General features: G+C 69.8%; 49 protein-coding genes, 2 tRNA genes, 1 pseudogene and 1 riboswitch (1 of these 53 running past the window's edge). Of the genes and pseudogenes, 32 read left to right on the top strand and 20 right to left on the bottom strand.

Annotated features, from left to right (window positions below; all coding sequences use genetic code 11):
- The 4 genes from iolB to ON27_RS19070 form a co-directional block, all read left to right on the top strand.
- Positions 1-427: the 3' portion of a 5-deoxy-glucuronate isomerase gene (gene iolB, locus ON27_RS19085; RefSeq protein WP_043729100.1), read on the top strand. It extends 470 nt beyond the left edge of the window; the window shows 427 of its 897 coding nt (coding positions 471-897); its start codon lies off the left edge, out of view; the stop codon is at positions 425-427.
- Positions 418-2259 (top strand): 3D-(3,5/4)-trihydroxycyclohexane-1,2-dione acylhydrolase (decyclizing), encoded by a 1842-nt coding sequence (gene iolD, locus ON27_RS19080; RefSeq protein WP_043729096.1) that lies wholly within the window; start codon positions 418-420, stop codon positions 2257-2259. Before iolB ends, iolD begins: the two co-directional genes overlap by 10 nt.
- Before the next feature lie 491 nt (positions 2260-2750).
- Entirely contained in the window at positions 2751-2954 is a 204-nt protein-coding gene (locus ON27_RS19075; protein WP_014987157.1) for a cold-shock protein, read from the top strand.
- A gap of 249 nt (positions 2955-3203) precedes the next feature.
- Positions 3204-3740: a winged helix-turn-helix transcriptional regulator gene (locus ON27_RS19070; RefSeq protein ID WP_051046760.1), complete on the top strand. Its 537-nt coding sequence runs from the start codon at positions 3204-3206 to the stop codon at positions 3738-3740.
- Between the two features lie 3 nt (positions 3741-3743).
- Here the strand turns inward: ON27_RS19070 and ON27_RS19065 are convergent, their stop codons facing one another.
- On the bottom strand, positions 3744-4550 hold the full coding sequence (locus ON27_RS19065; protein ID WP_051046759.1) for a nucleotidyltransferase domain-containing protein: 807 nt from the start codon (positions 4548-4550) through the stop codon (positions 3744-3746).
- A 68-nt stretch (positions 4551-4618) separates the two neighbouring features.
- On the bottom strand, positions 4619-5824 hold the full coding sequence (locus ON27_RS19060; protein WP_051046758.1) for an MFS transporter: 1206 nt from the start codon (positions 5822-5824) through the stop codon (positions 4619-4621).
- A 91-nt stretch (positions 5825-5915) separates the two neighbouring features.
- Here ON27_RS19060 and ON27_RS19055 point away from each other — a divergent pair, with 91 nt between their 5' ends.
- Entirely contained in the window at positions 5916-6842 is a 927-nt protein-coding gene (locus tag ON27_RS19055; RefSeq protein WP_043729092.1) for a LysR family transcriptional regulator, read from the top strand.
- A 322-nt stretch (positions 6843-7164) separates the two neighbouring features.
- On the opposite strand, the gene ON27_RS19050 is transcribed toward ON27_RS19055, so the two are convergent.
- Complete coding sequence (locus ON27_RS19050) at positions 7165-8874, bottom strand: alpha/beta fold hydrolase (RefSeq protein WP_043729090.1); 1710 nt, start codon at positions 8872-8874, stop codon at positions 7165-7167.
- A 75-nt stretch (positions 8875-8949) separates the two neighbouring features.
- Positions 8950-9504 carry a TetR/AcrR family transcriptional regulator gene (locus ON27_RS19045; RefSeq protein WP_043729088.1) on the bottom strand — a complete coding sequence of 185 codons (555 nt, stop codon included), beginning with the start codon at positions 9502-9504 and terminating at the stop codon, positions 8950-8952.
- Between the two features lie 141 nt (positions 9505-9645).
- Here ON27_RS19045 and serA point away from each other — a divergent pair, with 141 nt between their 5' ends.
- Entirely contained in the window at positions 9646-11244 is a 1599-nt protein-coding gene (gene serA, locus ON27_RS19040) for a phosphoglycerate dehydrogenase (RefSeq protein ID WP_043729085.1), read from the top strand.
- A 264-nt stretch (positions 11245-11508) separates the two neighbouring features.
- A complete protein-coding gene (locus ON27_RS19035; protein WP_043729149.1) occupies positions 11509-12516 on the top strand; it encodes a 3-isopropylmalate dehydrogenase in 1008 nt (335 codons plus the stop codon).
- Positions 12517-12705: 189 nt separating this feature from the next.
- Here the strand turns inward: ON27_RS19035 and ON27_RS19030 are convergent, their stop codons facing one another.
- Positions 12706-13923, bottom strand: coding sequence for an MFS transporter (locus ON27_RS19030; RefSeq protein ID WP_043729083.1), 1218 nt, complete (start codon positions 13921-13923; stop codon positions 12706-12708).
- 211 nt (positions 13924-14134) lie between these two features.
- Between ON27_RS19030 and ON27_RS19025 the strand changes: the two genes are divergently transcribed.
- The 4 genes from ON27_RS19025 (at position 14135) to ON27_RS19010 (ending at position 16814) form a co-directional block, all read left to right on the top strand.
- Complete coding sequence (locus ON27_RS19025) at positions 14135-14908, top strand: fumarylacetoacetate hydrolase family protein (RefSeq protein WP_043729079.1); 774 nt, start codon at positions 14135-14137, stop codon at positions 14906-14908.
- Between the two features lie 9 nt (positions 14909-14917).
- Positions 14918-16408, top strand: coding sequence for a glutamate--tRNA ligase (gltX, locus tag ON27_RS19020; protein ID WP_043729075.1), 1491 nt, complete (start codon positions 14918-14920; stop codon positions 16406-16408).
- A gap of 115 nt (positions 16409-16523) precedes the next feature.
- Positions 16524-16595, top strand: a tRNA-Gln gene (locus ON27_RS19015).
- A gap of 146 nt (positions 16596-16741) precedes the next feature.
- A tRNA-Glu gene (locus ON27_RS19010) sits at positions 16742-16814 on the top strand.
- Positions 16815-17420: 606 nt separating this feature from the next.
- Here ON27_RS19010 and ON27_RS19005 read toward each other — a convergent pair.
- From ON27_RS19005 to ON27_RS18995, 3 genes are all read right to left on the bottom strand, one after another.
- On the bottom strand, positions 17421-17600 hold the full coding sequence (locus ON27_RS19005) for a DUF5302 domain-containing protein (RefSeq protein WP_043695533.1): 180 nt from the start codon (positions 17598-17600) through the stop codon (positions 17421-17423).
- Positions 17601-17747: 147 nt separating this feature from the next.
- Positions 17748-18248, bottom strand: coding sequence for a PPOX class F420-dependent oxidoreductase (locus tag ON27_RS19000; protein WP_043729072.1), 501 nt, complete (start codon positions 18246-18248; stop codon positions 17748-17750).
- 33 nt (positions 18249-18281) lie between these two features.
- Positions 18282-18983 (bottom strand): IclR family transcriptional regulator, encoded by a 702-nt coding sequence (locus ON27_RS18995; protein ID WP_043729068.1) that lies wholly within the window; start codon positions 18981-18983, stop codon positions 18282-18284.
- A 155-nt stretch (positions 18984-19138) separates the two neighbouring features.
- Between ON27_RS18995 and leuC the strand changes: the two genes are divergently transcribed.
- The 3 genes from leuC to ON27_RS18980 all read left to right on the top strand — a co-directional run bounded on the left by leuC (position 19139) and on the right by ON27_RS18980 (position 22025).
- Positions 19139-20560, top strand: coding sequence for a 3-isopropylmalate dehydratase large subunit (gene leuC, locus ON27_RS18990; protein ID WP_043729065.1), 1422 nt, complete (start codon positions 19139-19141; stop codon positions 20558-20560).
- Positions 20561-20600: 40 nt separating this feature from the next.
- Entirely contained in the window at positions 20601-21209 is a 609-nt protein-coding gene (gene leuD / locus ON27_RS18985; RefSeq protein WP_043729061.1) for a 3-isopropylmalate dehydratase small subunit, read from the top strand.
- A gap of 156 nt (positions 21210-21365) precedes the next feature.
- A complete protein-coding gene (locus tag ON27_RS18980) occupies positions 21366-22025 on the top strand; it encodes an HU family DNA-binding protein (protein ID WP_043729056.1) in 660 nt (219 codons plus the stop codon).
- 203 nt (positions 22026-22228) lie between these two features.
- Here ON27_RS18980 and ON27_RS18975 read toward each other — a convergent pair whose 3' ends face one another.
- The 3 genes from ON27_RS18975 to cofC form a co-directional block, all read right to left on the bottom strand.
- A complete protein-coding gene (locus tag ON27_RS18975; protein WP_051046757.1) occupies positions 22229-23194 on the bottom strand; it encodes an NUDIX hydrolase in 966 nt (321 codons plus the stop codon).
- A complete protein-coding gene (locus ON27_RS18970; protein ID WP_043729053.1) occupies positions 23191-25362 on the bottom strand; it encodes an RNA degradosome polyphosphate kinase in 2172 nt (723 codons plus the stop codon). The genes ON27_RS18975 and ON27_RS18970 overlap by 4 nt, the downstream gene beginning before the upstream one ends.
- Positions 25363-25433: 71 nt before the next feature.
- Positions 25434-26117 (bottom strand): 2-phospho-L-lactate guanylyltransferase, encoded by a 684-nt coding sequence (gene cofC, locus ON27_RS18965; RefSeq protein ID WP_043729048.1) that lies wholly within the window; start codon positions 26115-26117, stop codon positions 25434-25436.
- Positions 26118-26148: 31 nt separating this feature from the next.
- On the opposite strand from cofC, the gene ON27_RS18960 reads away from it, so the two are divergent.
- The gene (locus ON27_RS18960) at positions 26149-27144 is read left to right on the top strand and encodes an NAD(P)H-dependent glycerol-3-phosphate dehydrogenase (protein ID WP_043729045.1); all 996 of its coding nucleotides are present in this window, start codon (positions 26149-26151) and stop codon (positions 27142-27144) included.
- 87 nt (positions 27145-27231) lie between these two features.
- Positions 27232-28335, top strand: coding sequence for a D-alanine--D-alanine ligase family protein (locus ON27_RS18955; RefSeq protein ID WP_043729042.1), 1104 nt, complete (start codon positions 27232-27234; stop codon positions 28333-28335).
- A gap of 100 nt (positions 28336-28435) precedes the next feature.
- Here ON27_RS18955 and ON27_RS44815 read toward each other — a convergent pair whose 3' ends face one another.
- Positions 28436-28978, bottom strand: a complete 543-nt coding sequence (locus tag ON27_RS44815) for a DUF3515 domain-containing protein (RefSeq protein WP_043729142.1) — start codon at positions 28976-28978, stop codon at positions 28436-28438.
- Positions 28979-29567: 589 nt separating this feature from the next.
- Here ON27_RS44815 and ON27_RS18945 point away from each other — a divergent pair.
- Genes ON27_RS18945 through ON27_RS18930 form a run of 4 tightly spaced genes read left to right on the top strand, consistent with a single transcriptional unit; the run spans position 29568 to position 32469 of the window.
- The gene (locus tag ON27_RS18945) at positions 29568-30572 is read left to right on the top strand and encodes a thiamine-phosphate kinase (protein ID WP_086007511.1); all 1005 of its coding nucleotides are present in this window, start codon (positions 29568-29570) and stop codon (positions 30570-30572) included.
- Between the two features lie 11 nt (positions 30573-30583).
- A complete protein-coding gene (locus ON27_RS18940; RefSeq protein WP_043729038.1) occupies positions 30584-31267 on the top strand; it encodes a uracil-DNA glycosylase in 684 nt (227 codons plus the stop codon).
- A gap of 52 nt (positions 31268-31319) precedes the next feature.
- On the top strand, positions 31320-31547 hold the full coding sequence (locus tag ON27_RS18935) for a hypothetical protein (RefSeq protein WP_043729035.1): 228 nt from the start codon (positions 31320-31322) through the stop codon (positions 31545-31547).
- A 58-nt stretch (positions 31548-31605) separates the two neighbouring features.
- Positions 31606-32469, top strand: a complete 864-nt coding sequence (locus ON27_RS18930) for an alpha/beta fold hydrolase (RefSeq protein WP_043729029.1) — start codon at positions 31606-31608, stop codon at positions 32467-32469.
- 7 nt (positions 32470-32476) lie between these two features.
- Here the strand turns inward: ON27_RS18930 and ON27_RS18925 are convergent, their stop codons facing one another.
- The 3 genes from ON27_RS18925 to rpmB form a co-directional block, all read right to left on the bottom strand.
- On the bottom strand, positions 32477-33265 hold the full coding sequence (locus ON27_RS18925) for an enoyl-CoA hydratase/isomerase family protein (protein WP_043729135.1): 789 nt from the start codon (positions 33263-33265) through the stop codon (positions 32477-32479).
- 182 nt (positions 33266-33447) lie between these two features.
- Positions 33448-33984 carry a GNAT family N-acetyltransferase gene (locus ON27_RS18920; RefSeq protein WP_051046756.1) on the bottom strand — a complete coding sequence of 179 codons (537 nt, stop codon included), beginning with the start codon at positions 33982-33984 and terminating at the stop codon, positions 33448-33450.
- Between the two features lie 91 nt (positions 33985-34075).
- Entirely contained in the window at positions 34076-34267 is a 192-nt protein-coding gene (rpmB, locus tag ON27_RS18915) for a 50S ribosomal protein L28 (RefSeq protein ID WP_011210730.1), read from the bottom strand.
- 304 nt (positions 34268-34571) lie between these two features.
- On the opposite strand from rpmB, the gene fakA reads away from it, so the two are divergent.
- Together fakA and recG are read left to right on the top strand one after the other, a co-directional pair.
- Positions 34572-36359, top strand: coding sequence for a DAK2 domain-containing protein (fakA, locus tag ON27_RS18910; protein WP_043729128.1), 1788 nt, complete (start codon positions 34572-34574; stop codon positions 36357-36359).
- A gap of 3 nt (positions 36360-36362) precedes the next feature.
- Positions 36363-38645, top strand: coding sequence for an ATP-dependent DNA helicase RecG (gene recG, locus ON27_RS18905; protein WP_043729026.1), 2283 nt, complete (start codon positions 36363-36365; stop codon positions 38643-38645).
- A gap of 107 nt (positions 38646-38752) precedes the next feature.
- On the opposite strand, the gene ON27_RS18900 is transcribed toward recG, so the two are convergent.
- The gene (locus tag ON27_RS18900) at positions 38753-40216 is read right to left on the bottom strand and encodes a DHA2 family efflux MFS transporter permease subunit (protein WP_043729023.1); all 1464 of its coding nucleotides are present in this window, start codon (positions 40214-40216) and stop codon (positions 38753-38755) included.
- A gap of 161 nt (positions 40217-40377) precedes the next feature.
- Here ON27_RS18900 and sigJ point away from each other — a divergent pair, with 161 nt between their 5' ends.
- Complete coding sequence (gene sigJ / locus ON27_RS18895; protein WP_043729019.1) at positions 40378-41313, top strand: RNA polymerase sigma factor SigJ; 936 nt, start codon at positions 40378-40380, stop codon at positions 41311-41313.
- Here the strand turns inward: sigJ and ON27_RS18890 are convergent.
- On the bottom strand, positions 41292-42713 hold the full coding sequence (locus ON27_RS18890) for a short-chain fatty acyl-CoA regulator family protein (protein WP_043729016.1): 1422 nt from the start codon (positions 42711-42713) through the stop codon (positions 41292-41294). The genes sigJ and ON27_RS18890 overlap by 22 nt on opposite strands.
- 146 nt (positions 42714-42859) lie before the next feature.
- Here ON27_RS18890 and ON27_RS18885 point away from each other — a divergent pair, with 146 nt between their 5' ends.
- Positions 42860-44383, top strand: a complete 1524-nt coding sequence (locus ON27_RS18885; RefSeq protein WP_043729012.1) for an MmgE/PrpD family protein — start codon at positions 42860-42862, stop codon at positions 44381-44383.
- Between the two features lie 62 nt (positions 44384-44445).
- Here ON27_RS18885 and ON27_RS46155 read toward each other — a convergent pair.
- A pseudogene (locus ON27_RS46155) lies at positions 44446-44490 on the bottom strand (hypothetical protein); the annotation flags it as partial.
- Between the two features lie 95 nt (positions 44491-44585).
- Between ON27_RS46155 and prpB the strand changes: the two are divergent.
- From prpB to ON27_RS18865, 3 genes are all read left to right on the top strand, one after another.
- The gene (gene prpB / locus ON27_RS18875; RefSeq protein WP_043729125.1) at positions 44586-45494 is read left to right on the top strand and encodes a methylisocitrate lyase; all 909 of its coding nucleotides are present in this window, start codon (positions 44586-44588) and stop codon (positions 45492-45494) included.
- A gap of 5 nt (positions 45495-45499) precedes the next feature.
- Entirely contained in the window at positions 45500-46624 is a 1125-nt protein-coding gene (locus ON27_RS18870) for a bifunctional 2-methylcitrate synthase/citrate synthase (RefSeq protein WP_043729122.1), read from the top strand.
- Positions 46625-46742: 118 nt separating this feature from the next.
- The gene (locus ON27_RS18865; protein ID WP_043729007.1) at positions 46743-47114 is read left to right on the top strand and encodes a nuclear transport factor 2 family protein; all 372 of its coding nucleotides are present in this window, start codon (positions 46743-46745) and stop codon (positions 47112-47114) included.
- A gap of 419 nt (positions 47115-47533) precedes the next feature.
- Here ON27_RS18865 and metE read toward each other — a convergent pair whose 3' ends face one another.
- A complete protein-coding gene (gene metE, locus ON27_RS18860; RefSeq protein ID WP_043729119.1) occupies positions 47534-49801 on the bottom strand; it encodes a 5-methyltetrahydropteroyltriglutamate--homocysteine S-methyltransferase in 2268 nt (755 codons plus the stop codon).
- 146 nt (positions 49802-49947) lie between these two features.
- Positions 49948-50175: riboswitch (cobalamin riboswitch) on the bottom strand.
- Between the two features lie 262 nt (positions 50176-50437).
- Between metE and ON27_RS18855 the strand changes: the two genes are divergently transcribed.
- The 3 genes from ON27_RS18855 to coaD are packed head-to-tail and all read left to right on the top strand — an operon-like array spanning position 50438 to position 54940.
- The gene (locus ON27_RS18855; RefSeq protein ID WP_043729005.1) at positions 50438-53842 is read left to right on the top strand and encodes a pyruvate carboxylase; all 3405 of its coding nucleotides are present in this window, start codon (positions 50438-50440) and stop codon (positions 53840-53842) included.
- Positions 53839-54402 (top strand): 16S rRNA (guanine(966)-N(2))-methyltransferase RsmD, encoded by a 564-nt coding sequence (rsmD, locus tag ON27_RS18850; protein ID WP_043729002.1) that lies wholly within the window; start codon positions 53839-53841, stop codon positions 54400-54402. Before ON27_RS18855 ends, rsmD begins: the two co-directional genes overlap by 4 nt.
- A 52-nt stretch (positions 54403-54454) precedes the next feature.
- Complete coding sequence (gene coaD / locus ON27_RS18845; protein WP_043728998.1) at positions 54455-54940, top strand: pantetheine-phosphate adenylyltransferase; 486 nt, start codon at positions 54455-54457, stop codon at positions 54938-54940.
- Here the strand turns inward: coaD and ON27_RS18840 are convergent.
- On the bottom strand, positions 54937-55455 hold the full coding sequence (locus tag ON27_RS18840; RefSeq protein WP_043728997.1) for a GtrA family protein: 519 nt from the start codon (positions 55453-55455) through the stop codon (positions 54937-54939). The genes coaD and ON27_RS18840 overlap by 4 nt on opposite strands.
- 201 nt (positions 55456-55656) lie before the next feature.
- Between ON27_RS18840 and ON27_RS18835 the strand changes: the two genes are divergently transcribed.
- Both ON27_RS18835 and ON27_RS18830 read left to right on the top strand, forming a co-directional pair.
- On the top strand, positions 55657-56403 hold the full coding sequence (locus ON27_RS18835; protein WP_043728994.1) for a DivIVA domain-containing protein: 747 nt from the start codon (positions 55657-55659) through the stop codon (positions 56401-56403).
- Positions 56404-56500: 97 nt separating this feature from the next.
- The coding region (locus ON27_RS18830) for a YceD family protein (RefSeq protein ID WP_043729115.1) at positions 56501-57026 on the top strand (526 nt) is incomplete at its 3' end.

Below are 57026 nucleotides of genomic sequence, written 5' to 3'. Positions count from 1 at the left end.
CGAGCTGATCACCCCGGACGGCAACTGGTCGTCCTACCCGCCGCACAAGCACGACGAGGCGAGCGACTGCGAAGTCGTCAACGAGGAGATCTACTACTTCCGCATCGCCGGACGCGACGGGATCACGCCGTCCCGCGAAGGATTCGGCATGCACCGCACCTACACGGCCGACGGCGCAGTCGAGGAGAACGTCGCCGTCCGCGACGGTGACGTCTTCTTGATTCCGCGCGGCTACCACGGGCCGTGTATCGCGGCGCCCGGCTACCCGATGTACTACCTCAACGTGCTGTCCGGTCCGGCCGCCGAGCGATCGATGGCCTTCTGCGACGACCCCGCCCACAGCTGGGTGCGGGCGCGCTGGGACGCCGAGCCGCTCGATCCCCGCTGCCCGGTCACCTCGCACGAAGGGCGGATCGGATGCGACTGACCACTGCGCAGGCGCTGGTGGCGTGGCTGATCGCCCAGCGCTGCGAGATGCTCGACGGCCGCGAGGCCCCGTTGTTCCCCGCCGTTTTCGCGATCTTCGGCCACGGCAACGTGCTCGGCCTCGGCACCGCGCTGCACGAGCGGCGCGACGAACTGCCGGTTTGGCGCGGGCACACCGAAGAGGGGATGGCGCTCGCCGCAGTCGGCTATGCCAAGGCTGCCCACCGGCGTCAGGTCGGTGTCGCGACGTCGTCCATCGGGCCCGGCGCGCTGAACATGGTGACGGCGGCAGGGGTGGCGCACGCCAACCGGCTTCCGCTGCTTCTGCTGCCCGGCGACACCTTCACCGGACGCGCGCCGGACCCGGTTCTGCAACAGGTCGAGCACTTCGGCGACCCGACCGGCACGGTGAACGACGCGTTCCGCGCGGTGAGTCGGTACTTCGACCGCGTCACCCGTCCGGAACAGCTGATCGCGACCCTGCCGCAGGCGGTCGGGGTGCTCACCGATCCGGCCGAAGCCGGTCCGGTCGTCTTGGCGCTGCCGCAGGACGTGCAGGCCGAGACATACGACTTTCCCGACGCGCTTTTCCACCCCGTAGTGCACCGGCCCGCGCGGCCGCGCCCGGACCTACGGGCGCTCGCCGACGCCGTGGCCGCGTTGCGCGGCGCACAGCGGCCGTTGCTGATCCTCGGCGGCGGTGTTCGCTATTCGGGCGCGGGGCCCACGGCGCTGGGGTTCGCCGAGTCGCACGGCCTTCCGGTGGTGGAGACCACCGCGGGCCGCACCCTCGTACCGCACGACCATCCCCTGTACGCGGGGCCGCTCGGCATCACCGGCTCGGCGTCGGCGAACGCGATGGCGGCCGAGGCCGATCTCGTCCTCGCGATCGGGACCCGATTGCAGGACTTCACCACGGCGTCCTGGACGGTCTTCGCGCCGGACGTCCGGTTGGTCACGATCAACGTGGCCCGGTTCGACGCCGTCAAACACGGCGCCCTGGCGGTGGTCGGCGACGCCGAGGCCACCGTGCGGGAGCTGGACGGGCAGGTGGGGCAGTGGCGCGTAGATCCCGAATGGACAGCGCGAGCCGCCGCGCTGCGCGACACGTGGGACGCGCACGTCGACGCACTGCGCGCACCGACTCCGGGGTTACCGAGCTACGCCCAGGTGGTGGGCGTGGTGAACGACCTCAGCGGACCGGACGACTACGTGATGACGGCTTCCGGCGGCCTGCCCGGGGAACTCGTGGGCGGTTGGCGGGCGATCGGCGGCGCACCGACCATGGACGTGGAGTACGGCTTCTCCTGCATGGGCTACGAACTCGCGGGCGCGTGGGGGGCGGCCATGGCGCACCCCGACGGTGTGGTGACCACCCTGCTCGGGGACGGCTCGTATCTGATGCTGAACTCGGAATTGTTCTCGGCGGCGTTCGCCGGGCATCCGTTCGTCGCGGTGGTCTGCGACAACGACGGCTACGCCGTGATCGCCCGGCTACAGGAGGGACAAGGCGGCGAGCCGTTCAACAATTTCTATGCCGATTGCCGGAGCCGTCACGAGCATCCCCCTCGGGTCGATTTCGCCGCCCATGCCGCCGCCCTGGGATGTTCGGTCTTCACGGCTACCGACCTGGACGGTTTCCGGGACGCGTACGCGAAGGCGCGCGCGGCCGCGCAGGCCGGATGCCGCCCGGCCGTGCTGGTCGTGCGGACGCAGCCGGCGGTGTGGACCGAGGCGGGCGCCTGGTGGGAGATCGGCGTGCCGGAGCATCTGGCGGGTCGCGCCGCCTACGACGAGAAGAAACGGCGTCAGGTGCGCTACCTGCGCCCGTGAACAGAACTTAACGAACGGTGCGCACCGGGGGCGCCGGACGTAGGCTGAACTATCGGAGTCTGCGTGCGGTACACTGAAACCAGTTGGGGCACAAGGAAATTGGTAGCGGCTGTGCATCGCTGCCGAACCGCGTCGAAGAAGGAGTCCATGATGCCGGGCGCGGTGGCCCCTGCGAGAAAAATTCGCTCGTCCGGGGTAGGCGGCGGACGTTATCCGACGCGACTTGCGGGTACCCGCCCGATGGGCCCGGCGACTGTCGCTGGATCGGGGCCCGGCCGAGCGTGGGAGGTGACAGAAACGACCCGCCACTGAGCGAGCGTCGCGAGTGAACCCCGTGTGCACTCGCGCACGACGGAGCCGAGCGTCGTCGTGAGCGTTAGCTCACAGTTGGTGGTACGGAACGTGAGTAATTCGTCGGATCATGGCATCGTTGATCTACGAGACCAGGGCATCTCATAACACCTACCTGGCTCGTCTACAGAAAGTATGAAATGGCTCAAGGCATTGTGAAGTGGTTCAACAGCGAGAAGGGCTTCGGCTTCATCGCACAGGACGGCGGGGGGCCCGACGTCTTCGTGCATTACTCGGCTGTGAGCGGCTCGGGTTTCCGGTCCCTCGATGAGGGGCAGCGCGTGGAGTTCGAGATCGGCCAGGGACAGAAGGGTCCGCAGGCCCAGGACGTCCGCGTTCTCTGATCGCGACTTAGCTTCCGAAAGGCTCCGCACCAGGATGGTGTGGGGCCTTTCCCCTGTTCGGGGTCGGGTGCGGAACGGGCGGATCGCCCGGAGGGTGCCGTGGAAGCGAGCTGGCCGGCGCGCACCGATTTTCGTTCGGAGATGCGCGCTCGCCGTGGGCGGATGGGGACGGAGGACGAGCGGCTCGGCGACTGACGAGTATCTGATTGTATATTGCAATCAGTAGGTGTCGAGCGACGGGAGTGCCGGATGCGCGAGGACGGACGTTCGGGGTGCCCGATCAACGCGACGATCGAGGTGATCGGTGACCGGTGGACGCTGCTCGTGTTGCGCGACGTGATGTTCGGCGACCGACGCCACTTCCGCGAGCTGCTGGCAGGCTCGGAGGAAGGCATCGCCTCGAACATCCTCTCCGATCGGCTCAAGCGCCTGGTGGCGGCGGGTCTGCTCAGCCGGGAGGACGCCAGGCCAGGGCAGAAGGCGGAATACCGGCTCACCGAACCCGCGATCGAGTTGGTGCCGGTCATGGCGCAACTCGGCGCGTGGGGCCTACGGCACCGTCCGACCACCAAGAGTCTTCGGGTGCGGGCCGAATTGCTCGAGGCGGGCGGTCCGGCATTGTGGGCGGAGTTCATGGACGAATTGCGCGAGAGCCATCTCGGCGTCCCCCGCCCGAATTCGGACCGCCCGTCCGCCACGCAACAGCTCGCGCGGGCCTACGCCGACGCGGTCGCCGAGTCTGCCGACGCGGACGAGCGGGCGACCGGAGCGATCCTGGGGTCCTAGGGGTCAGCCCGCCGATGCCTCGGAGCGGAAGAACTCCGCGGTGATCGCACGGGCCCGCGTGAGATCGCGGTGGCCGGACTTGGCGAACGCCTCGGCCGCGCAGGCGAATTCGGCGGTGATGAACGCGGTGATCGGCGCGGGCACCGCACCGCTGCCCATCTCCCGGGTCCGTGATTTCAGGTCGGTCAGTTCGGTGACCGCCGACGGCAGTTCGGCGGGCAGATCGCATTCCCGCAGCAGCGTCGGCAGATGCATCGGCGCCACGGCCGCCGCGGGATGCTCGCGCAGCCATCGCAGCGCCATCGCCGGACGCAACGCGTAGAACACCTTCTTCAGCGACCCGGTGCGCTCGAACAAGGCCCACTGCTTGCTGCCCAGGTGCAGATAGTGCCGAGCCACCTTGTCGCGGTCGGCGACTTCGCCGGCCACCGTGCGCAGCCGGTCCCGGAATGCCGGGTCGCCGCGGTAGACGATCGGCGACATCAGCCATTCGATGAGCACCGCGTTGCCCTGCACCAGCAGCCGCAGCGCTTTGGCCAGATCCCAGCCGCTCACGTCGAGCAAGTCGGTGAGCGGCGTCTCCACCACGTCCCGGGTGCGCCACGGCGACAGATAGGTCTCCAGCGGCGCGACGTACACGAACCGGCAGTCGTAGTCCGAGTCGGGAGACGGGAAACCCCAAGCGCGGCTTCCACTTTCGATCGCCAGCCGGATCGACACCCGGTGCTCCCGCTCGATCCGATCCAGCTCGTCATCGATCGCCCCGACCACCGCCGGGTCCATCGAAGCCGGAATCGCGCGCAAGGACATGACCGTGATCGTAGGTATCGGAAAACGTTGCCGCAGCTGCTTTTCCCTGACGCTGCCAATAAGCGCCGCTACTGCCCGCCGCCCGTCCGCCGATCGATGCCCGTTCCGAACGCGGCGACGAGCACGGCCACGAGCGCCAGCGCGCCACCGAGCCACAGCGCGGCGGCGAGGCCCATCCCGTCCGCGGCCAGCCCGCCGATCAGCGACCCGAGTGCGATCGCGGCATTGAAGACCCCGGCGAACAGCGCCGACGCACCCTCCTTCGCGCGGGGCGACGCGGCGAAGACCCAGACCTGCGTGCTCACCGATACACCGCCGTAGGACAGCCCCCACACGATCATCAGTACCAACGCCGGTGCGGGCGAAGCGCCGAGCACCGGCAAGGCGATCGCCGCGACGGCCAGGATCGAGCCGATCACGATCAGCGTCCTCCGTGGCGTCCGTGCCGCCGCCGCGCCCGCACCGAAATTGCCCGCCACGCCCGCGATCCCGTAGACCAGCAGCAGCGCGCCGATCGTCTCCGCGCCGACGCCGGTCACCTCCTCGAGCACCGGCCGCACGTAGGTGTAAGCCGCGAAGTGGCCGGTGACCAGGAACGCGACCACGAGCAGGGCGACCCGCAGGCCCGGCTGCCCCGCCAGCCGCAATACCCCGCCCGCCGCGGCGGTCTCCGTCGCGGGCAGGCGCGGAAGCGCGGCGGCCATCGCCGTGAGCACCAGCACCGCCAGCCCAGCTGCGGCGACGAAAACGATCCGCCACCCGGCGAGCGCGCCCAGCATGGTTCCCGCGGGGATGCCGAGCACCGAGGCGACCGCGACGCCGGAGAAGACCAGCGAGGTCGCCGCGGTGGCCGACCGCGCGGGCACGAGCCGTGCCGCCAGGCTCGCCGCGATAGCCCACACACCGCCCATGCCGACGCCGACCAGCACCCGTGCCCCCATCAACACCCCGAAGGTCGGCGCCCAGGCCGCGCCGAGATTGCCCAGCGCGAGCACCGCCATCAATCCGCACAGCGCCGTCTTGCGTTCGATCCGGCCCAGCGCCGCGGTGACCAAGGGCGCCGACACCGCGGCGACCAGGCCGGTCACCGTCAACGTGAGGCCGGCGCTGCCTTCGCTCACCCGCAGCGCCGAGCCGATCGGGGTGAGCAGCCCGACCGGCAGCATCTCGGAGGTGACCACCGTGAACGTGCCCGCCGTGACGGCCCCGACGCCGAGCCAGCCCCGCTGCGCCGAAATCGGCGGCGGGGCAACGTCTTCCTGAACCTGTGTCATGTCCTCCAGCCAAAGGCTCGCGACCGGGGGAAACAACGGCGAAGCTCTCATAGTTCTATGAGCTGGACTCATTGATCGTGAAAGGAGCCTGATGGGCGGGCTGGAGGTCCGTGAACTGGAGGCGTTTCTCGCGCTGGCCGAGGAACTGCATTTCGGGCGGGCGGGCGCGCGGCTGTATGTGTCGCAGAGCCGGGTGAGCCAGTTGCTGCGCTCGCTGGAGCGGCGCATCGGCGGGCGGCTGGTGGAACGCACCAGCCGCACCGTCCGGTTGACCCCGCTCGGCACGGACTTCCTCGCTGAACTGCGGCCCGCCTATGCCGCGCTGCGCGCGACGGTCGACGGCGCCCGCGCCGCCGCCAGGGGTATGGACGGCACCGTGCGCATCGGATTCCAGGGTGCGGGCAACGATCACCTGATGGCCGCGCTCGAACTGTTCGGGCGGTCGCACCCGGATTGCTCGGCCGAGCTGGTGGAGATCCCGCTCGCCGATCCGTTCGGCGCGCTGCGGCGGGCCGAGGTCGACGCCGCGGTCGTGCTGCTGCCGATGGGCGAGCGCGACCTCGTGCTCGGATCGGTGTTCGCGGGCCAGCCACAGACCCTCGCGGTGGCCCGCTCGCACCCCCTCGCGGGACGTGCTTCGGTGTCGGCGGAGGAAATCGCAGACTTCCCGCTGATCGGAGTGCGACCGCCGGCCCCGGAGTACTGGCGCAGAGCCCAAGCGCTGGACGTGACGCCGGGCGGACGACCGGTGCGCACCGGACCGGAGGTCGGCACGCTGGAGGAGGGGCTCGCGGCGGTGGCGGCCGGTCGCGGGGCGATGCTGCTGTGCCATCCGACCGCGGAATCACACCGCAGGCGGCCGGTGGCCTTCGTGCCGGTGACCGGGCTCGCCGAGTCGCGGCTCGGGCTGGTGTGGCACCGCTACCGCGAAACGCCGAGCGTACGCGCGTTCTCTCGTGCCGTGGCCGCGACGAAGGAACCGGCCGATGTGCGGTCGGTCCCCGTCGAGGCGTCCTGACCGCCCCTCACCGGTGCCGCTCCGGTCGCCGGATATCGGCGCCCATGTGGCGTCACTGCCGATATGCGATCTGAGAATTCACGCCGACGAAGGTGTGACCGAGCGGCCCCGCACCATCCGGTGCGGGGCCGCTCGTTGTGTCGGGCCGCTCGTTGTTCGAGGCCGGTCGTTGTTCGGAGTCTGCCGTTGGGCGGGGCCGGTCGTTGGGCGAAGTCTGCCGTTGTGCGAAGTCTGCCGTTGGGCGACGTGTGCGATTGCCGATCCTGCGCTGACGTGGCTAGCGATGCGTGGTCCGGCGTGGCGTCGAAAGGGCGGGGCCCGGTCAGCCGCGCGCAGCGAGGGCCGAGACGCGGGTGAGTTCGGCTGCGAGCAGTGCGGGATGGGTCAATTGCGGGTAGTGGCCCGCGCCTTCGATCGAACTCGAGTCCCGGGAGGTCGCGACTGTGAGCGGGTCGGCCGAACCGGCGACGATCCGCACCGGCACCGGAATTCGCTCGAGCAGTCCGCGCAGCTCCGCACGCCGCGTGGCGGCGCTCGCCCGGCGCAGGGCGGCGACGGTGCGAGCGGCGACGCCGCGCCTGCGCAGATTCGCGGCGGCGCTCGCGATCGCGGCGCTCTCCGGCACACCGAGCCGACCGGCCAGCCCAGCGGCCGACATTCGGCGCATCGCCACCGTCGTCAGCGGCGAGCGCAGCAGCGCGCTGGAAGGCGGCTGCAGGAACGCGGGCGCCACCAGCACCACGCCCGAGACGCGCTCGGGATGCTCCGCCGCGTACCGCAACACCGGACCGCAGCCCAGCGAGTGGCCGACCAGGACGGGACGGGTGTGCACCCGGGAGAGCAGCTTCGGCAGCATCGCGTCGTGATCGCCGGGCGCCGAGCGTCCGAGACCGGGCAGGTCGGCGGCCAGGCTCAGCCCGTCCAGCTCAGCGCGCACCGCGTTCCACGACTCGCCGTCGAGCGGAAGGCCGTGCACCAGAACATAATCCGGGCGTTCCCGTTCGCCGCTCACCCAGACGCCGTCGGCGAAACCGGCGGTCGGATCGTCGGTCACCGCGCCGAACCGGCTGGCCACGAGATGATCGGCCCACGCGAGCACGGTCGCCTCGGTCGGCGGCATGGTGAGCCCGGCGCGGCGGGCCACGTCCTGCGCCGCCGACGTGTCGTAGCGGTCGTCGGCGATGAAGGGAAGCGACTCCGGATCGGCGCCGGTCAGCGCGCGCGGAAGTCGCGAGATGACGCCGACCGGGATCGAGAACCGCGGCGCGCGGACCCCCAGGTGGCGAGCCAGCAGTCGAATCAGCTCGGGCAGCACCGGAGTCCGGTCGTCGAGAACCGTGTAGGACCGGCCCCCGGTATCGGGCAGGGCGGGCAGGCTGATCAGGAAATCGGTGAAGTAGTCCAGGTCGACGATCGGCACGAACGTCCGCGCGCCACCGGGAGTCGCGGCGAGTCGTCCATCCCAGAGTTGCTCGACCACGGCGGCGAGCCCGACATATTGGCCCGGCCCGATCACGCTGCTCGGGTTCGCGATGGTGAGCGCGACGCCGAGTTCGGCGGCCCGCCGGCGCAGCAGCGGATCGGATTCGAACTTCGAGGCGCCGTAAGCGCCCTTCTCGTAGTGCTGTTCCTCGGACTCCTCCACCGTGATCCGGTACCCCGTGATGTGCACGACGCGGCGCAGGCCGGGCAAGGCGGCGGCCCAGTCCAGCACGCGCAACGCGCCGGTGACGTTGACCGCGTAGGCATCCTCGCGTGCGAGCCCGAAGGCGAAGCGGGCCGCGCAGTTGTACACGTCGCGGATGCCGGACGGGTCGAATCCGGCGGGCAGGCCGAGGTCGGGTGCGGTGACGTCACATCCGACGATCTCCAGTCCGCCCGAGTCCACGCCGCGCCGGTCGAGCCAATCGGTGAGCCGCGCCTCGGTGCCCGGGCGCAGAGCGGCGGTGACGGAATGACCCCGCTCGAGCAATCGGGCGACCGCGTTGCGGCCGAGGAACCCGGCGGCTCCGAACACGATGCTGTCGGACATGTCCTACTCCTTACTAGACCGGTCTACATATTTTGTGGACGCGAGAAAGGCGCGGCCGGCGAGGGATCGCCGGCCTCAGATCAGGGCGCGCAATGTGCGTTCGACCCGTTCCAGCGGTTCGCGACTGCGCTGCGCGCGGGCCATCAGCAGCGCGCCTTCGACCATCGCGAGTATCGCGGCGGCGAGATCGTCGGCGTCCTCGCGGCCGTCCGCTCGCAGGCGCAGGCGCAACGCCTGTTCCCACGCGCTGTACGCGGCGGCGCACTCGGTTTGGATCGGGTCGTTCGCGGCCGCCACGTCCAGGGCCACCGTGGCGACCGGGCAGCCCTGTTGCCAGCCGGACGCCTCCAGTCGGTCGCCGAACGCGTGGAGCAGGCTGCTCGCGGCCGCGGCGGTGTCGCCCGGTTCGATCGTGTCGATCAGCGCCGTGATCTCCTTGCCCGCCTGCGCGATCGCGGCGGCGACCAATTCGTCCTTCCCGCCGGGGAAGTGGAAGTACAGCGAGCCGCGCGGCGCACCGCTGGTGGCGAGGATCTGGTTGAGCCCCGCGCCGTAATAGCCGTGCCGCTCCATCAGCGTGCGGGTCGCGTCGACGAGTTTGCCGCGAGTCTCGGTGCCTTTGACGCCCATGCGGCAACTGTAGACCGGTCTTCATATTTTTACCAGCCGGGGAGTGACGACGGCCGCCTACCAGGTGGTAGCGGAGGCGGAAATCGCGCGCACTAAGCTTGTCGGCGGTAATTGCCGACCCCATCCCCAGGAGTACTCCACGTGAGCCAAGCAGGCCGTCCTGTAGTTCTGATCGCCGACAAGCTCGCCCAGTCGACCGTCGACGCGCTCGGTGACGGTGTCGAGGTCCGGTGGGTCGACGGACCCGACCGCCCGGCGCTGCTGGCCGCGGTGACCGAGGCCGACGCGCTGCTGGTGCGGTCGGCGACCACGGTCGACGCCGAGGTCCTGGAAGCCGGGAAGAACCTGAAGATCGTCGCCCGCGCGGGCGTCGGCCTGGACAACGTCGACGTGCCCGCCGCCACCGAGCGCGGCGTCATGGTCGTGAACGCGCCCACCTCGAACATCCACACCGCCGCCGAGCACGCGGTCACCCTGCTGCTGGCCGCCGCGCGTCAGGTCCCCGCCGCGGACGCCACCCTGCGCGAGCGCACCTGGCAGCGCAGCAAATTCAACGGCGTGGAGATCTTCGACAAGACCGTCGGCGTCGTCGGCCTCGGCCGCATCGGCCAGCTGTTCGCCGCGCGGCTGGCCGCCTTCGAGACCAAGATCGTCGCCTACGACCCCTACGTGTCGCCCGCGCGCGCCGCGCAGCTGGGCATCGAGCTGCTGACCCTCGACGAGCTGCTCGAGCGCGCCGACCTGATCTCGATCCACCTCCCGAAGACGCCGGAGACCAAGGGCCTGATCGGCAAGGAGGCCATCGCCAAGACCAAGCCGGGCGTGATCATCGTCAACGCCGCCCGCGGTGGCCTGGTCGACGAGGCCGCCCTGGCCGAGGCGATCAAGTCCGGCCACGTGCGCGCCGCCGGTCTGGACGTGTTCGAGACCGAGCCGTGCACCGACAGCCCGCTGTTCGACCTGCCGCAGGTCGTGGTGACCCCGCACCTGGGCGCCTCGACTTCCGAGGCCCAGGATCGCGCGGGCACCGATGTCGCGAAGTCGGTGCTGCTGGCCCTGGCCGGTGAGTTCGTGCCCGGCGCGGTGAACGTCACCGGCGGCACGGTCGGCGAAGAGGTCGCCCCCTGGCTGGACATCGTGCGCAAGCAGGGCGCCCTGCTCGGCGCGCTGTCCAACGAGCTGCCGGTCAGCGTCGAGATCCAGGTGCGCGGCGAGCTGGCCGCGCAGGAGGTCGGGGTGCTGGAGCTGTCCGCGCTGCGCGGCATCTTCTCCGCGCTGGTCGAGGACCAGGTCACCTTCGTCAACGCGCCCGCGCTGGCCAAGGACCGCGGCATCACCGCCGAGGTCACCACGGTGTCGGAGAGCCCGAGCCACCGCAGCCTCGTCGACCTGCGCGCCGTGTTCGGCGACGGCAGCACCCTGAACGTCGCGGGCACGCTGACCGAGCCGCAGCTGGTGGAGAAGATCGTCAACATCAACGGCCGCAACTACGACATGCGCGCCGAGGGCCTCAACCTGGCCATCCTGAACTACGAGGACCGGCCGGGCGCGCTGGGCAAGATCGGCACCAAGCTCGGCGAGGCCGAGGTCGACATCCTGGCCGCGCAGCTGACCCAGGACGTCGACAAGGAGGGCGCCACGGTCGTGCTGCGCGTGGCCCGTGAGGTGCCCGCCGACGTGCAGGACGCGATCGCCGAGTCGGTCGGCGCGGCCAAGGTCGTCCAGGTCGACCTGACCTGATCGGATCGCCGCTCGCGGCGTCCCCGAAACCCGCGGAATCGGCGCCGCGCACGAAGCCTCGTGCGCGGCGCCGGTCTCTCGGTCGGCACGCGGATCGGCGCGGGTACGCGCCCCGTCCGCGCGCCCGGTGCTCGGCGATCCGGCCGCTCCGAGTACCGTGACGGTGCTGCGGTCACCCGGCCGGAACGTCGCGCGCACTCGACGGTCGCCTCCGGGCCGCACGTTGGGGCGGCCGCGACCGGCAACATCGAACGGAGCATTTTCATGAAGCTTGCTGTCATCCCGGGCGACGGGATCGGGCCCGAGGTCATCGCCGAGGCGCTCAAGGTGCTCGACGTGGTCGTGCCCGGCGTCGAGAAGACCGAGTACGACCTCGGTGCGCGTCGCTACCACGCGACGGGGGAGATCCTGCCGGATTCGGTGCTGCCCGAACTGAAGCAGCACGACGCGATCCTGCTCGGCGCGATCGGCGACCCGTCGGTGCCCAGCGGCGTGCTCGAACGCGGCCTGTTGCTGCGCACCCGGTTCGCGCTGGACCACCACGTGAACCTGCGGCCGTCCAAGTTGTTCCCCGGCGTGACCAGCCCGCTGGCGGGCAACCCCGACATCGATTTCGTGGTCGTGCGCGAGGGCACCGAGGGCCCGTACACCGGCACCGGCGGCGCTATTCGCGTCGACACTCCGCACGAGGTGGCGACCGAGGTCAGCACCAATACTCGCTTCGGCATCGAGCGCGTGGTGCGCTACGCCTTCGCCAAGGCGCAAGCCCGGCGCAAGCACCTGACGCTGGTGCACAAGAACAACGTGCTCACCTTCGCGGGCTCGCTCTGGCAGCGCACCGTGGACGCGGTCGCGGCCGAGTTCCCCGAGGTCACCACGGCTTACCAGCACATCGATGCCGCGACCATCCACATGGTCAACGATCCGGGCCGGTTCGACGTGATCGTCACCGACAATCTCTTCGGCGACATCATCACCGACCTCGCCGCGGCCGTGAGCGGCGGCATCGGGCTGGCCGCCAGCGGCAACATCGACGCCTCCGGGACGAACCCCAGCATGTTCGAGCCGGTGCACGGCAGCGCCCCCGACATCGCGGGCCGGTCCGAGGCCGATCCCACCGCGGCGATCCTCTCGGTCTCCCTCCTGCTCAACCACTTGGGCGACGCCGAGGCGGCCGCGCGCATCGAGTCGGCCGTCGCCAAGGACCTCGAATCGCGCTCGGGCGCCGCGTCGACGGTGGAAATCGGCGACCGGATCGCCGCCACTCTCTGACCGTCGCGCAGGAAGGTCTCGTTCCCCCGGGGAAACGAGACCTTCCTGCGACCAATCGTCGGTGCGGGCAGCGCGCATCGGCCGTTGCATACGGCGTTGTCTGCGCTCAGCCGCGCGAATCAGGAGCGGAACCACGGAGGCGGCCGCGCGCTTCGGACTCGGCCGCCTACCACGACACCTCGGCGCGGCTCACCCTGGCTTGCGGCCCGAGTCCGGGCTTGGTCCTTGGTCGGCGTCGCGGGGGACGAGGGGGACTGCCGCTACGGCCGTGACAGCGGCGAGGAGAAAGGCGGCGGGAAAGCCGCTCACGGTGATCAGCGCGCCGAACACGGGCGGGACGGCGGCCAAGGCCAGGTTCTGCCCGGTGTTCTGGATGCCGAGGCCCCGGCCGCTCCAGTAGGGACCGGCGATCTCGGCGACCGCGGTGAAGGCCAAACCATTGTCCGACACGGTGATCACCGAGGCGGCGATCAGCAGCGGGATGGCGGCCCACCACCAGTGGGTCCACGCGGTCAGCGCCAGCGCGGTCATCGACAGCACGGCGGCGATCGCGACCGTCCGCAGCGGGCCGATCCGGCTGCCCACGCGATCCGACCAAGCGCCCGCCCCGACTCGGCCGAGTGCGCCGAGAACCTGGGTGACGGTCACCAGCGCGCCGGCGGCGGCGAGCGACCAGCCGATGTCGCGGTGCAGCCACAGCAGCGCGAACGTCCACACGGTGCCCTGCGGGACCACGAGCAGCACCGACACCAGATGTATGCGCCACAGCGTGGCGTCGTCGCGATAGGGATTGGCGCGCGATTCCGGATCCGCGGCGGAGCGGGCGGGCCGCGGTGGGTCGACGATGCCGATCAGGCACCCCACGGTCGCCACGCCCGCCATGAGCGCGGGAACGAGAATCGCGGCGGGCACCCCGTAGGCCGAGGCGACGGCCGGGATCGCCAACGCGCCGACGCCCACGCCCAGCGGTTGCGCGGTCTGCCGGATGCCCATGGCCAGCCCACGCCGGTGCGGCGGGAACCAGCCGACGATCACCCGGCCGCTGGCGCCGTTGGTGCTCGCCGCCCCGACGCCGCCGAGGAACAGCAGCGCGCCCAGCGCGAGGTCGTCGGTGGTGGCCGCCGCGGCGCAGCCGGCCGCCAGCATCAGTAGCGGTCCCCCGACCAGCACCTTGCGCTCGCCGATCCGGTCCACCAGGTAGCCCCAGCCGATCAGCGTGCAGACCAGGCCCACGGTGGGCATGGCGACCAGCAGGCCGGCGGTGGGCAGCGACATGCCGCGGTCGGTCAGCGCGGGCAGCAGGAACGGAACGCCGTGGATGAAGACCGCACTGGAAGCCTGCGCGAAGACGCCGAGGCCGAGCATGGACCAGCGCCGAACGTCGTCGATCTGGGTGACGGTCGCCATCGGCTCCACCTCTGCTCTGAAATCTCAATATTTGGGATTGGGCTCCCACTTTGTGAACTTCCTGCTCACCGTACACCCGAACCGCGCGGCTGCTCGACGGTCGTGGCTGTCGGACTGCTCACAGCGCGTCGCGCCGCTGCGGATACGCGGATTCCGTACCAGCCGGTCGGGCGCGTTCGGGCAGGTGGCGGCGGGTGGATAGACTCCGGGAATGCGTCTAGGTCGAGTTGCCAGTCCCGATGGGGTCGCCTTCGTCAGCATCGAAGGCGACGGAAGCGACAGTGTGGCCAAGGAGATCGCGGAACACCCGTTCGGCACACCGACGTTCACCGGCCGCAGCTGGCCGCTGGCCGACGTGCGGTTGCTCGCGCCGATCCTGGCCAGCAAGGTGGTGTGCGTCGGCAAGAACTACGCCGCGCATGCCGCCGAGATGGGCGGCCCGGCGCCCGAGGACCCGGTGATCTTCCTCAAGCCCAACACCGCGATCGTGGGGCCGAACGCCCCGATCATCCTGCCGCCCAGTTCGTCTCAGGTCGATTACGAAGGGGAGCTGGCCGTCGTCATCGGTCGTCCGTGCAAGGACGTGCCCGCCGCCCGCGCGCTGGACGTGGTGCTCGGTTACACCGCGGCCAACGACGTCACGGCCCGCGACCAGCAGCGCCACGACGGCCAGTGGACCAGGGGAAAGGGTTACGACACCTTCTGCCCGCTCGGACCGTGGATCGAGACGTCCTTGAACCCTTCGGATCTGGAGATCGTCACCGAACTCGACGGCGAGGTGCGCCAGCGCAGCCGCACTTCGCTTCTGCTGCACGATATTCCGAAGCTCATCGAGTGGGTCACCACCGTGATGACGCTGCTGCCCGGTGACGTCATCCTCACCGGCACCCCCGAGGGCGTCGGCCCGGTGCGCGAGGGGCAGCAGGTGTCGGTGACCGTCGAGGGCATCGGAACCCTCACCAATCCCGTTGCCGCCAAACGCTGAAAGAGAGCCATGACTGAAGTGCGGGTCCGATTCTGCCCGTCACCGACCGGAACGCCGCACGTCGGCCTGATCCGGACGGCGCTGTTCAACTGGGCCTATGCCCGCCATCACGGTGGCGCGTTCGTCTTTCGTATCGAAGACACCGATGCCGCACGCGATTCCGAGGAGTCCTACCGCGCGATTATCGACGCGCTGCGCTGGCTCGGCCTCACCTGGGACGAGGGGCCGGAGGTCGGCGGGCCCTATGAGCCATATCGCCAGTCGCAGCGGAAAGATCTGCATCTGGACGTGGTTCGGCGTTTGCTGGAGGCCGGTGAGGCATACGAGTCGTTCTCCACGCCGGAGGAAGTGGAGGCCCGCCATCGCGCCGCGGGACGCGATCCGAAGCTCGGTTACGACAACTACGATCGCGATCTGACGCCCGAACGGATCGCGGCCTACCGGGCCGAGGGCCGTCCGGCCGTGGTCCGGCTGCGGATGCCCGACGCCGATCTGTCCTGGCACGATCTGGTGCGCGGCGAGACCACTTTCAAGGCGGGCAGCGTCCCGGACTTCGCGCTCACCCGCGGTACCGGCGAGCCGCTGTACACGCTGGTCAACCCGGTCGACGACGCGCTCATGCGGATCACCCACGTGCTGCGCGGCGAGGATCTGCTCTCCTCGACCCCCCGCCAGCTCGCGCTCTACGCCGCCCTGCGCCGGATCGGGGTCACCGATTTCACGCCGGAGTTCGGTCACCTGCCCTTCGTCATGGGGCAGGGCAACAAGAAGTTGTCCAAGCGTGATCCGGAGTCGAATCTGTTCGCCCATCGCGACCGCGGATTCATCCCTGAGGGTTTGCTGAATTACCTCGCGCTACTCGGCTGGGGCCTGTCCGAGGACCGCGACGTGTTCTCCATGGCGGAGATGGTCGAGGCGTTCGACATTTCGAAAGTGAATTCGAATCCGGCGCGTTTCGACCAGAAGAAGGCGGACGCCCTCAACGCCGAGCACATCCGATTGCTGGCGCCGGGTGATTTCGCCCACCGGCTGCGCGAGTATCTCACCGAGCACAACCGTGTCGGCGCGGAAATCGATGAGAAGATGTTCGCCGCGGCGGCCGAACTGGTGCAGACCAGGATTGTCGTGATGTCCGACGCCTGGGACCTGTTGCGTTTCTTGTTCGCGCCCGCGGACGAGTTCGCGATCGACCCCGCGGCGGGGGTCAAGAATCTCGGTTCCGGCGCGACCGAGGTATTGCAAGCCGCTATTACCGCCTTGGAGCCGCTGACCGAGTGGACCACCGAGGCGATCGAAGCGGCGCTGAAAAAGGCACTGATCGATGATCTCGGGCTCAAACCGCGCAAAGCCTTCGCCCCGGTGCGGGTCGCGGTCACCGGATCGCATATCAGCCCCCCGCTGTACGAATCGCTGGAACTGCTCGGCCGCGGCCTCACCCTGGACCGGCTGCGCTCCGCGCTGGACTGGAAGGAGCCGGGCCAGGCCACGCCAGAAGGCTGAAAATAGGGCTTTGACCAGGCGATTTGTAGTTAACCCGTAGCCGTTTGGTACTCTTCTTCTCGGCCCGGAACACGGTCTCGAGTCACCCAGACTTGCAGATGAACGACCTGGTCATTGGGGTATGGTGTAATTGGCAACACAGCTGATTCTGGTTCAGCCATTCTAGGTTCGAGTCCTGGTACCCCAGCGGAGAGTGTTGAACGACTTCGGTTCGCGGCCGAAATCAATCAGCACCTGGCGATTTGGTCGCCAGGCCTCGGCCGGTTAAGCTAGCCGAGCCTCCTGATCGAAAGATCAACCACGGCGCTTCTCGCGACAGCGAGAAGCAGTCCTGGCCCCGTCGTCTAGCGGCCTAGGACGCCGCCCTCTCAAGGCGGTAGCGCGGGTTCGAATCCCGTCGGGGCTACACGAGAGAAAGGCCCATGCTCATGGAGCATGGGCCTTTCTCGTTTCGCAGGGTTCTGTGGAAGTACAACCTGCACGCCCGCCCGAAGGGCTTCGCCCTTGCACCCGGGCGAGGGCTTCGCCCAGCTTGGTCGTTGGTGGTCCACTGCGGCCACGAGACTCGATGAGCGTCCTCCGACCACGCCGGGCGACCGGAGAACTCGCCACCGCGCGGATGCGACGATCAGAACGCCGTAGCTTGTCGGTCGCCGGAACGCGACCGGTCGCGCCTCGCCCATGACGTGCTCGACCGGCCACGGGAACGCAGCCGGTCGCGCATTGCCCGCGACGTGCTCCACCGGCCGGTGGAGCTGGGTCGAACGCCCTCGACCGCGAACACGAGCCGACGCGGTTCGGCCGCGAATGGCACCTGCGCGGCGTAACCAGCGGCAGCACCGTGCCGGGCGACTTGGGTAGCGCTGTGGCCGGATTGCAGGCGCCGGGTAGCACGGCTCATCGACTGTCGAGCTACTCCACCGAGGTCGGGCGGCCCGGCCACACCGGCTGGCCGAGGCAAAAGGAAAGGCCCTCCAGCGATCTTGCCGGAGGGCCTCGGCGGCTGCGCGGACTAGCCGCTCTTACGCCGGAATTCCCGCTTGTGGCCGACCGCGGAGTGCGCCGCGGACGCCTTCGACCGTCCGTCGAGGTGGTCGGCCGCGCGTGCGTTCTGCTGGTTCTTGCGCTCCAGTGCCTCCCGGAACTTGCGCTTCACCTCGTCGGCGCCGTTGGACTTACCCGAATCCGCCATCGCTGCTCCTCGTCGTCGCGGCCGCGCGGCGCGTCCTCGCGGGCGCCGGTGCCCGGCCGGTTGCTGTCGAACACCCCGACGCTAGCCGGTGCGAGGCGGTTGTGTCAGTTGCATTTCGGCGCGCCGCGCGGCCGGCGCGCGCCGAGGTCAGTCCAGCGCCTGCGCGGTGCTGCCCGCGAGCGGCATGGCGGGCAGGCCGAGTTTGCGATGATCCCAGCTGCGCAGGCGCTCGGGCACGACCCGGACGGCGACCCGTTTGTGCAGCATGGCCTCCACCATCGGCCGCACCTGCTCGCTGTAGGGGCCGTTGTAGCGCTCCCAGACGCTCACCCCGACGGCGAAGAGTTTCTCGGCGTCCTCGATGATCTCGGCGCGGCCCTCGATCGACACGCCCCGGAGCTGGTCATAGGTTCGGCCCGCCTCGACCATGCAGGTGACCCGGGGATCGCGGCGCAGATTCACCGCCTTCTGCGATTTGGCCTTGGTCTCGAACCAGATCTCGCCGTCGATGAGCGCGTACCACATCGCGGTCAGGTGCGGCGTGCCCTTCGGGCCGATGGTCGCCAGCGTCGCGATCCGGCTGCGCTGCAAGAACTCGGTGATCTCGGTGTCGGACATCACGATCTGTGCCCGTTGATTGACTCCCATGGGCCCACTGTAGAGAGTCCGAACTGAAACATGTTACAGGCGCTTGTGCAGGGCCTCGGCGGCCGCGACCAGGTCCGCCGCCCATCGGGCGCCGGGCCTGCGGCCCATCCGATCGATCGGCCCGGACACCGACACGGCCGCGACAACGGCGCCCCCGGCATCGCGCACCGGCGCCGAGACGCTGGCCACGCCGGCCGCGCGCTCGGCGGCGCTCTGCGCCCACCCGCGCTTGCGTACCTCGGACAGCGCGCGCTCGCCGAACACCGCGTCGGCCAGGATGGTGCGCTGCAGTTCCGGGTCGGCCCACGCCAGCAGCACTTTGGCCGCCGAGCCCGCGGTGAGCGGCAGCCGCGCCCCGATCGGCACCGTGTCGCGCAGTCCGACCGGGGGTTCGAGCGCCGCGACGCAGACGCGGGCGTTGCCGTCGCGGCAGTAGAGCTGAACGCTTTCGCCGGTGATCTCGCGCAGCCGCGGGAGGATGACCGACGCCGCCTCCAGTAGCGGGTCATCGGCGCTGGTGGCGAGTTCGGCGAGGGCGGGGCCGGGCCGCCAGGTGCCGTTGCTGTCGCGAGCGAGCAGGCGATGCACTTCCAGGCCGACGGCGAGGCGGTGTGCGGTGGCGCGGGGCAGGCCGGTGCGCGCGCACAGCTCGTTGAGACCCGAGGGATGCTCGGCTACGGCGTACAGGACCGCCACTGCTTTGTCGAGGACGCCGATGCCGCTATGCTGTCTCATAGAACGATACTAGCGTCTCGAATGTTGAGAAATCCACAGTAGCGGATCACCCTCTTCAGCGTTCCGACCAGGCGCAGTCATCACAACCTGTGCAACCGTCGCCGCGTCGGAGTCCAGATCGCGGAACGGCTGCTTCGTCCGAAAGGTGATCGAACATGGCCCAACCGCGCACGCTGGCCGAGAAGGTGTGGGACCAGCATGTCGTCGCTCGCGGGGAGGGCGAGGGTGCCTCGCGCGAACCGGACCTCATCTACATCGACCTGCATCTGGTGCACGAGGTGACCAGTCCGCAGGCCTTCGACGGGCTGCGTGCCGCGGGCAGGCCGGTGCGCAGGCCGGATCTCACGATCGCGACCGAGGACCACAACGTGCCGACGATCGACATCGACAAACCGATCGCCGACCCGGTCTCGCGCACCCAGGTGGAGACGCTGCGGCGCAACTGCGCGGAATTCGGTGTGCGGCTGCACCCGATGGGCGACCTGGATCAGGGCATCGTGCACGTGGTCGGGCCGCAGCTGGGCCTGACCCAGCCCGGGATGACGGTGGTCTGCGGCGACAGCCACACCTCGACGCACGGCGCGTTCGGCGCGCTGGCGATGGGCATCGGCACCTCCGAGGTCGAACATGTGCTTGCCACCCAGACGCTCTCGCTGCGCCCGTTCAAGACCATGGCGATCACCGTGGACGGCGTCCTGCCCGCGGGCGTGACGAGCAAGGACCTGATCCTGGCTGTCATCGCGAAGATCGGCACCGGCGGCGGCCAGGGCTACGTGCTGGAGTACCGCGGCGAGGCCATCCGGGCCATGTCGATGGAGGCCCGAATGACGATCTGCAACATGTCCATCGAGGCGGGCGCCCGGGCCGGCATGATCGCGCCGGACGAGACGACCTACGAATTCCTCGAAGGACGGCCGCACGCCCCGCAGGGAGCCGACTGGGACGCCGCGGTGGCCGCCTGGGAGGCGCTGAAGACCGACGAGGGCGCCGCTTTCGACGCCGAGGTGCACATCGACGCCACCCAGCTCACCCCGTTCGTCACCTGGGGCACCAACCCGGGCCAGGGCGCCCCGCTGGGCGAGGCCGTGCCCGACCCGGCCGCCATCGCCGACGAGGTGGCCCGCGAGTCCGCGGAGAAAGCTCTGCGTTACATGGACTTGGAGCCGGGTACTCCGCTTCGGGAAGTACCGATCGACACCGTATTCGTCGGTTCGTGCACCAACGGACGCATTGAGGATTTGCGTGCGGTGGCCGGGATTTTGAAGGGACGTCATGTCGCCGACGGCGTGCGAATGTTGGTTGTACCGGGGTCGATGCGGGTTCGCGCACAGGCGGAAAAAGAAGGACTGGGTGAGATTTTCACCGCGGCGGGCGCCGAATGGCGGCAGGCGGGCTGCTCAATGTGCCTGGGAATGAATCCGGACCAGCTCGATCCGGGCCAGCGTTGCGCGTCCACCTCGAACCGCAACTTCGAGGGCAGGCAGGGCAAAGGCGGCCGTACGCACCTGGTTTCTCCCCTTGTAGCGGCCGCGACGGCGGTCCGCGGAACACTGTCCTCGCCTGCGGATCTGGCCTGACGGCCCCCTGATTCCCGCAAACAAACCCAGGAGATTCGTAATGGAAGCCTTCACCGTGCACAAGGGCATCGGGGTGCCGCTGCGCCGCTCCAATGTCGACACCGATCAGATCATCCCGGCGGTCTACCTCAAGCGGGTGACCCGGACCGGATTCGAGGACGGGTTGTTCGCCGCATGGCGGGCGGATCCCGACTTCATTCTCAACGTGGCGCCGTACAACAGCGGTAGTGTGTTGGTGGCCGGCCCGGATTTCGGTACCGGATCGTCCCGTGAGCACGCTGTTTGGGCGCTGTCGGACTACGGCTTTCGGGTGGTCATCTCATCCCGGTTCGCCGACATCTTCCGCGGCAATGCGGGCAAGGGCGGTCTGGTGGCCGCTCAGATGTCACAGAACGATGTCGAAATGCTCTGGAAGTTGCTCGAGGAACAGCCCGGCTTGGAATTGGTTGTGGATCTCGAGGCGCGCACAGTGACGGCCGGAACCGTCGTGTTGCCGTTCGATATTGATGACTACACCAGGTGGCGTCTGCTGGAAGGATTGGATGACATCGGGCTGACCCTCCGCCAGGAGGACGCGATCTCCCGGTTCGAAAAGGCAAGGCCAACATGGAAACCCACCACCCTCCCGGCACATATTTCGCAGACGTAATCACCCTTGGCGGTTAGCTGAGTGACTGTAGTGGCGGTAGCTGGACGTGTGCTAAACCACATGAATTTTGGCGTGGCACATAGACTCTTGCCCAAAGTGGGTTTACCGTGGTACCTAGTCGGTCCGACGACGGGCCATTAGTCTGCGGAGGATTCAATGAACAAGGCGGAACTGATCGACGTTCTGACCGAAAAGTTGGGTACGGACAGGCGCACGGCCACCGCGGCAGTCGAGCATGTGGTCGACACCATCGTGCGCGCGGTGCACAAGGGTCAGAGCGTCACAATCACCGGATTCGGTGTGTTCGAACAGCGTAAGAGGGCGGCTCGCGTCGCTCGGAATCCGCGTACCGGCGAAACCGTGAAGGTCAAGCCCACTTCGGTGCCCGCGTTCCGCCCCGGCGCTCAGTTCAAGGCGGTGATCGCGGGTAAGCAGAAACTGGCCGCGACCGGCCCCGCCGTCAAGCGTGGGGTGAATGCGCCGGTGGCCGCGAAGAAGGCGGCGGCGAAGAAGACGGCGGCCAAGAAGACCGCCGCCAAGAAGTCGACGCCGACCAAGGCGCCCGCCAAGAGCACGGCCCGCAAGGCCGCCGCCAAGGCCCCGGCGAAGACCACCGCGCGCAAGACGACCGCCACCAAGACCGCTGCGAAGAAGGCGCCCGCGAAGAAGGCCGCGGTCGCGAAGAAGGCTCCGGCCAAGAAGACGGCCACCAAGGCCACGGCGGCCAAGTCCACCGCCGCCAAGAAGACCGCCGCCAAGAAGGCACCTGCGAAGAAGACCGCGGCCAAGAAGGCCCCGGCTCGTCGAGCCCGCTGATCTCGAGCCACCGCCGGATCGGCGCCGAATGCGCGGCCCCACGACTGGGCCCATTCGCTGAAACGTCGAGACGGCCCCGGGAGACACCCGGGGCCGTTTTCGCCTGCCCGCCTATCGTGACCGCACGGCCGCGGCTCGCCGCGGTCGATCGACGTGTGCGGCCGCCCGCCGACGCGCGGGGTGACGGCCCCGCTGCCCGAGTATCAGGACGGCGCGACGTAGGCTGACAGCGATCTATCCAGATGGTCGGCGGCCACCAAACGCTGGCCGGCGAACGACAGCACCCACACACTGCCCTTGCGATTGCGCGCCGACGGCAGCGCGAGGCCGTCGCGTTCGGCCAGCCCCTTCAGCAGATCCGGGATCACCTTGCCCTGACTGCAGACGACGCGAATGGCACTGTCGGACACCAGGGCTCGAAGACGTTCCCCGGCCTCGCCGGGGTGTTCGGCGTACCCGGACTCGGAAAACAAAGGCTCCATGCCGATTTCGACGCCGAGCTTGTCCGCGAGTGGCGCTACGGTCTGCACGCAGCGCAGCGGATCCGCCGAATAGACCTCGGATGCGCCGAACGCCAAGAGATTCGGCACCAGTGCCCGCGCCTGTACCTCGCCGTCGCGGTCGAGCGGACGCTGGTCGTCGTCGGGACCGTTGTAGCGGTCCCTGCGGCCGGCTTTGGCATGCCGCACGAGCAGCAGCGTGTCGGTGCGGGCTGGCAGCCGGGTGAAGGCGCGCACCACCTGACGATCCATCGGATACGACAGCTGGTCCATCACCCGGTCCAGGGGGTGCCAGGTGAGTAGGTCGACCTCGGAATTGGCGGTGAACTCCCCGCCCACCACCTCGGCGGCCCAGTAGTCGACCCGCTTCAGCTTGCGGTGTCCCGGAATCGGGTAGGTCACGTGACCCAGGTAGCGGCCCAGCCTGGACTCCAGCCCGGTCTCCTCGCGGACTTCGCGGACCGCGGCCAGGATCGGTGTCTCACCCGGGTCGAGCTTCCCCTTCGGCAATGACCAATCCGCGTACTTGGGCCGGTGGACGAGCGCTATCTCGATCGCGCCCCCGGCCGACGCGCGCCACAGCACTGCGCCCGCGGCGTGGATGTTTGCGGTGACGCGGGGATCCCAGAACGGGCCCCCCGCCTGTTCGAACCCCGTTGTGGCGTTCACTGCTGCTCGGGCCTCCGCAGCCGCATCAAATGCTCCTGGTGGTCTCTGATCTTGTCCCCGTCACCGGACGGACCCGGCGCTGCCTGCCAGGTCCCGTCCGGCTGCAGCACCCAGCACCGCGTGGTGGGCGAGAGCGCCGAGTCGAAGACCCCGCCGAGTCGCTCGGTCAACCGCGGATCCTTCACCTGCGCCATCACCTCGACCCGGCGATCCAGGTTGCGGTGCATCATGTCGGCGCTGCCGATCCAGTACTGGTCCTGCGCCTGGAAGTGCAGGATGCGGGAGTGCTCCAGGAACCGGCCGAGGATGGAGCGGACCTCGATGTTCTCGCTCATGCCCGGCACGCCGGGGCGCAGCCCGCAGATGCCGCGCACCACGATCTGCACCGGCACGCCCGCCTGCGAGGCCCGATACAGCGCGTCGATGATCTCCTCGTCGACGATCGCGTTGGCCTTGAGCCGGATTCGAGCGTCCTGCCCCTCGATCGCGAGCTCGGTCTCGCGCTGGATGCGTTCGATGATGCCCGAGCGCACGCCGTGCGGGGCGACCAGCAGATTCCGGTAGTTCTCTTTCCGCGAGTAACCGGTGAGCGAATTGAACAGGTCGGTCAGGTCGGCGCCGATTTCCGGTGCCGCGGTGAGCAAGCCGACGTCCTCGTAGAGGCGCGCGGTCTTGGGATTGTAGTTGCCGGTCCCGATATGGCAGTAGCGGCGGATGGTCGCGCCCTCGCGGCGCACCACCAGGCATGTCTTGCAGTGGGTCTTCAGGCCGATGAGGCCGTACACCACGTGCACGCCGGCCTGCTCCAGCGCGCGGGCCCACTTGATGTTGGCCTGCTCGTCGAAGCGCGCCTTGATCTCGACCAGGGCGACCACCTGCTTGCCCGCCTCGGCGGCGTCGATGAGCGCGTTGACGATCGGGGAGTCGCCGGAGGTGCGGTAGAGCGTCTGCTTGATGGCGAGCACCTGCGGATCGGCGGCGGCCTGTTCGATGAACCGCTGCACGCTGGTGGAGAACGAGTCGTAGGGGTGGTGCACCAGCACGTCGCCCTCGCGCAGCGCGGCGAAGACGTTGCGCGGCGTCTCCCGCTCGCCGAAAGCGGGCGGCGTCGCGGGAACGTACGGGGTGTCCTTCAGATTCGGCCGGTCCACGCCGTACACCTGCCAGAGGCAGGACAGGTCGAGCAGGCCGGGCACCTGGATCACGTCACCGGGATCGACGTCCAGCTCCCGCAGGAGCAGATCGAGCATGTGCTCGGTCATGTCGTCGGAGACCTCCAGTCGCACCGGTGAGCCGAACCGGCGCCGGGCCAGCTCGCGTTCCAGCGCCTGCAGCAGGTCCTCGTCGCGATCCTCGTCGACCTCGAAGTCCGCGTTGCGGGTGATCCGGAACGAGTGGTGTTCCACCACCTCCATGCCGGGGAACAGCAGATGCAGATGGGCGGCGATCAGCGCTTCCATCGGCAGGAAGGCGGCGATCGGAGAGACGGATTCGGTGCGGCGCACGCGGACGAACCGGTCGACGTTGTCGGGCACCTTGACGCGGGCGAAGTGCTCGCCGCCGGTGGAGGAGTCCTTCACCGTCACCGCGAGGTTGAGACTCAGGCCGCTGATATAGGGGAACGGGTGCGCCGGGTCCACCGCGAGCGGGGTGAGCACGGGGAACACCTGATCCTGGAAGTAGGCGGAGAGACGGCGGCGTTCGTCCTCGTCGAGGTCGCTCCAGTCGATGATCGCCACGCCCTCGGCGGTCAGCGCGGGCAGCACGCTGTCGAGGAAGACGCGGGCATGCCGTATCGCGATCTCCTGCGTGCGCACGGCGATCAGTTCCAGCTGTTCGCCGGGTGAGCGGCCGTCGGCCGAACGCACCAGCAGACCGGTCTCGGCGCGGCGTTTCAGTCCGGCCACCCGCACCATGTAGAACTCGTCGAGATTCGACGCGAAGATCGCCAGGAACTTCGCACGCTCCAGCAAGGGCAGCGAGGCGTCCTCGGCGAGGGCGAGCACACGGGCGTTGAAGTCCAGCCAGCTCAATTCGCGATTGAGGTAGCGATCACGTGGCAACCGTGGCGCCGACGAGTCGGCGGACAGGGGTGTCGCCGCCGGGGGTGGCGTGGGAAGCAACGGCTGCTGCTTGACGATTTCCGTATCGCTCACGCCACCGATCATCCCTTACCGGACACCCGGTGTGCATCCTGCGACCGTGATTGATGTGTGTCTCACGCCACCATGGCGACCTGCTAGCACACGTGTGGAACGGGTTCGTGAACGCCGCCCGGCCAGCCGATGTCGTGCAGGACAGCACGGGTGGCGTTCCCGGCTCCGAGCGCCACCGCGCGGTCCAGATCGTCGGCGGTGTCCACGTCCAGGCGCAGTCCCGGCCAGTCTCCGCCGAGATCGACCGCGCCCGCTTCCCTGTGGCTGCGCGCCGACCCGGGACCGAAGCGGGGGTCGAGCGCGGCTGCCGGGTCGCGCACCACGAGCGCGGCGGTGCCGCTGCCTTCGTGGTCGACCACGATCGAGCGCAGTCCGCGGGGAGCGGCGGCGAGCATGTCCGACAATTCCTCCGGACGCAGCGCGGGCAGATCGGCTTGCAGAGCGAGCAGGTCGATCGGGCCGTTCGCCCGGCGCAACGCGTCGGCGGTGGCGGCCAGGGCGACGTTCAGGCCGTCGGCGTGCGGCTGCCGCGGTTCCGGATGCACGTCGGCGCCGAGGGTGCGCGCCAGCTCGGCGACCGCCGGGTCGGGCGTGACGACGGTGACCGACACGACTTCGCCGACCGCCGCGGTGGCGGTGACGGTGTCGGCGAGCATCGCCAGCACCAGCCGGGCCCGGTGCTCCGGGCGCAGCCGGTCGGCCAGTCTGCTCTTGGCCCGATCGAGGCTCTTGACCGCGATCACGGCATGCACGGCGTGCGGGCGCATGCGAGCAATCCTTCCATGGCATATTGGGCTGATGACGAGGGCGGCAGTGCTGGGCGCGGGATCATGGGGCACCGCGTTCGCGAAGGTGTTGGCGGACGCGGGGACGGAGGTCACCATCTGGGCCCGGCGGCCCGAGGTCGCCGCGACGCTGGCCTCCGAACATCGCAATCCCGATTACCTGTCGGATATTCCGCTGCCGCCGATCGCCGCGACCCATGACCCCGCGGTGGCGCTGGAACGGGCCGACATCGTGGTGCTGGCGGTGCCGTCGCAGTCGCTGCGCGCGAACCTCGCGGAGTGGAAGGGATTGATCCCGGCCGATGCCACGCTGCTGAGCCTGGCCAAAGGGATCGAGACCGGCACGCTGCTGCGGATGAGCCAGGTCATCGGGGAGGTCGCCGGGGCCGACGAGAGCCGGATCGCGGTGCTGTCCGGGCCCAATCTGGCGCGCGAGATCGCGGTGGGCCAGCCCGCCGCGACCGTGGTCGCCTGCTCGGACGAGGCCCGCGCGGTCGCGGTGCAGCACGCCTGCGCGACCGGATATTTCCGGCCCTACACCAACACCGACGTGGTCGGCTGCGAGATCGGCGGCGCGTGCAAGAACGTCATCGCGCTCGCCTGCGGCATCGCGTCGGGAATGGGCTTGGGTGACAACTCGATCGCCAGCCTGATCACCCGCGGCCTGGCCGAGATCATCCGGCTCGGTGTGGCCCTGGGCGCGGAGCCGGTCACCCTGGCCGGACTGGCCGGCGTCGGGGATCTGGTCGCCACCTGCACCTCGCCGCTGTCGCGAAACCGGTCCTTCGGTCATGTGCTCGGTGCGGGCGGGTCCATGGAAGCCGCCCAGTCGGCCACTCATGGGCAGGTGGCCGAGGGTGTGAAGTCCTGCACATCGGTACGCGCGCTGGCCGAGCGGCACGGGGTGGAGATGCCGTTGACCACTTCGGTGCACCAGGTCTGCCACGAAGGGCTCTCCGTGCGCGAAGCCGTCGGCAACCTGCTCGGGCGGCGGATGAAGCCGGAGTGATCCGGCTCCGGCCGCCAGCGGCGCGGGCCGCACTGTCCGGGACGGTCAGCCGTGGGAGTGCGCACCGAAACGGGTACGGTTCGGAGCATGACGAACCGGATCAGGGTGGCTGTGGTGTTCGGCGGGCGCAGTAACGAGCACGCCGTGTCCTGCGTATCGGCCGGCAGCGTGCTGCGCCACCTGGATCCGGAGAAGTACGAGGTGGTGCCGATCGGCATCACCGCGGAGGGCCGCTGGGTGCTCGGCGGTTCGGATGTGGCCGAGCTCGGTATCCACGATCGCGCCCTGCCGTCGGTCGACGCCACCGGCACGGCGCTGACCCTGGCCGCGGACCCGAGCCGCTCGGGGGCGCTGATCGCGCTCGACGATCCGGGCGCCGCTCTCGGCTCGGTGGACGTGGTGTTCCCGATCCTGCACGGACCGTTCGGTGAGGACGGCACGTTGCAGGGGATGCTGGAGCTGGCCGGAATTCCGTATGTCGGACCCGGCGTGCTGGCCAGCGCGGCGGGCATGGACAAGGAATTCACCAAGAAACTGCTGGCTGCGGAGGGGCTGCCGATCGGTGTGCAGGTGGTGCTGCGGCCCGGCGCCGACACGGTCGCCGAACAGGACCGGCTGCGCTTGGGGCTACCGGTGTTCGTCAAGCCGGCCCGTGGCGGATCATCCATCGGCATCACCAAGGTGACCGACTGGGACGAGTTGGACGCGGCCATCGCCGTGGCGCGCGGGCACGACCCGAAGGTGATCGTGGAAGCGGGCATCGTCGGACGCGAAGTGGAGTGCGGAGTCCTGGAGTACCCGGACGGCCGGGTCGAGGCGAGCGTGGTGGCGGAGATCCGGATGCCGGAGACCGGCACCACCGCCGCAGGCCCCGAGTTCTACGACTTCGACACCAAATACCTCGATGACGTCTGCGAGTTCGACGTCCCAGCGAAGCTGGACGACGCGGTGTCCGACCAGATCCGGGAACTGGCCGTACGAGCGTTCGGAGCTCTCGACTGCCAGGGCCTGGCCAGGGTCGATTTCTTCGTCACCGAGCAGGGGCCGGTGATCAACGAGATCAACACCATGCCCGGTTTCACCGCGATCTCCATGTACCCGCGCATGTGGGAGGCCACCGGCGTCGATTACGCCGCGCTGGTCACCACCCTGATCGAAACCGCGCTCGCCCGCGGCACCGGATTGCGGTAGGACTCGAACGGCGCAACAGTTTCGTCAGTTGCTCCTCCGGGCCGACATCGCCGGTCACCTGAGACCTCGATGTGCTGTGCCGGACGGCCTGAGTTCCGCGTCAGTTCGGCAGCGGACCCGGGTCGATCGGCTGGGCCGGGAGGTGGGCGGTGATGGTGTCGGAAACCTCCTGCAGCGGCGTCGGACCGGAGCCGTCGGGGACGGTGAAAGCCACATAGGTCGCCCGGTCGACCGCGAACCAGGTGCTCACTTCGGCGGTTTGGTCGCGGACCTCGAACCACTGCACGCCGTTCACGACCTGCAACGGCGAAGCGCGATGGAATTCCAGTGGGCGATCCAGCCCGCAGCGCAGCACGATCGCGTCACCGCCCTCGGCGCGCTGCCACGCTCGGGTGGCGGGCGGAGCGGGCTCGACCAGCGTCGATTTGGTGAATTCACCGAGTTCCGCGGGCAGCGCGGGCAACAGGGCGGCGCAGGCCGGGCCGTCGGCCGCCGGGGCGGGGACCGGACCGAGCACCAGCGGTTCCCGTTCCACGGGAGCGCGACGCGCGAGCACGGCGGCCACGAGGACCGCGACGACGAGCACGACCGGAAGCGCCACGGCGGTCGCGATGATCGCGGGGGAGTACTGATGTGCGGGAATCGCTTCGGGCGGGTTGCCCGGCTCGTCGACCGAGTCCTCGGCGTCGCTCTCGTCGGCGGTCGGTTCCGTGGCGGTGCCCTGGTCGGCGGTCGGTTCTTCGGCCGTACTCTGGTCGGGGGTCAGTTCTCCGGCATTGCTCGGGTCGATAGTGGCGCCCCGTTCCTCGGCGTTGCTGTGGGGAGTCGCCGCGGCCGAGTCCTCGGCGTTGTTATCGGCGGCGGTCGGCTCTTCGGCGTTGCCGTCCGCGGCCGAGTCTCCGGAGGCGCTGCGCGATGCGGCGGCGCCGGAGGGAGCGGCGTCGGCGCTGCCCGCCGGTTGGTCCGTGCTCTCGGACTTGCGGGATTCGGTCGCGGTGTCCGGGGGTTCGCCCCGGTGCTCCGCCGATTCGCGGTCCGGCGAATCCGCCGCCATGCTCACCGATCCTTTCTCGTTCGCGCGTCGATGCCCCGGTCGGCGGCCGCGCGGCGGCGGCAACGGTGGACCGGCCCGGTGGCACTCGAGTGCCCTTGAAAGGGTACCGTCGGGCTCGTTCCAGCAAGCAGTGCGCCGGAAAGGATCGGTCATCAGCGGCGGTAGCGGTCCGAGGACAGTGCGTGAACTCGGGGAGTTCGCGCTGATCGACCGCATCAACGCGGGCCGGGTGCAGGCGCCGGGCGTGCTGCTCGGTCCCGGCGACGACGCGGCGCTGGTCGCGGCGCCGGACGGCCGGTTCGTGGTGACCACCGACATGCTCGTGCAGGATCGGCACTTCCGCCTGGACTGGTCCGCTCCCGAGGACGTCGGCCGCAAGGCGATCGCGCAGAACGCCGCCGACGTGGTCGCCATGGGCGCGACGCCGACCGCCTTCGTCGTCGCGCTCGGCTGCCCGGCCGACACCCCGCTCGAGGTGGTGGACGGACTCGCGGACGGCATGTGGGCCGAGGCCGCCAGGGCGGGCGCGTCCATCGCGGGAGGTGACCTGGTTCGCAGCCGCGAACTGGTCATCTCCGTCACCGCGTTCGGCGACCCGTGCGACGCGCCGATCACCAGGTCCGGAGCGCGCGCGGGCGACATCGTCGCGGTGGCGGGACGTCTCGGCTGGTCGGCGGCGGGCTTGGACGCCTTCACGGCCGGGGTGACCGGCCCCGAGGTCGCGGGAGCGCTTGCCGCGCATCGCGTTCCGCAACCGCCCTACGCGATGGTCCTGGATGTGCTGCGCGAAAGCCCGGCATCGGGCGGGCTCGGCGGCGCGCCCGATCGCGGGCTGCATTCGCTGACCGATGTGTCCGACGGCTTGCTCGCGGATCTCGGGCACATCGCCGCGGCCTCGGACGTCGGCATCGAGCTGGATTCGGCCGCGCTGCGCGACCCGGCGCTGGAACGAATCGCCGCCCGGCTGGATGCCGATGCGGCGCAATGGATCCTGACCGGTGGCGAGGACCACGCCTTCGCGGGCACGTGGGCCGCGGACCGCCCGCTCCCGCCCGGATGGGTCGCGATCGGGCGGGTTGTGGCCGGTCGCGGGCTCACGGTCGACGGCGTGGCCCCGACCGGTGGCGGCGGCTGGGAATCGTTCCGTGGGGCGGACTCGTCAGTTGACGGCCGACCACGCTAAGTTGTGCGGTCATGGGCGCGAAACCACTGTCGGAAATCATGGATCCGGGCTGGGCGAAGGCACTCGAGCCGGTTGCGGAACGGATCTCCGCCATGGGCGAATTCCTGCGCGCCGAGAACGCCGCGGGCCGCGGTTACCTACCGTCCGGTGAGAACGTCCTGCGCGCCTTCCAGCGTCCGTTCGACGCGGTGCGGGTGCTCGTCGTCGGCCAGGATCCCTACCCCACGCCCGGCCACCCGATGGGTCTGAGTTTCTCCGTGGCGCCGGACGTTTCGCCGATCCCGCGCAGCCTGGCCAATATCTTCGCCGAGTACAGCAAGGATCTCGGCCACCCCACGCCGTCCTGCGGCGATCTGAGCCCGTGGTCGGACCAAGGTGTGCTGATGCTGAACCGGGTCCTCACCGTGTCGCCCGGCAAGCCGGCCTCGCACCGCGGCAAGGGCTGGGAGGCGGTCACCGAGCAGGCGATCCGCGCCCTGGTCGCCAGGGACGAGCCCTTGGTGGCGATCCTGTGGGGCAAGGACGCCGCGACGCTGAAGCCGCTGCTGGCCGAATCCGAGATCCCGTATATCGAGTCCGCGCATCCGTCGCCGCTGTCGGCGTCGCGTGGGTTCTTCGGTTCCCGCCCCTTCTCGCGAGTGAACGAATTGCTCGACGAACTGGGCGCCGAACCGGTTGACTGGCGCCTGCCCTGAGTCGGGCGTCTGTGTGTGATCGACCTAGAGAAAACGAGTGAGGAGCTGTTCCATGCACAACACCACCCTCCGCGGCGCTACCGCGACCCTGGCCTTCTGTGCCGCACTCACCAGCGGCGCCGCTGTCGCCGGTGCGGCCCCGCTGCGGCTGGAGCCCGCCACGGAGAGCACGACGGCTCCGGTCGCCGAGGAATACACCTCCACCGGTTCCTCCACCATCTCCGCGTCGGTGAACGCGAAGATCGCCTGCCTGTTCTTCGTGGGCAATCTGGGCTGCTGAATCGCCGATTCGGCGGGTTCGCGCCGGCGCGAACCGGCGTTGTGCGATCCTACAGATCGTGAGTAATGCGAACAATCTTCTCGAACCGTCCCGGCTCCGGCTGCGCGGTTCGGGCGGAATCGAGCTGGCCGCCGATCAGTTCGGTCCGGTCGACGGCCCGCTCGTCGTCTTCCTGCACGGTGGCGGGCAGACCCGGCATTCCTGGAAGCAGACCGGCGCGCGGCTCGGCGCGTCGGGTATGCGGGTGGTTACCGTCGACGCCCGCGGTCACGGTGACAGCGCGTGGGCGCCGGATCGCGACTACCGGCGCCAGACCATGGTGGACGACCTGCTGCTGGTGCTGGAACAGCTGGGCGCGCCTGCGGTGGTCGTCGGGGCCAGCATGGGCGGGATCACCGGCTTGCTCGCCACCGCGCGGCCCGGCGGGGACGCGATCAGCGCCCTGGTGCTCGTCGACATCGTGACCAGGCCCGAGCCGGAAGGGGTGGCCCGGGTGATCGACTTCCTCGGCAGGCATCGCGACGGCTTCGACACCCTGGAACAGGCGGCCGACGCGGTCGCCGAGTATCTGCCGCACCGCCCGCGGCCGAAGAACACCGACGGCCTGCTGCGCAACCTGCGTGAGCGGGACGGTCGCTGGTACTGGCACTGGGATCCGGACATGCTCAGCGACCGGCCGGAAGACCCCTCGGCGATGATCGAGCCGATGGAGGACGCGGCGCGGGCGCTGCGCATCCCGGTGCTGCTGGTGCGCGGCATGCGCTCGGACGTGGTGAGCGCCGAGGGCGCCGAAGCGTTCCAGCGGCTGGTGCCGCACGCCCAGCTGGTGGAGATCGGCGGCGCCGCGCACACCGCCGCCGGTGACGACAACGACTCGTTCACCGACGCGGTGGCGAAATTCGTGCTCTCGACCCGGGAGTGACGTCCGGTCAGGCGAGCCCGGCGTAGTCGGGTTTGCGCTTCGCGACGAACGCGTCGACGCCCTCACGTCCGGCGGCCGAGCCGACGGCCGCGGCGATTCCCTCGCGCTCGCTGTCGAGCTGCTCGCTCAGCGTCGCGTTATCCGACTGCCGCAGCAATGCTTTGATGCTCGCATGGGTGGAACGCGGTCCGTTCGCGAGGGCGCGGGCCAGCTGTTGCGCCTGCTCGACGATCTCGTCGTCGGGGACCAGCCTGCTCAGCACGCCCGCGCGTACCGCCTCGTCGGCGTCGAGGATCGCGTCGGTGAGCAGGATCTCGCGGGCCCGCGCCCGCCCGACGACGCGCGGCAGCGTCCAGGACATGCCGCCGTCCGGGCTCAGACCGATGCCGGGGTAGGCCGGGCGCAGCTTGGTGCTCGCGCCGCCGAGGGCGATATCGGCCAGGCAGACCAGGCTCATCCCCGCCCCCGCCGCCCAACCCTGGACCGCGGCCACCACCGGCACCGAGACGGCGTCCAGGGCGCGGACGAACTCGTGCAGGTCGGTGGCCAGCGCGTGGATGTGCGCGGAGCGATCCCGCGCGGCGGCGAAGCCGCGCACGTCACCGCCCGCGCAGAAGTTGGCGCCGGTGCCACGCAGCAGCACCGCGCCCACCTCGGAGCCGAGCGAGCGCAGCGCGGCGGTGCCGGCGTTGATACCCGCGAAGTCCATGGACGTGCCGTTGGCGGACGTGGCGATGGTGATCTGGAGGACGCCGTCGACGGTCGTCACGTACCCGCCTTGCTCGGTGGAGGTCATGGTGTGCACCTTAACGGGCACAGCCGGACGGTCGGCTGGAGCGCGGTCGAAGCGCCGTCCCGGCCGTAGCCCGAGCCGGTCCTCCGATTATTCGTGTATGGCCGGAGCGCGGGTGGGGTCCCGCCGTTGGATGCGGCCGGACGTGCAGTTGGTCGTTCGCGGTGATCGGAGCGTTGGCGGAATTACGTCTGATTGATGTCTTCCGCGACGGAGTCCGCGCGCCTCGTCGGCGTGCGCACCATACGCACCTCCACCGCGGCGGTGAACGGTTCGATCTTGCGCGTGCCGTCGAGCACGAAACCATGCCTGCGGTAGAACGCCTGGGCGCGCCCGTTCTGCTCGAACACCCACAGCGAGCACGGAGCGGCCGGATCGAGGGCGGCGCGCATCAGGTCGTCGGCTACGCCGCTGCCGTGCCAGCGGGAGCGCACATAGAGGGCTTGCAGTTCGAGCGGTGTGACCGCGTCCGCGTCGCCGGGCGGGCCCGCGCTGGAAAAACCGATCACCACGTCGTCGACGATCGCGACGTGCGTGCGGCCCGGGTAGCGCACCCGATCGCGCTCCCACAGCTCGGCCCGCCGCCCGATGTCGAACGCGTCGAGCACGTGCGCGGGCACCAGTCCCCGATAGGCCTCGCGCCAGCAGGAGATGTGGCATTCGGCGAGGCGGTAGGTGTGTTCGGCGGCCAGTGGCTGGACTCGCCAGGGTCGCTCCGTCACCGCTGGCCCGCTCGCCGAGGCCCCGCAGTCATGACGACGCCCCGGACCACCCGAAACGGGTGCCGGGGCGTTCGGCGGTCAGCTGGGCGGATCAGCCGCGGACGACCTTGCCCGCCTTCAGGCAGGAGGTGCACACGTTCATGCGGCGGGTGTTGCCCGGGGCGACCTGCGCGCGAACGGTCTGGATGTTCGGGTTCCAACGACGGTTGGTGCGCCGGTGCGAGTGCGAGACCGACTTCCCGAAGCCGGGGCCCTTGGCGCAGACGTCGCAGACGGCAGCCATAGTCGCGAACTCCTTCATGTCAATGGTGGGGACCGCCGCTTTCGCGATGCGGCGCGCCCTCGTGCAATGTCGAGTGTGTGCCCTGCCGGCTGGGAAGCCGACCAGCGCTGACCGGTGACGGCCGCGCGAGGCAACCCTGCAAGGGTAGCTGTGCCGGTACCGATCCACCAAACCGGTCCCCTGGCAGGAGTGCCGGAGCGGTCGCCGGAGCACCTCCATTCTATGGCGCGGTCTTACCGGTCGTGTGTCGGGAGCGCCCGCTAACCTGGCGGGCGGTGGTGCGCAGGAGGCGGAAGGGAGCGCGGTGACGGCGTCGGGAGCGCGAGAGGTGCTGGACGGCACGGCTTTGCTGTGCTGGGGCCGCACCTGTCTCGCCGGCCTGGAACATCGGCGCGAGGAGATCAACGCACTCAATGTCTTCCCCGTCCCGGACGCGGACACCGGCACCAACCTGCTGGCCACCATGCGAGCCGCGGTCGAGGCGGGAGAAGCGGCCGCGGCGCGGGCGACCACCGGCGCGAGCGCGGCCCATGCCGTCGCCGTCGCGATGGCGCACGGCGCGACCACCGGCGCACGCGGCAACTCCGGGATCATCCTGTCCCAGGTGCTGCGGGGCGTCGCGGAGGCGGTGGACGGCGGTCCGTTCACGGCCGACAGCCTGCGCGTCGCGCTGGCCAGGGCCTCGGAGCTGGTGCGTGAGGCGCTGAGCGTGCCGATCGAAGGGACCATCCTCACCGTGCTGGACCGCGCCTCCGCGGCGGCGGCGGGATGCCCGGATCAGGCGCTGGCGGGCGTGGCGCTGGCCGCGGCCGACGGTGCGGCCGAGGCGCTCGGTGACACTCCGTTTCAACTGGGTGTGCTGCGGGAGGCCGGCGTCGTGGACGCAGGCGCCCGTGGGCTGGTCGTGCTGCTGGACAGCTTGGTCACGATGACGAGGGGCGAGGCACCCGCGCGGCCCGAATACCCACGGCCGCCCGCGGTGCGATCCGCGTCCGCGGGCGACGCCGAACCGCAGTACGAGGTGATGTATCTGCTGGCCGACTCGGACGAGTCGAGGGTGGCCGCGCTGCGGGCCCGGCTCGGCGAACTCGGCGACTCGGTGGTGGTCGTGGGTGACGGCGGCGGTTGCTGGTCGGCGCATGTGCACTGTGCCGACGCGGGCGCGGCCGTGGAGGTGGGCATCGCGGCGGGCACGCTCAGCCGGATCCGCGTCGAGAACGTCGCCTACGGGTCGCACCGAGACGTATGGTCCGGGCACCACCGCGATGGGGGAGCGGTCACCCGAAGCGACCCGAACTTCGCCGCCCGCGCCTGTGACGCGCGAACCTGGCCGACCCGAGCCGGAGACAGCGCGATTTCCGCCCCGGCCGCCGATTCGACCCAGGTGGTGGTCGGTGCGCTCGGTTCCGCCGCGGCGCGGCCCCCCGGCACTCCCGCCGATCGCGGCGTTCTCGCGGTGGTCGCAGGCGCGGGCGCGGCGGCTCTCTTCGAGGACGCGGGCGCCGTGGTGCTGGCGGGCGACGAGCCGGTCACCGCGACGACGCTGCTGGCCGCGATCCGCCGGATGCCGAACCGCGAAGTCCTCGTGCTGCCCAACGGAGCGCTGCCCGCGCACGAACTGGTCGCGGTCGGTGTCGCGGCGCGCGACGCCCACCGCGACGTGCTGCTGCTGCCGAGCGCGTCGATGGTGCAGGGCTTGGCCGCGCTGGCGGTGCACGACCGCGGCCGGATCGCGGTCGACGACGCTTTCGCCATGTCGGAGGCGGCGGCCACGACGCGCTGGGGAGCGCTGCGCGCGGCCACCGAACGCGCGCTCACCATGGTCGGCACCTGCGAGCCGGGCGACGGACTCGGGCTGGCCGGGCACGACGTCGTCGTGATCGAGCGCGACGTGCGCACGGCCGGACGGACGCTGCTGGACCGGCTGCTCGCCTTCGGCGGCGAGCTGGTCACCCTGTTGGTCGGAGCGGCCGCGCCGGAGGGGCTGGGCGACGAACTGGCCGCCCACATCGCGCTGCGGTTTCCCGGTGTCGAGGTGATCGTGTATTCCGGTGGGCAGCAGGGCGATTCGGTGCAGATCGGAGTGGAGTAGCGCATGGTGGCACTGGGCGACCGGCTCGACCACGTCCTCGGAGCGAAGGCGGCGGCCTCGCTGGCGGACGCGTTCGACATGCAGACCGTGGAGGACCTGCTGCGGCACTACCCGCTGCGCTACGCCACGCAGGGGCAGCCGCTCACCGAGGAGGCGCCCGAGGACGGTTCGCACATCACGGTCATCGGACGGATCACCAAGGCCGACCTGCGGCCGATGCGCAACCGCCGCGGGTCGCTGCTGAAGGTGGTGCTCGACACCGGGTCCGGGCGCGGTGTCGACGTCACCTTCTTCAACGGCGACAAGGTGAAGTACGTCGTCCGCGAAGGTCTGCGCGCGATGATGTCGGGCACGGTGAACTACTGGCGCCCCGGCCAGTGGAACCTCAGCCACCCCGGCTACCTGATCCTGCCGGAGACCGAGGGCGAGGACGACACGGTCGGCGCGCTGACGAAGGTGCGCGGCGGCGGCGACCTGCGCGGCTTGGCGCACAGCGCCAAAGGCGCGGGAGGAGTGGACACCTCGTTCATGGAGCGCGAGTTCATCCCGGTCTACCCGGCGACCGCCAAGGTGCAGAGCTGGGATGTGCTCGCGTGTGTGCGGCAGGTGCTCGACCAGCTCGATCCGCTCGATGACCCGCTGCCGGAGGACATGCGCGCCGAACGCGCGCTGCCGAACCTGTCCGACGCGCTGCGCCTGATCCACCTGCCCGAGCGCAAGTCCGACATCGATCAGGCCCGCGACCGGTTGCGTTTCGACGAGGCGCTGGCCCTGCAGTTGGTGCTGGCCGAGCGCAGGCACGAGGTGTCCGGGCGGCGCGCACGCGCCTGCGCGCCGCGCGCCGACGGCATCGCCGCCGCGTTCGACAAGCGCTTGCCCTTCGAGCTCACCGCGGGCCAGCGGCAGGTCGTCGCCGAGATCTCCGCCGATCTGGCCCGCGAGCAGCCGATGCATCGGTTGCTGCAAGGCGAGGTGGGTTCCGGCAAGACGATCGTCGCCTTGCACGCCATGTTGCAGGTGGTGGACGCGGGCCTGCAGTGCGCCCTGCTCGCCCCGACGGAGGTGCTCGCCGCGCAGCACTATCGTTCGCTTCGGGGCATGCTCGGTGAACTGGGTGCCGCGGGCGAGCTGGGCGCGGCCGACCACGCCACCCGCGTGACGTTGGTGACCGGCTCGATGTCGGCCGCGGCGAAGAAGGCCGCGCTGCTGGAGGCGGTGACCGGCGAGGCGGGCATCGTGATCGGCACGCACGCGCTGATCCAGGACAACGTCGAGTTCTTCGATCTCGGCATGGTGGTGGTGGACGAGCAGCATCGCTTCGGCGTGGAGCAACGGGACGCCCTGCGCGCCAAGGCGAAAGCGGGCGCCAGCCCGCATCTGCTGGTGATGACCGCGACGCCGATCCCGCGCACCATCGCGATGACCACCCTCGGCGACCTGGAGACCTCCACGCTGACCGAACTGCCGAGAGGCCGCTCGCCGATCGTCTCCAAGGTGGTGCCGCGCAGGCAGCATCCGAACTGGGTGGATCGGGCCTGGGAGCGCATCGTGGAGGAGGTCGCCGCCGGACGCCAGGCGTACGTGGTGTGTTCGCGCATCGGCGACGACGAGGAAGCGACGGGCAAGTCCCGCAACGGGCGCTCGAAATCCGCTGACGCGGAGAAAGACGGCCCGACCACCCAGGCCGTGCTGGACGTGTTCGAGATGCTGCGCGGCGGGCCGCTGTCGGGCGTGCGGGTCGGCCTGCTGCACGGCAGACTGCCCGCCGACGAGAAAGACCAGGTGATGCGCGCGTTCAACGACGGATCGGTGGACGTGCTGGTGTGCACCACGGTGGTCGAGGTCGGGGTGGACGTGCCCAACGCGACGGTGATGGTGATCGTCGACGCGGACCGGTTCGGCGTCAGCCAATTGCATCAGCTGCGCGGCCGGATCGGCCGGGGGCAGCACCCAGGTCTGTGCCTGCTGGTCACCGACGCCGCGCCGGGCGGGTCGGCCATGGCGCGGCTGGACGCGGTCGCGGCGACCAACGACGGCTTCGAACTCGCGGTGCTCGACCTGCGCACCCGCCGCGAGGGCGACGTGCTGGGGGCCGCCCAGTCCGGCACGGCCCGTTCGCTGCGGCTGCTGTCACTGCTGGACGACCTCGAGGTCATCACCGCCGCCCAGGATTTCGCGCGGGCCGTGGTGGCCGCCGACCCGGGACTGCGCGATCATCCCGGTTTGGCCGGGATGATGCACGCCGCCGTGGACTCCGAGCGACTGGAGTATCTGGCCAAGTCCTGATGCATCGCCGAGTCGCGGGTGCCACCGGCAGATAGCCGGCCTCGAACCGTGTAAATGACGTGGTCGCCAACACCGACGTGGCCGGAGCTGTCGGATTTCCGGCCGGCTCAGACCGTCGCGGTTTCGGTGGCCGATGCGCCGGCCCCGGCGTCTCCCCGCGCGTTGACGGTCCACAACCCCACGATCGCGGCGACCACCCCGATGACGCCACCGACGAAAAGTGCCCGCCCGAATCCCGCGTTCATCGCCTCGATCGGCGCGTGACCGGCCGCCAGAAGCGCGTTGGTGTGCGAGGTCGCCACGGCGGTGAGCACCGCCAGTCCCAGCGCCCCGCCCAGTTGCTGGCCGGTGTTGAGCAGCGCGGCGGCCAGACCGGCCTGCTCGGCGGGCACGCCCGCGTTCGCCGCGGTGGTGTTCGCGACGAAGACCGCGCCCGCCCCCACCGACATCACCAGCATCCCCGGCAGCAGGTCGGTGAGGTAGGAGCCGTCGACCGACATGCGCGACAGCAGCAGCACGCCCAGCCCGCACAGCAGCGACCCGAGCACGGTGAAGATCCGGGTTCCGGTCTTGGCGAAGTACTTCGTCGCCAATCCGGCGGCGACGCCGATCGTGCAGCTCACCGGCAGATAGGCGACACCCGCCTCGAATTCCCCGTAACCGAGCACGGTCTGCATGTACAGGGTGACGAAGAAGAACATCGAGAGCATGCCCGCGGCGATCACCAAGTGCGTCAGGTTGGCCGCGGCCAATCCGCGAATGCCGAAGATCGACAGCGGGACCAGCGGGTCGGCGGCGGTGCGCTCGTTGACGACGAACGCGACGAGCAGTGCGACCGCGATGCCCAGCACACCGATCGTGCGCGCGTCGTCCCAACCGTATTCCGGGGCTTTCACCAAGCCGTAGACGAGTGTCATCAGGCCCGCGGTCGCCAAGCACGTCCCCGGGACGTCGAATCCGCGCCGGAGGTCATTGCGCTGGTCGTTCGGGATCAGCAACGGGATCGTCACCAGGACGAGCACGCAGACCGGCGTGTTCACGTAGAAGACCCAGCGCCACCCCGGTCCTTCGGTGATCACCCCGCCCAGGAACACCCCGGCCGCCGAGGCCAGACCGGCCGCGCCGCCCCAGATCCCGACCGCGGTGTGACGATCGGAGCCTTCCCGGAAACTGGTGGTGAGAATCGACAGGGCGGCGGGCAGCATCAACGCCGCGCCGATGCCCTGGGCGAAGCGGGCCCCGATCAGCAGCCCACTGCTGTCGGCGAGTCCGCCGAGCGCGGAGGCCAAGCCGATGACCACGGTGCCCGCCGTCAGGACCCGGCGCCGTCCGAGCAGATCGGCCAGTCTGCCGCCGAGCAGTAGCAACCCGCCGTAGGTCAGCAGGTAAGCGCTGGTCACCCATTGCAGTGTCGGCACCGACATGCCCAGCTCGCGTTGGATGGTCGGCAATGCGACGTTGACGATGGACCCGTCGACGAAGTCCAGGAAGGCGACCGTGCACAGCAGCGCCAGCGTGAGTTTGCCGCGGCGGGTGGCCAGGAACGATGGTGTTTCGGTTGGTGCGCGCACTCCGATGTCCTCTCTCCAGGCGGACGTTGTCGTCCGTTGCGAACCGAGAGTCCGCGGCGGCGTGCGAGTGTGACAGGGCGAGAGACGGATCACAGTTCGGGCAATGGCATCACGAAATCCGCGGCTGTCTCGCTCCTATCTGTGAGAGCGAAGGAGAACCCATGACGGAGACCGCGGACGAGGCCGCCACAGGGGTGTTCGCCGATCACCGGGAGCTGCTGTTCTCGCTGGTCTACCCGATGCTCGGGAGCGTCGCCGACACCGAGGACGTGCTGCAGGAGACCTGGCTGTCCTGGGTCGCGCGCGTGCGCGACGGCGGCGCCGAGATCCGGCATCCCAGGGCGTATCTGGTGCGCATCGCGGTCAACCAGGCGCTCGCCCGGCGGGCGGCGATCGACCGGAGGCGGGAGACCTACGTCGGCCCGTGGCTACCCGAGCCGCTGGTCGCCGACACGGCGAGCGACTATCTCGGCGAGGACGCCGCGCAGGGCGCGCTGCGCGCGGAGTCGGTGTCCATGGCGGTGCTCGTGGTGCTGGAGACGCTCACTCCGCTGGAGCGGGCGGTGTTCGTGCTGCACGAGGTGTTCGGTTATCCGCACACCGACATCGCCGAAATGCTCGGTCGCGCGCCCGCGTCGATTCGTCAGCTCGCGCATCGCGCCCGGGAGCACGTGCACGCCCGGCGGCCGCGCCGCCGCGCCGACCCGCGCACCCAGCGGCGGGTGACCGAGAAATTCCTCGCCGCCCAAGTGGACGGCGACCTGGCCGGACTGCTGGAACTGCTCGCCCCGGACGTGGCGTTCTGGTCCGACGGTGGCGGCAAGCGCCACGCCGCGCTGCGGCCGGTCCACGGCCGGGACAAGGTCGCTCGCCTGATCGCCAGTCCGAAAGTGCGCGGCTATGTGCCCGATCTCGGCATCGGACACCGTGTGGTGAACGGTGACCAGGCCGTGCTGATCTTCGCGGCGGGCGCGCTGTTCGCGGTGGTCGTGCTCGAAGTCGACGCTGCCACCGAGCTGATCGGGGCGATCTACGCCGTGGCGAATCCGGACAAGCTCGCCGGGATCGGAACCGCTCAGCGCCCGACGCGCGGGTAGGGCAGGTCGGTGCTGGTGTATTCGGTGACCGCCAACGGGCTGCCGATGTGCGGGAAGGCGCGTTGCGGGCACGCGGGACGTTCGCATACCTTGCAGCCCGCGCCGATGGGGACCGGGGTGCCCGGATCGTCCAGCTGTAACCCGGCCGAGTACACCAAGCGGTCGGCGTACTCGATGTCGCAGCCGAGACCGATCGCGAAGTTCTTCGCCGCGGTGCCGAAACCGTGCGGTGCGATCGCGGCGGTGCGGGCGACCCACAGATAGCGGCGGCCGTCGGGCATCTCGGCGATCTGGGTGAGGATGCGGCCGGGATGCGCGAAGGCCTCGTGCACCACCCACAGCGGGCAACTGCCGCCGACCCGGGAGAAATGGAACGCGGTGGCGGACTGGCGTTTGGAGATGTTGCCCGCGCGGTCGGTGCGCACGAAGAAGAAGGGAACGCCGCGTTGTCCCTGCCGCTGCAAGGTGCTGAGCCGATGACAGATGGTTTCGAAACCGACCTCGAAACGCAGGCCGAGCAGATCGATGTCGTAGTGCAGTTCCTCGGCCGAGCGCAGGAATCGCCCGTACGGCAGCACCAGCGCGCCCGCGAAATAGTTGGCCAGCCCGATCCGCGCCAGCGTGCGGGATTCGCCGGTCAGCGACGGGGTTTCGGCCAAGACGCCGTCCAGCTCCGCCCCGTACAGCAGGAAGCCGAGCGTGGTGGCGATCTGGAAGGCGCGCTGGCCGGGGCGCAACCGCCGGGCGAGGGTGAGCGTCCTGGTCTCCGGGTCGTAGTGCCGTTTGGGAACGGTCGGGTCTGCCCCGTCGCCGCGCACCAGAACGGTCACGCCGGCGCGTTCCTCGGCGATCCGGGCGAGCTGGCGATCGAGGGAGCCGATGGTGAGCCCTGAATTCTCGAACAGCTGCTCGGCGGCGATGTCCAGCTGTGGAATGTGATTGTGGTGGTCGTAGAAGAAGTCCCGGACGTCCTCGTAGGGCATCGGCACCCCGGGCGCGCCCGCGGGCGCGGAGACCCGTGCGGAGAGCAGGTCGAGCTGATCGGTGGCGGCGCGTAGTCGGCGATGCATCGCGACCACGATCCTGGCGACCTCCGGCTGACGGGTCGCCAGCTCCTCGACTTCGGTCAGCGGCGCGGTGTGCCCGCCCGCCGCGTCCACCAGCACTTCGTGCAGGTCGGACACGAGACGCGCGTCCGAATCGGCGGCGAAGAACTGGACGTCCAGGTCGAAGGTGGAATTCAGTTTCAGCAGTACGGGAATGGTGAGGGGGCGCTGGTCGCGCTCGAGCTGGTTGAGATAGCTCGGCGACAGGTCCAGCGATTTCGCCAGAGCCGCCTGAGTCATCCTCCGCTCTTCGCGCAATCGCCGAAGCCGGGCGCCCGCATACATCTTGCGCACGTGCACGATGGTAGCTGCGCTTATTCGCAATCATCGCAAAAACACGCGTTCTTATCCACGAAAATATGCTTTTGCGAGGTATTAAGTGTCCTGTCCGATCTGCGTAGCGTGCGAAGAGAAATACGTCGCCGTGTCCTGGAGGATGCATGAAAACGCACATCGTACGGGCCCGTTCCGCCGCCGAGGAGTTCCCGCGCTCGGAGCATCTCGCCGCCAAGATCGCCGAAGTGGCGGTCGACCAGGTCGAAGTCACCGCCGAAGTCGGCGCGATGATCGTCAACCGGATCATCGACAACGCCGCGGTAGCCGCCGCTTCGCTGACGCGCCGCCCCGTGACCGCGGCGCGCGCCCAGGCCACCGCGCAGCCCTACCGGCCGCGCACGGGCAGGCGCGGGGCCACGGTCTTCGGCCTGCCGGCCGGGCAGCGGGTTTCGCCGGAGTGGGCGGCTTGGGCCAATGGCGTCGCGGTGCGGGAGCTGGACTTCCACGACACGTTCCTCGCCGCGGAGTACTCGCATCCGGGTGACAACATTCCGCCGATCCTCGCCGTCGCCCAGCATTTCGGTCGCAGCGGCGCCGAGTTGATCCGCGGGCTGGCCACCGGCTACGAGATCCAGATCGACCTCGCGCGCGGAATCTGCCTGCACGAACACAAGATCGACCACGTCGCCCACCTCGGCCCCTCCGCGGCGGCGGGCATCGGCACGCTGCTCGGGCTCGACACCGAGACCATCTACCAGGCGCTCGGCCAAGCGCTGCACACCACAACGGCGACGCGGCAGTCCCGCAAGGGAGAGATCTCCAGCTGGAAGGCATACGCCCCCGCCTTCGCGGGCAAGATGGCGGTCGAGGCGGTGGATCGCGCCCTGCGCGGCGAGGGTGCGCCCGCGCCGATCTGGGAGGGCGCCGACGGCGTGATCGCCCGGTTGCTCGGCGGGCCGGACGCCGAATACCTGGTGCCGCTGCCCGGCCCCGGCGAGGCCAAGCGCGCGATCCTGGACAGCTACACCAAGCAGCACTCGGCCGAATACCAGAGTCAGGCGCCGATCGATCTCGCGTGCCGGATGCGAACGCGGATCGGTGATCCGGCGCTGATCGCCTCGATCGTGCTGCACACCAGCCATCACACGCACGTGGTGATCGGCACCGGTTCCGGTGATCCACAGAAGTTCGATCCGCACGCCAGCCGCGAGACCCTCGATCACTCGGTGCCCTACATCTTCGCGGTGGCCTTGCAGGACGGGACCTGGCACCACGAGCGGTCCTACGCGCCGCAGCGGGCGCTGCGGCCGGACACCGTCGCACTGTGGCGCAAGATCAGCACGGCCGAGGACCCGGAGTGGACCCGGCGCTACCACGCCACCGACCCCCGCGAGAAGGCCTTCGGCGCGCGCGCCGTCGTCACGCTGGTGAGCGGGGAGACGATCGTCGACGAATTGGCCGTCGCCGACGCGCATCCGCTGGGAGCGCGTCCGTTCGGGCGGGCGCAGTACATCGCCAAGTTCCGGACGCTGACCGAGGGGGTGCTGGACGAGGCCGAGCAGGAGCGCTTTCTCGACGCGGCCCAGCGGACGCCGGAGCTGGCCGCCGGTGAGCTGGACCAACTGACGCTCACCGTGTCCGGCGAGGTGCTGTCCCGGGCGCCGCGGATCGCCGAAGGGATCTTCTGATGCGAGCGTCGGTTCTCGTCCCGGATCACCGCCTGCGCGGCGATCACGTTCTGGCCGTCGAAGCCGACGGCGGGCGATCCGTGCGGCCGGTAGCCCTGCGCGAGCAGTTCGCCGGCGCGGCAGCGCGCGTCGTCGATGCCGGTGATCGGTCGCAGCAGCGGCTCGGCTTCGGCGATGCGACGACCGTAGGGCGGTGGGCGCGATGACCGGCCTGCTGGCGTCGGCGACGCCCGCGGGGCAGAAGCGCGCGGCCTTTCGCGCCGGTCTCGGCTCGGGGCGGATCCAACGGCTGCCCGGCGCGTTCGATCCGCTGGTGGCCCGGCTGATCCAGGAGATCGGGTTCGAAGGCGTGTACGTCTCCGGCGCGGTGGTGTCGGCCGAGCTCGCCCTGCCCGACATCGGTCTGACCACGCTCGGTGAGGTCGCCGAGCGAGGGCGCCAGATCGCCCGGGTCACCGACCTCCCGGTGCTGGTCGACGCCGACACCGGCTTCGGGGAGCCGATGAACGCCGCGCGCACGGTGACCCTCCTGGAGGACGCCGGACTGGCCGGCTGTCACATCGAGGATCAGGTCAACCCGAAACGCTGCGGTCACCTCGACGGCAAGGCCGTCGTGCCGGTCGAGGACATGGTGCGGCGCCTGCGCGCAGCCGTCGCGGCCCGCCGCGACCCGGACTTCGTCGTCTGCGCGCGCACCGACGCGCGCGGCACCGAAGGACTGGCCGCCGCGATCGATCGGGCCAAGGCCTACGCGGACGCGGGCGCGGACCTGATCTTCACCGAAGCGCTGGCCGACGCTGCGGAGTTCGCCCGATTCCGTGCCGCGGTGCGCATCCCGCTGCTGGCCAACATGACCGAGTTCGGCAAGTCCGAGCTGTTGTCCGCGCAGGCGCTCGAGGACCTCGGCTACAACGCGGTCATCTATCCGGTGACGACGCTGCGCCTGGCCATGTACGCCGTGGAGCAAGGGCTGCGCGAGATCGACCGCACCGGGACGCAGGCCGCGCTGCTGGGAACCATGCAGCACCGGTCCCGGCTCTACGAACTGCTGCGCTACGAGCAATACAACGCCTTCGACGCAGGCGTATTCAACTTCACCGTGAGCGAGTGAGCGACATGACCGAAATCAAGAAAGGTCTGGCCGGAGTGGTGGTCGACACCACCGCCATCTCGAAGGTGGTGCCGGAGACCAACTCGTTGACCTATCGCGGCTACGCGGTGCCGGATCTGGCGCGGCACTGTGGATTCGAGGAGGTCGCGTACCTGCTGTGGTACGGCGAACTGCCCGACGCCGCTCAACTCGAGTTGCTGTGTCAGCGCGAACGCGCCCAGCGGCGGGTCGACCGGTCGGTCCTCTCGCTGATCGAGAAGATGCCCGACTCCTGTCATCCGATGGACGTGGTGCGGACGGTGGTGAGTTATCTGGGGGCCGAGGACCCGCAGGAGGATCTCTCCGAGGTCGCCACGCAGCGGGCGCTGCTGGCCAAGGCGCTGCGCCTGACCGCGGTGCTGCCGACCGTCATCGCCGCCGACATGCGGCGGCGCCGCGGGCTGGAGCCCGTCGCGCCGCATTCGCACCTGGGGTTCGCGGCGAACTTCCTGAACATGTGCTTCGGCGCGGTACCCGATGCGCGGATCGTCCGGGCGTTCGAGACGTCGCTGATCCTGTACGCGGAGCACGGCTTCAACGCCTCCACGTTCGCCGCGCGCGTGGTGACCTCCACACGGTCGGACATCTACAGCGCGGTCACGGCCGCGATCGGGGCGCTGAAGGGCCCGCTGCACGGCGGCGCCAACGAGGCCGTCATGCACGCGCTGCTGGAGATCGGCGAACCGGAGCTGGCCGGGGAATGGGTGCGTGCCAGACTCGCCGACAAGCAGAAGGTGATGGGCTTCGGGCATCGGGTCTACCACAACGGTGATTCCCGGGTGCCGACCATGCGGGCGGAATTGGAACAGGTCGCGGCGGTGACCGGAGGCTCGCGCTGGCTGCGGGTGTGCGCCGCGCTGGAACGCGCGATGGACGAGGCCACCGGCATCAAGCCGAATCTGGATTTTCCCGCCGGACCCGCCTACTACCTGATGGGGTTCGACATCGCGATGTTCACGCCGATCTTCGTGATGAGCCGGATCACCGGGTGGACCGCCCACATTATCGAGCAGGTGGCCGCGAACGCGCTGATCCGGCCGCTGTCGGAGTACAACGGGGTACCGCAGCGGGAGCTGGTCGTCAGCCGCTGACCCGGACCTGCCGCCGGAGGGCTCGACGCGGCCGGATCTCTTCCCAACCGAGCGATTGCTTGGTTGAATCGTAGGGTTCGGCGCCCCGCCCTCCGGTAGCAGGAAAGTGAGCAAGCGAATGCCCGACCCCGACGAACTCGTGCGTGCGATGTGCCGGAGCTGGTCCGACCCCGACCCGGATCGGATCAGCGCCTACTTCGCCGAGAACGCCGTCTACCACAACATCCCGATGGAACCCATCGTCGGCCGCACGGCCATCCGGGACTTCATCGCAGGCTTCTTGACCACCTTCGACGCCATCGATTTCGACATCCACCATCAAATCGCGTCCGGCAACGTGGTCATGAACGAACGCACCGACACCCTCCGCTCCGCCGGTCGCGATACGCCACTCCCCGTCATGGGCTTCTTCGAAGTCGTCGACGGCGCCATCACCATCTGGCGCGACTACTTCGACATGGCCGCCATCAACCGCGCCTTCGGCCTGTAGTACCGGGCTCGGTCGAACGGATCGTCCTCGGATTCGGCAGTGGCGCCGGGCCGTCGCTCCGGTGCGATGACAATGGAAGTTACATGGCCACAATGACATTCGTCCGTGCGCACGACTTCGGAATCGGATGGAACCGAATCGAGGGCGGGTGCGTCGAAGTAGGACAAGAGGGGAAGACGGTAGCCGACGTTTGAGGAGGGGTGGCCGGTGGAGCGTTGTTCTGGGTGTCATACGGCGTGGCGGCGGGGGATGCGGCCGCGGGCGCGGGAGTTGCCGGTGACGCGGCGCGAGGAGCCCTGTGATCGGTACAGCTTGCGGCGGCGGCAGCCGCCCCGGCCGGAACCGGAATCCGACTGAGCGCGGAAGATCCGGTGCCCCTCCGCGCGGCGAAGGGGCACCGGCCTCCGGTCAGGTGCGGATCACCGCACCGCTGCCGCCGCGGCGACCATGTTGCGCAACGCGGCCTCCACCTCGACGCGTCCCCTGGTCTTCAGCCCGCAGTCCGGATTCACCCAGAGTCGTTCGGCTGGAACGGCTTTCAGCGCGGCGCGCAGCGCCATGGTGATCTCCTCGACAGCGGGGACCCGGGGCGAGTGGATGTCGTAGACACCCGGCCCGACACCGAGGTCGAATCCCGCCGCATTGAGGTCGTCGAGCACCTCCATGCGGGAGCGCGCCGCTTCGATCGACGTGACGTCGGCGTCCAGCCCGGCGATCGCATCGATCACCTCACCGAACTCCGAGTAGCACAGGTGCGTGTGGATCTGCGTCGCATCCGACACCCCGGAGGTCGCGAGCCGGAACGCCGCCACCGACCACTTCAGGTAGTCGGGCTGGTCGGCTGCCCGCAACGGAAGCAGTTCCCGCAGGGCGGGCTCGTCCACCTGGATGATCCGGATGCCCGCCGACTCCAGGTCCACGGTCTCGTCCCGGATCGCCAGCGCCACCTGGCGGGCGGACTCGCTCGCGGGCTGGTCGTCGCGCACGAACGACCACGCCAGAATGGTCACCGGTCCGGTCAGCATGCCTTTCACCGGCTTGTCGGTGAGCGACTGCGCGTAGCCGATCCACTCGACGGTCATCGGTTCCCGCCGCGCCACGTCGCCGAACAGGATCGGCGGCCGCACGCAGCGCGTCCCGTAGGACTGCACCCACCCGTGTTCGGTCGCCGCGAACCCGTCGAGCTGCTCGGCGAAGTACTGCACCATGTCGTTGCGCTCCGGCTCGCCGTGCACGAGCACGTCCAGCCCGAGCTGCTCCTGGAGCGCGATCACGTCCGCGATCTCGGCGCGCATCCGGCGCACGTACTCCGCCTGATCGATCTCGCCCCTGCGCAGCGCCGCTCGCGCGAGCCGGATGCTCGCGGTCTGCGGATAGGAGCCGATCGTGGTGGTCGGCAGCGCGGGCAGCCGCAGCCGGTCGCGTTGCCGTTCCCTGCGCTGTTCGGCGGGGGCGCGCCGGGCGGCGTCCGGCCCGAGTTCGGCCAGCCTGGCCCGCACGCGGGCGTCGTTCAGCCGCGGGTCCGACTTCCGCGACGCCAGCGCCGCGCGCGCCGCGGCCAAGTCGGCCTCGATGACGTCCGTGCCCTCGCTCAGCCCGGTCGCGAGCAGGCGGACCTCGGCCACCTTCTCCGCGCCGAATGCCAGCCAGGACCGCAGCCGCTCGTCCAGCCGCGTCTCCGCGGCCAGGGTGTAGGGCACGTGCAGCAACGAGCAGGAACTCGAAACCGCGACGTGTTCAACGGATCCCAGCAGTGTGCCGAGGGTGGACACGGCACGGTCGAGATCGGTGCGCCACACGTTGCGACCGTCCACCACCCCCGCGACCACCAGTTTGCCCGCCAACTCGGGCAGCGCCGCCACCGCGGCGGCGTCGGTCCCGGAGGTGAAGTCGAGCGCGATTCCCTCCACGCCGGTTCCCGCCAGTGCGGTGAGCGCGGCGCCCGGCTGCCCGAAGTAGGTCGCGACGAGGATCGCCGGACGATCGGTGGCGTCGGCGAGCTCGTCGTAGGTGACCTGCACCAAGCCGATCTCCTCCGCCGTGAGGTCGGTGACCAGCACGGGCTCGTCGATCTGCACCCACTGCGCCCCGGCGACGGCCAGTCTGCGCAACAGCTCCCGATACAGCGGCAGCAGCTCGATCAGCCGGGCGAGCGCCGAGCCGCCGGCCTTCGCCAGCTTCAGGAAAGTGATCGGGCCGATCACCACCGGCCGCGCGGGCACGCCCAGTTCGAGCGCTTCGGACAGTTCCGCCAGCAGCTTCTCCGGGTGCAGCGAGAACGCGGTGTCCGGGCCGATCTCCGGGACCAGGTAGTGGTAGTTGGTGTCGAACCACTTGGTCATCTCCAAGGGCTCGACGGTGTCGGTGCCGCGCGCGGCGGCGAAATACCGTTCCAGCGGGTCCGCGATCCCGGCGACCCGAGGCGGCAGCGCGCCGAGCAGGACGGCGGTGTCGAGCATCTGGTCGTAGTAGGAAAACGTGCCGACCGGGATCGAGTCCAGGCCGGCGGCCCGCGATTCGGTGAGCTGGGCATGCCGCAGGTCGCGCGCCACGGCGTGCAACCGGCCGGCATCGATCTTGCCTGCCCAATAGGCTTCGGTGGCCCGCTTCAGCTCGCGCCGAGGCCCCACGCGTGGTAGCCCGAGAACCGTTGCGGTGAACGGCTTGTGCTGTGCAACAGTCACGATGTTTCTCCATTGCTGAGGATGAGAAAGCCATCGCCATACGGGCAGCGGAGAACCTTTTGACATGCCGGGATATTCCGGCCGCGGAGCCCGACACGTCAGCTGGTGATCCGCACGCCCAATCCACGAGGCGGTGGCCGCCGGGTACGGCGTACCCGGCACGGCTGGCAGGTCTTCGGACTCGCGGGCACCGGCCCGGGACCGGCATGTGCCGGGGCGCTCCCGATGGCCGACCTACTGGCCGTCGCTTCCCGGGTCGTGGAGCCTTCCGGCTCGGTGGACCCAGTGCCTGGTGACGGCGGTCGTTCCTGCATACCGCTGCGGGACAGTCCCGGATTCCCACCGGGTTCCCTCTCACCCGCCGTGTCGTCGCCGCACGGCCGGGCTCGACTCCGTCGCGCGACGTCGGGGCTCCATCTCGTCGTGCCGCGGTGAACCAGCTGCCCACTCAGCATAGGACGCGGGCCGACCCGCCCGGAACCGCCCCGGCTTCGGCGACAGCACACCGGTTGCTGCTCGGTCGCCCATGTGTCGGTCTGGTGAACGCAACTTCGCAACGGTGCTAGTCGGTCTTGTGAAGAGGTTTGCGAAGGGGGATTCCGTGTCGGTGCGGTTCACGCGGCCGGGTACCTTAGGTCAATGTTCTCGAAAGTCTTGGTTGCCAACCGTGGCGAGATCGCCATTCGAGCCTTCCGCGCGGCGTACGAACTCGGCATCGGGACGGTCGCCGTGTTCCCGTACGAGGACCGCAATTCGGTCCATCGGCTGAAGGCGGCGGAGTCGTACCAGATCGGCGAGCCCGGTCATCCGGTGCGGGCCTACCTGTCGATCGAGGCGATCATCGAGGCGGCCAAGTCGGCGGGAGCGGACGCGATCTATCCGGGGTACGGGTTCCTGTCGGAGAACCCGGATCTGGCGGCGGCCTGCGCCCGCGAGGGCATCACCTTCATCGGCCCGTCGGCCGAAGTGCTCGAACTCGCGGGTAACAAGGCGCGCGCCATCGAGGCGGCCAAGGCGGCCGGACTGCCGGTGCTGCGTTCCAGCGCGCCGTCCTCGGACATCGACGAACTGCTCGCCGCGGCCCGGGAGCTGGAATACCCGATCTTCGTCAAGGCGGTCGCGGGCGGCGGCGGACGGGGTATGCGCCGGGTCGCGGCGCCCGAGCAACTGCGCGAGTCGATCGAGGCGGCTTCGCGGGAGGCGGAGTCGGCCTTCGGTGACCCGACGGTGTTCCTGGAGCAGGCGGTGGTGAATCCCCGTCATATCGAGGTGCAGATCCTCGCTGATCAGCACGGCAATGTGATGCACCTGTTCGAGCGGGACTGCTCGGTGCAGCGGCGGCATCAGAAGGTGATCGAGCTGGCGCCCGCGCCGAATCTGGATCCGTCGCTGCGTCAGCGGATCTGTGACGACGCGGTCGCGTTCGCCCGGCAGATCGGTTACTCGTGCGCGGGCACCGTGGAATTCCTGCTGGACGAACGCGGCAACCACGTGTTCATCGAGATGAACCCGCGCATCCAGGTGGAGCACACGGTGACCGAGGAGATCACCGACGTCGACCTGGTGCAGTCGCAGCTGCGCATCGCCGCGGGCGAGACCCTCGAGCAGTTGGGCTTGAGCCAGGACACGGTGACCATTCGGGGCGCGGCGCTGCAGTGCCGGATCACCACCGAGGACCCGGCCAACGGTTTCCGTCCCGACACCGGGCGCATCACCGCCTACCGCACACCGGGCGGCGCGGGCATCCGCCTGGACGGCGGCGCGAACCTGGGCGCGGAGATCGGCGCCTACTTCGACTCCATGCTGGTCAAGCTCACCTGTCGCGGTCGCGACTTCGGTGCGGCGGTGGCGCGGGCGAGCCGGGCGCTGGCGGAATTCCGGATCCGCGGCGTGGCCACCAACATTCCGTTCCTGCTGGCGGTGCTGGACGATCCCGACTTCAAGGCGGGCCGGGTGACCACCTCGTTCATCGACGAGCGCCCGCAGCTGCTGACCCTGCGCCAGTCCGCCGACCGAGGCACCAAGATCCTCGACTACCTGGCCGACGTCACCGTGAACAAGCCGCACGGCGAGCGGCCCACCACGGTGTATCCGCACGACAAGCTGCCCGCGATCGATCTGAGCGTGCCGCCGCCGGACGGTTCCCGGCAGCGGCTGCTGCGGCTGGGACCGGAAGGTTTCGCGCGGGCATTGCGTGAGCAGAAGGCGGTCGGGGTCACCGACACCACGTTCCGCGACGCGCACCAGTCGCTGCTGGCCACCCGGGTGCGCACCAACGGCCTGCTCGGTGTGGCCGGGCATGTGGCGCGGCTGACGCCGGAGCTGCTGTCGATCGAGGCGTGGGGCGGCGCGACCTACGACGTGGGCCTGCGGTTCCTGTACGAGGACCCGTGGGAGCGCTTGGCGGCGTTGCGCGAAGCTGTCCCGAACATCTGCTTGCAGATGCTGCTGCGTGGCCGCAACACCGTCGGCTACACCCCGTACCCGGAGGCGGTGACCCGCGCGTTCGTCTCCGAGGCGACCGCCACGGGTATCGACATCTTCCGGATCTTCGACGCGCTGAACAACGTCGACCAGATGCGTCCGGCCATCGACGCGGTCCGCGAGACCGGCACCGCGATCGCGGAGGTCGCGATCAGCTACACCGGGGATCTGTCGAATCCGGACGAATCGCTCTACACCCTGGACTATTACCTGAAGCTGGCCGAGCAGATCGTCGACGCGGGCGCGCACGTGCTGGCGATCAAGGACATGGCCGGACTGTTGCGCGCCCCGGCCGCGACCACGCTGGTCACCGCGTTGCGCAGCAATTTCGATCTGCCGGTGCACGTGCACACGCACGACACCCCGGGCGGGCAGCTGGCCACCTATCTGGCCGCGTGGCAGGCCGGCGCGGACGCGGTCGACGGCGCGAGCGCCGCGATGGCGGGCACCACCAGCCAGCCCGCGCTTTCGGCGATCGTCGCCGCCGCGGCGCACAGCGAGTACGACACCGGATTGAACCTGCAGAACGTGTGCGATCTGGAACCGTACTGGGAAGCGCTGCGCAAGGTGTATGCGCCGTTCGAGTCCGGGCTGCCCGCGCCCACCGGTCGCGTCTACACCCACGAGATCCCCGGCGGTCAGTTGTCGAACCTGCGCCAGCAGGCGATCGCGCTCGGCTTGGGGGACCGGTTCGAAGAAGTCGAGGCGAAATACGCCGCCGCGGACCGGCTGCTGGGCCGCCTGGTGAAGGTCACCCCGTCCTCGAAGGTCGTCGGTGACCTGGCGCTGGCGCTGGTCGGCACCGGCGTCGACGTCGAGGACTTCGCCGCCGACCCGGGCCGCTACGACATCCCCGACTCGGTGATCGGGTTCCTGCGCGGCGAACTCGGCACACCGGCCGGTGGCTGGCCCGAACCGTTCCGCAGCAAAGCACTGGCCGGACGTGGCGCGGCCAAACCGGAAACGCCGTTGACGCCCGCGGACGAGAAGCGGCTGGCCGGTAGCTCCGCGGAGCGCCGGGCGACGTTGAACCGGCTGCTGTTCCCCGGCCCGACCGCCGAATTCCTCGCCCACCGCGAGAAGTACGGCGACACCTCCGGACTGTCGGCCAACCAGTTCTTCTACGGCCTGCGCCGCGGCGAGGAGCACCGGGTACAGCTGGAGAAGGGCGTCACCCTGCTCATCGGCCTGGAGGCCATCTCCGAACCCGACGAGCGCGGCATGCGCACGGTGATGTGCATCCTGAACGGCCAGCTGCGGCCGGTCTCGGTGCGCGACCGGTCGATCGCCAGCGAGATCCCGGCCGCCGAGAAAGCCGACAAGGCCAACCCCGGCCACATCGCCGCGCCGTTCGCCGGCGTCGTCACACTGGCGGTGTCCGAAGGCGATTCGGTCGCGGCCGGCGACACCATCGGCACCATCGAGGCCATGAAGATGGAGGCCGCGATCACCGCGCCCCGCGCGGGCACCGTCGGTCGCGTCGCCATCGGCGCCGTGCAGCAGGTGGAAGGCGGCGACCTGCTCATCGAACTGGCGGTGCGAGAGTCGTCCGCGGGATGACGCGGATCGTCGCCGGAACGGCGGGCGGGCGGCGCCTTCGGGTGCCGCCCTCGGGCACCCGGCCGACCTCCGACCGGGTACGCGAGGCGCTGTTCAGCGCGCTGGACGCCCGGTTGGACTTCACGGGCGCCCGCGTGCTCGACCTGTACGCGGGTTCCGGAGCACTCGGGCTGGAGGCGCTCTCGCGGGGCGCCGAGCACGCGCTGCTGGTCGAGTCCGACCGCAAGGCGGCGGCGGTGGTGCGCGGCAATATCGCCGATCTCGGCCTGCCCGGCGCGGAACTGCGGGTCGCGACGGTGGCCTCCGTACTGCGACTGGGCGGGGCGGGGCGCTTCGACGTGGTCTTCTCCGACCCGCCCTACGCGGTGGACAACGCCGCGGTGCTTTCGGACCTGGGCACGCTCGCCGAGCACGAGTGGCTGCGACCGGGAGCGGTGCTCGTGCTGGAGCGTTCGGCGCGTTCGCCCGAAATAGTCTGGCCCGCAGGCTTCGTCCCGGCGAAGTCGCGCCGGTACGGCGAAACGCGTATCGATCTCGCGGAGTTCGAGCCGGACGGCTAGGCGCGGGTCGGCCACTGGTGCCGGGCCGCCCGTGCCCTGCTAGCGTCGGCTCATGGCAGGAGCACTGTGCCCCGGATCGTTCGACCCCGTGACCTACGGCCACCTCGACGTCTTCACCCGGGCGGCAGCCCAGTTCGACGAGGTCGTCGTCACCGTCATGATCAATCCGAAGAAGCAGGGCATGTTCACCGTCGAGGAGCGCATCGAGATGCTGCGTGAGTCGACCGCCCATCTGGGCAACGTCCGGGTGGCGTCGTGGCAGGGCCTGACGGTGGACTTCGCACGGGAGCAGGGCATCACCGCGATCGTGAAGGGCCTGCGCGACGCGGGCGATTTCGGCTACGAACTGCAGATGGCGCAGATGAACAAGAAGCTCTCCGGCGTGGACACCTTCTTCATCGCCACCAATCCGGCGTTGAGCTACCTGTCCAGTTCCCTGGTCAAGGAGGTCGCCGCGTACGGCGGCGAGGTCAGCGACATGCTGCCCCCTTCGGTGCACAAGCGGCTGCTCGACCGCTTGGCCGAGCGCAAGAGCTAGAAGACGAGGCCCCGCAGGGCGAGGAAGCGCATACCGCCGACCGCTGCGGTGATCGCGAGGATCGCGGCGGCCTGGGCGGTGTCTCCGAGCCCGGGCGCCCACACGCCGAGCGCGGCCAGTGCCGCGGTCGTGATGCCGAGCCCGACCAGCGCGAGCCCGCCGCCTTCCCACTGCGCGGTGAACCAGCCGACCCGCCCCGCGGCGTGGAAGGTGAGCTGACGGTGCAACTCATTGGCGATCACGGTGCTGACCACGGAGCCCGCTACGTTGGCGATCAGCGGCCCGACGCCGTGCATGGCGAAGAACAGCAGGACATAGGCGATATTGCTGGATCCGCCGACCAGCGCGAAACGAATCAACTGTGCGAAGGCGCGGTCACCGCGCAGATACCGGGCGAGCTGTCCTAACCGCGCCGTACCCGATGCCTTCGGCAGCACCGGGTACGGGCTCACCCACGGCACGAAGAAGCTGGTGGCGCTCACTCCCGCCGGTCGCGGTAGTTCCAGAACAGTCATCGTCTTTCCGATCGAACAGAAGATCTCGGTCGACCCTCCAGAAAAATGTAACACGAAGCGGAGAGGAGTTCTCCACTTGATTTTGTGGCGTGCAAGACACCCGCACGACACACCGGAAAGTGACTCGGCACGAGCGGTGACGACGGGCACACTGGGCGTCGGCGGAGAGTTTCGCCGTTCGTCCGCAGGAGGGTAGTGAGCATGTATCGCGTATTCGAAGCGCTCGATGAACTGGTCGCCATCGTCGAAGAGGCCCGCGGCATCCCGCCGACCCGCAGCTGCATCGTGCCGCGCGGCGACGTGCTCGAACTACTCGACGACGTGCGCGACGCGCTGCCGGGCGAACTCGACGACGCGCAGGACGTGCTCGACCATCGCGACAAGATCGTCTCCGACGCCAGGAACGCGGCCGAGACCACCGTGACCGGGGCGAACGAACTGGCCGAGCGCACCATCGGCTCGGCGCGCGAAGAGGCCGACCGCATCCTGGCCGACGCCAAGGCGCACGCCGACCGGATGGTCGCCGAGGCGAGCGCGCACGCCGATCATCTGGTCGCCTCCGCGCAGGAGGAGGCCGATCGCGTGGTGGCCGACGGCAACGCCGAGTACGAGGCGTTGACCGGCCGGGCGCGAGTGGAGTCCGAGCGCATGATCGAGGCGGGCAAGGCGGCCTACGACCGCTCCGTCGCGGATGGGCTCGCCGAGCAGGAGCGGCTGGTCACCCAGACCGAGGTGGTGCGGGCCGCGCACGCCGAGTCGGCCCGGGTGATCGATGCCGCGCACGCCGAGTCGGACCGGTTGCGCGAGGAGTGCGACCACTACGTCGACTCCCGGCTGGCCGATTTCGAGGAGACGCTGACCAGCACGCTGCGCACGGTCGGGCGGGGGCGGCATCAGCTGCGCAGCGGAGCGGGCGCACCCGACTACGCCTCCGAATTCCGCAGGTAGCGGCACCGGGCGGGCTCGGCCGCGTTTGGGCGCGCACCACGTGATCACGTATTGTTGAGTGGTTGCCCGTATACCCCCGATCGTGAGTGAGTTCGTGATGTCCGCCGGTTCCGGTTCCGCGTCGCGTCCCCAGTCGGCCAAGCGCCGGTCGCCGGACGCGGGTTTCGTGCTGGACGTCCGCAGCCTCGGCCGCAGGCCGGGGACCATGCGCGAGTTGCGCCGCACCGTCACCACCGAGGAGCGCATCGGTCTGGATCTGATCGCCGTGCCCGTGGGCGCGCAGGTGGAACTCGACCTGCAATTGCAGGCGGTATCGGAAGGTGTGCTGGTCACCGGAACGGTGTCCGCGCCGATCGAGGGGGAGTGCTCGCGCTGCCTGGAGCCCTTCACCGACGAGATCGCGCTGCGGCTGACCGAGCTGTTCGCCTACCCGGACAGCACGACCGAGCAGACCACCGAGGACGACGAGATCTACCGCATGGTCGACGACCTCATCGACCTGGAACCCGTGGTGATCGACGCGGTGGGCTTGGAGTTGCCGCTGCAGCCGCTGTGCACCCCGGATTGCCCGGGACTGTGCCCGGAATGCGGCATCCGGATGGCGATTGCGGGATCCGGCCACC

The organism is Nocardia asiatica NBRC 100129, from assembly GCF_000308415.1.
Classification (GTDB): domain Bacteria; phylum Actinomycetota; class Actinomycetes; order Mycobacteriales; family Mycobacteriaceae; genus Nocardia; species Nocardia asiatica.
The sequence above is the reverse complement of the archived record's forward strand: the minus strand, read 5'-3'. Positions and strand labels throughout refer to the sequence as shown.

What these genes read in the sequence shown, in the direction of transcription:
- ON27_RS18980 (WP_043729056.1), top strand. Translation starts at nt 21,366, where the DNA reads ATGAACAAGGCGGAACTGATCGACGTTCTGACCGAAAAGTTGGGTACG.
- ON27_RS18885 (WP_043729012.1), top strand. Translation starts at nt 42,860, where the DNA reads ATGAAAACGCACATCGTACGGGCCCGTTCCGCCGCCGAGGAGTTCCCG.
- ON27_RS18855 (WP_043729005.1), top strand. Translation starts at nt 50,438, where the DNA reads ATGTTCTCGAAAGTCTTGGTTGCCAACCGTGGCGAGATCGCCATTCGA.
- ON27_RS18925 (WP_043729135.1), bottom strand. Translation starts at nt 33,265, where the DNA reads ATGACCTCCACCGAGCAAGGCGGGTACGTGACGACCGTCGACGGCGTC.
- ON27_RS19075 (WP_014987157.1), top strand. Translation starts at nt 2,751, where the DNA reads ATGGCTCAAGGCATTGTGAAGTGGTTCAACAGCGAGAAGGGCTTCGGC.
- ON27_RS18970 (WP_043729053.1), bottom strand. Translation starts at nt 25,362, where the DNA reads ATGATCGGTGGCGTGAGCGATACGGAAATCGTCAAGCAGCAGCCGTTG.
- ON27_RS18865 (WP_043729007.1), top strand. Translation starts at nt 46,743, where the DNA reads ATGCCCGACCCCGACGAACTCGTGCGTGCGATGTGCCGGAGCTGGTCC.
- leuC (WP_043729065.1), top strand. Translation starts at nt 19,139, where the DNA reads ATGGCCCAACCGCGCACGCTGGCCGAGAAGGTGTGGGACCAGCATGTC.
- ON27_RS18995 (WP_043729068.1), bottom strand. Translation starts at nt 18,983, where the DNA reads ATGAGACAGCATAGCGGCATCGGCGTCCTCGACAAAGCAGTGGCGGTC.
- ON27_RS19050 (WP_043729090.1), bottom strand. Translation starts at nt 8,874, where the DNA reads ATGTCCGACAGCATCGTGTTCGGAGCCGCCGGGTTCCTCGGCCGCAAC.
- ON27_RS18840 (WP_043728997.1), bottom strand. Translation starts at nt 55,455, where the DNA reads ATGACTGTTCTGGAACTACCGCGACCGGCGGGAGTGAGCGCCACCAGC.
- ON27_RS18870 (WP_043729122.1), top strand. Translation starts at nt 45,500, where the DNA reads ATGACCGAAATCAAGAAAGGTCTGGCCGGAGTGGTGGTCGACACCACC.
- iolD (WP_043729096.1), top strand. Translation starts at nt 418, where the DNA reads ATGCGACTGACCACTGCGCAGGCGCTGGTGGCGTGGCTGATCGCCCAG.
- ON27_RS18835 (WP_043728994.1), top strand. Translation starts at nt 55,657, where the DNA reads ATGTATCGCGTATTCGAAGCGCTCGATGAACTGGTCGCCATCGTCGAA.
- ON27_RS18940 (WP_043729038.1), top strand. Translation starts at nt 30,584, where the DNA reads ATGGGCGCGAAACCACTGTCGGAAATCATGGATCCGGGCTGGGCGAAG.
- ON27_RS19070 (WP_051046760.1), top strand. Translation starts at nt 3,204, where the DNA reads ATGCGCGAGGACGGACGTTCGGGGTGCCCGATCAACGCGACGATCGAG.
- ON27_RS19055 (WP_043729092.1), top strand. Translation starts at nt 5,916, where the DNA reads ATGGGCGGGCTGGAGGTCCGTGAACTGGAGGCGTTTCTCGCGCTGGCC.
- ON27_RS19060 (WP_051046758.1), bottom strand. Translation starts at nt 5,824, where the DNA reads ATGACACAGGTTCAGGAAGACGTTGCCCCGCCGCCGATTTCGGCGCAG.
- leuD (WP_043729061.1), top strand. Translation starts at nt 20,601, where the DNA reads ATGGAAGCCTTCACCGTGCACAAGGGCATCGGGGTGCCGCTGCGCCGC.
- ON27_RS18960 (WP_043729045.1), top strand. Translation starts at nt 26,149, where the DNA reads ATGACGAGGGCGGCAGTGCTGGGCGCGGGATCATGGGGCACCGCGTTC.
- rpmB (WP_011210730.1), bottom strand. Translation starts at nt 34,267, where the DNA reads ATGGCTGCCGTCTGCGACGTCTGCGCCAAGGGCCCCGGCTTCGGGAAG.
- ON27_RS18955 (WP_043729042.1), top strand. Translation starts at nt 27,232, where the DNA reads ATGACGAACCGGATCAGGGTGGCTGTGGTGTTCGGCGGGCGCAGTAAC.
- ON27_RS19005 (WP_043695533.1), bottom strand. Translation starts at nt 17,600, where the DNA reads ATGGCGGATTCGGGTAAGTCCAACGGCGCCGACGAGGTGAAGCGCAAG.
- ON27_RS18935 (WP_043729035.1), top strand. Translation starts at nt 31,320, where the DNA reads ATGCACAACACCACCCTCCGCGGCGCTACCGCGACCCTGGCCTTCTGT.
- ON27_RS19065 (WP_051046759.1), bottom strand. Translation starts at nt 4,550, where the DNA reads ATGTCCTTGCGCGCGATTCCGGCTTCGATGGACCCGGCGGTGGTCGGG.
- sigJ (WP_043729019.1), top strand. Translation starts at nt 40,378, where the DNA reads ATGACGGAGACCGCGGACGAGGCCGCCACAGGGGTGTTCGCCGATCAC.
- ON27_RS19035 (WP_043729149.1), top strand. Translation starts at nt 11,509, where the DNA reads ATGAAGCTTGCTGTCATCCCGGGCGACGGGATCGGGCCCGAGGTCATC.
- gltX (WP_043729075.1), top strand. Translation starts at nt 14,918, where the DNA reads ATGACTGAAGTGCGGGTCCGATTCTGCCCGTCACCGACCGGAACGCCG.
- ON27_RS19025 (WP_043729079.1), top strand. Translation starts at nt 14,135, where the DNA reads ATGCGTCTAGGTCGAGTTGCCAGTCCCGATGGGGTCGCCTTCGTCAGC.
- rsmD (WP_043729002.1), top strand. Translation starts at nt 53,839, where the DNA reads ATGACGCGGATCGTCGCCGGAACGGCGGGCGGGCGGCGCCTTCGGGTG.
- prpB (WP_043729125.1), top strand. Translation starts at nt 44,586, where the DNA reads ATGACCGGCCTGCTGGCGTCGGCGACGCCCGCGGGGCAGAAGCGCGCG.
- ON27_RS19045 (WP_043729088.1), bottom strand. Translation starts at nt 9,504, where the DNA reads ATGGGCGTCAAAGGCACCGAGACTCGCGGCAAACTCGTCGACGCGACC.
- coaD (WP_043728998.1), top strand. Translation starts at nt 54,455, where the DNA reads ATGGCAGGAGCACTGTGCCCCGGATCGTTCGACCCCGTGACCTACGGC.
- recG (WP_043729026.1), top strand. Translation starts at nt 36,363, where the DNA reads ATGGTGGCACTGGGCGACCGGCTCGACCACGTCCTCGGAGCGAAGGCG.
- cofC (WP_043729048.1), bottom strand. Translation starts at nt 26,117, where the DNA reads ATGCGCCCGCACGCCGTGCATGCCGTGATCGCGGTCAAGAGCCTCGAT.
- ON27_RS19000 (WP_043729072.1), bottom strand. Translation starts at nt 18,248, where the DNA reads ATGGGAGTCAATCAACGGGCACAGATCGTGATGTCCGACACCGAGATC.
- ON27_RS19030 (WP_043729083.1), bottom strand. Translation starts at nt 13,923, where the DNA reads ATGGCGACCGTCACCCAGATCGACGACGTTCGGCGCTGGTCCATGCTC.